The sequence below is a fragment of the Pseudomonas sp. ICMP 3272 genome (genome assembly GCF_001466905.1).
GTDB lineage: Bacteria > Pseudomonadota > Gammaproteobacteria > Pseudomonadales > Pseudomonadaceae > Aquipseudomonas > Aquipseudomonas amygdali.
This window is the reverse complement of record NZ_LKEK01000060.1, coordinates 1-57671: the sequence shown is the minus strand read 5'-3', so window position 1 is coordinate 57671 and position 57671 is coordinate 1. Positions and strand designations below refer to the sequence as shown.

Annotated in this window: 46 protein-coding genes and 1 pseudogene (1 of these 47 running past the window's edge); 27 read left to right on the top strand and 20 right to left on the bottom strand. The window is 59.2% G+C overall.

Going from position 1 to position 57671, the window contains the following annotated elements; all coding sequences use genetic code 11:
• Together rloB and rloA are read right to left on the bottom strand one after the other, a co-directional pair.
• On the bottom strand, positions 1-1356 hold the 5' portion of the coding sequence (rloB, locus tag AO068_RS16750; RefSeq protein WP_005732527.1) for an osmotic stress tolerance membrane protein RloB. The gene continues 180 nt to the left of window position 1, outside the view; the window shows 1356 of its 1536 coding nt (coding positions 1-1356); it begins with the start codon at positions 1354-1356; its stop codon lies beyond the left edge, outside the window.
• 4 nt (positions 1357-1360) lie between these two features.
• Positions 1361-1912: a retropepsin-like aspartic peptidase RloA gene (gene rloA, locus AO068_RS16745; protein ID WP_058408923.1), complete on the bottom strand. Its 552-nt coding sequence runs from the start codon at positions 1910-1912 to the stop codon at positions 1361-1363.
• A gap of 296 nt (positions 1913-2208) precedes the next feature.
• Between rloA and AO068_RS16740 the strand changes: the two genes are divergently transcribed.
• The 5 genes from AO068_RS16740 to prpF all read left to right on the top strand — a co-directional run bounded on the left by AO068_RS16740 (position 2209) and on the right by prpF (position 9293).
• Entirely contained in the window at positions 2209-2916 is a 708-nt protein-coding gene (locus AO068_RS16740) for a GntR family transcriptional regulator (RefSeq protein ID WP_058408922.1), read from the top strand.
• Positions 2913-3806 carry a methylisocitrate lyase gene (prpB, locus tag AO068_RS16735; RefSeq protein WP_005732529.1) on the top strand — a complete coding sequence of 298 codons (894 nt, stop codon included), beginning with the start codon at positions 2913-2915 and terminating at the stop codon, positions 3804-3806. The genes AO068_RS16740 and prpB overlap by 4 nt, the downstream gene beginning before the upstream one ends.
• Before the next feature lie 383 nt (positions 3807-4189).
• Positions 4190-5317 carry a bifunctional 2-methylcitrate synthase/citrate synthase gene (gene prpC, locus AO068_RS16730; protein WP_058401043.1) on the top strand — a complete coding sequence of 376 codons (1128 nt, stop codon included), beginning with the start codon at positions 4190-4192 and terminating at the stop codon, positions 5315-5317.
• A 69-nt stretch (positions 5318-5386) separates the two neighbouring features.
• Entirely contained in the window at positions 5387-7975 is a 2589-nt protein-coding gene (gene acnD / locus AO068_RS16725; RefSeq protein ID WP_058408921.1) for a Fe/S-dependent 2-methylisocitrate dehydratase AcnD, read from the top strand.
• A 136-nt stretch (positions 7976-8111) separates the two neighbouring features.
• Complete coding sequence (prpF, locus tag AO068_RS16720) at positions 8112-9293, top strand: 2-methylaconitate cis-trans isomerase PrpF (RefSeq protein WP_058408920.1); 1182 nt, start codon at positions 8112-8114, stop codon at positions 9291-9293.
• Positions 9294-9346: 53 nt separating this feature from the next.
• On the opposite strand, the gene ppsR is transcribed toward prpF, so the two are convergent.
• Positions 9347-10165 carry a posphoenolpyruvate synthetase regulatory kinase/phosphorylase PpsR gene (ppsR, locus tag AO068_RS16715; RefSeq protein WP_010215814.1) on the bottom strand — a complete coding sequence of 273 codons (819 nt, stop codon included), beginning with the start codon at positions 10163-10165 and terminating at the stop codon, positions 9347-9349.
• A 193-nt stretch (positions 10166-10358) separates the two neighbouring features.
• On the opposite strand from ppsR, the gene ppsA reads away from it, so the two are divergent.
• The 8 genes from ppsA to AO068_RS16675 all read left to right on the top strand — a co-directional run bounded on the left by ppsA (position 10359) and on the right by AO068_RS16675 (position 18446).
• Positions 10359-12734: a phosphoenolpyruvate synthase gene (ppsA, locus tag AO068_RS16710; protein ID WP_004667524.1), complete on the top strand. Its 2376-nt coding sequence runs from the start codon at positions 10359-10361 to the stop codon at positions 12732-12734.
• Positions 12735-12895: 161 nt separating this feature from the next.
• Positions 12896-13888, top strand: coding sequence for an alpha/beta fold hydrolase (locus AO068_RS16705; RefSeq protein WP_058408919.1), 993 nt, complete (start codon positions 12896-12898; stop codon positions 13886-13888).
• An 87-nt stretch (positions 13889-13975) separates the two neighbouring features.
• Positions 13976-14464, top strand: a complete 489-nt coding sequence (gene rraA, locus AO068_RS16700; protein ID WP_058401048.1) for a ribonuclease E activity regulator RraA — start codon at positions 13976-13978, stop codon at positions 14462-14464.
• A gap of 11 nt (positions 14465-14475) precedes the next feature.
• The gene (locus AO068_RS16695; protein WP_058408918.1) at positions 14476-15471 is read left to right on the top strand and encodes a zinc transporter ZntB; all 996 of its coding nucleotides are present in this window, start codon (positions 14476-14478) and stop codon (positions 15469-15471) included.
• Positions 15472-15557: 86 nt separating this feature from the next.
• Entirely contained in the window at positions 15558-15806 is a 249-nt protein-coding gene (locus AO068_RS16690) for a hypothetical protein (protein ID WP_002553041.1), read from the top strand.
• Between the two features lie 2 nt (positions 15807-15808).
• Complete coding sequence (locus AO068_RS16685) at positions 15809-16633, top strand: mechanosensitive ion channel family protein (protein ID WP_058408917.1); 825 nt, start codon at positions 15809-15811, stop codon at positions 16631-16633.
• A gap of 82 nt (positions 16634-16715) precedes the next feature.
• A complete protein-coding gene (gene sigX / locus AO068_RS16680; protein WP_002553043.1) occupies positions 16716-17306 on the top strand; it encodes an RNA polymerase sigma factor SigX in 591 nt (196 codons plus the stop codon).
• Positions 17307-17411: 105 nt separating this feature from the next.
• Positions 17412-18446, top strand: a complete 1035-nt coding sequence (locus AO068_RS16675) for an OmpA family protein (protein ID WP_058401050.1) — start codon at positions 17412-17414, stop codon at positions 18444-18446.
• An 87-nt stretch (positions 18447-18533) separates the two neighbouring features.
• Here the strand turns inward: AO068_RS16675 and cobA are convergent, their stop codons facing one another.
• From cobA to AO068_RS16650, 5 genes and pseudogenes are all read right to left on the bottom strand, one after another.
• The gene (cobA, locus tag AO068_RS16670; protein WP_058401051.1) at positions 18534-19295 is read right to left on the bottom strand and encodes a uroporphyrinogen-III C-methyltransferase; all 762 of its coding nucleotides are present in this window, start codon (positions 19293-19295) and stop codon (positions 18534-18536) included.
• 10 nt (positions 19296-19305) lie between these two features.
• Complete coding sequence (locus AO068_RS16665; RefSeq protein WP_058408928.1) at positions 19306-22026, bottom strand: nitrate reductase; 2721 nt, start codon at positions 22024-22026, stop codon at positions 19306-19308.
• Positions 22027-22046: 20 nt separating this feature from the next.
• A pseudogene (locus AO068_RS16660) lies at positions 22047-23252 on the bottom strand (NAD(P)/FAD-dependent oxidoreductase); the annotation flags it as partial.
• A 277-nt stretch (positions 23253-23529) separates the two neighbouring features.
• Entirely contained in the window at positions 23530-25191 is a 1662-nt protein-coding gene (locus AO068_RS16655) for a bifunctional protein-serine/threonine kinase/phosphatase (protein WP_058408916.1), read from the bottom strand.
• A 7-nt stretch (positions 25192-25198) separates the two neighbouring features.
• The gene (locus AO068_RS16650; RefSeq protein WP_002553050.1) at positions 25199-26410 is read right to left on the bottom strand and encodes a nitrate/nitrite transporter; all 1212 of its coding nucleotides are present in this window, start codon (positions 26408-26410) and stop codon (positions 25199-25201) included.
• 897 nt (positions 26411-27307) lie between these two features.
• Here AO068_RS16650 and AO068_RS16645 point away from each other — a divergent pair.
• Positions 27308-28555 carry a glycoside hydrolase family 68 protein gene (locus AO068_RS16645; protein WP_003433034.1) on the top strand — a complete coding sequence of 416 codons (1248 nt, stop codon included), beginning with the start codon at positions 27308-27310 and terminating at the stop codon, positions 28553-28555.
• A gap of 59 nt (positions 28556-28614) precedes the next feature.
• Here the strand turns inward: AO068_RS16645 and AO068_RS16640 are convergent, their stop codons facing one another.
• Together AO068_RS16640 and AO068_RS16635 are read right to left on the bottom strand one after the other, a co-directional pair.
• Positions 28615-29190 (bottom strand): ANTAR domain-containing response regulator, encoded by a 576-nt coding sequence (locus tag AO068_RS16640; protein ID WP_044308275.1) that lies wholly within the window; start codon positions 29188-29190, stop codon positions 28615-28617.
• A gap of 14 nt (positions 29191-29204) precedes the next feature.
• Positions 29205-30416, bottom strand: a complete 1212-nt coding sequence (locus tag AO068_RS16635; protein ID WP_058408915.1) for a CmpA/NrtA family ABC transporter substrate-binding protein — start codon at positions 30414-30416, stop codon at positions 29205-29207.
• Between the two features lie 251 nt (positions 30417-30667).
• On the opposite strand from AO068_RS16635, the gene AO068_RS16630 reads away from it, so the two are divergent.
• Positions 30668-31699 carry a quinone-dependent dihydroorotate dehydrogenase gene (locus tag AO068_RS16630; RefSeq protein WP_004659287.1) on the top strand — a complete coding sequence of 344 codons (1032 nt, stop codon included), beginning with the start codon at positions 30668-30670 and terminating at the stop codon, positions 31697-31699.
• A gap of 138 nt (positions 31700-31837) precedes the next feature.
• Here the strand turns inward: AO068_RS16630 and rmf are convergent, their stop codons facing one another.
• The gene (gene rmf, locus AO068_RS27120) at positions 31838-32053 is read right to left on the bottom strand and encodes a ribosome modulation factor (protein ID WP_002553055.1); all 216 of its coding nucleotides are present in this window, start codon (positions 32051-32053) and stop codon (positions 31838-31840) included.
• Between the two features lie 588 nt (positions 32054-32641).
• Here rmf and rlmKL point away from each other — a divergent pair.
• Positions 32642-34894 carry a bifunctional 23S rRNA (guanine(2069)-N(7))-methyltransferase RlmK/23S rRNA (guanine(2445)-N(2))-methyltransferase RlmL gene (gene rlmKL, locus AO068_RS16625; RefSeq protein ID WP_058408914.1) on the top strand — a complete coding sequence of 751 codons (2253 nt, stop codon included), beginning with the start codon at positions 32642-32644 and terminating at the stop codon, positions 34892-34894.
• A gap of 140 nt (positions 34895-35034) precedes the next feature.
• Positions 35035-37425: a sensor domain-containing diguanylate cyclase gene (locus tag AO068_RS16620; RefSeq protein WP_058408913.1), complete on the top strand. Its 2391-nt coding sequence runs from the start codon at positions 35035-35037 to the stop codon at positions 37423-37425.
• Positions 37426-37477: 52 nt separating this feature from the next.
• On the opposite strand, the gene dacB is transcribed toward AO068_RS16620, so the two are convergent.
• Positions 37478-38944: a D-alanyl-D-alanine carboxypeptidase/D-alanyl-D-alanine endopeptidase gene (dacB, locus tag AO068_RS16615; RefSeq protein WP_058408912.1), complete on the bottom strand. Its 1467-nt coding sequence runs from the start codon at positions 38942-38944 to the stop codon at positions 37478-37480.
• Positions 38945-39273: 329 nt separating this feature from the next.
• On the opposite strand from dacB, the gene AO068_RS16610 reads away from it, so the two are divergent.
• Entirely contained in the window at positions 39274-39618 is a 345-nt protein-coding gene (locus tag AO068_RS16610; RefSeq protein ID WP_058401058.1) for a YggL family protein, read from the top strand.
• Between the two features lie 71 nt (positions 39619-39689).
• Here AO068_RS16610 and AO068_RS16605 read toward each other — a convergent pair whose 3' ends face one another.
• From AO068_RS16605 to AO068_RS16575, 7 genes are all read right to left on the bottom strand, one after another.
• Complete coding sequence (locus AO068_RS16605; RefSeq protein ID WP_058408911.1) at positions 39690-43259, bottom strand: transporter substrate-binding domain-containing protein; 3570 nt, start codon at positions 43257-43259, stop codon at positions 39690-39692.
• 56 nt (positions 43260-43315) lie between these two features.
• Positions 43316-43942 carry a response regulator transcription factor gene (locus AO068_RS16600; protein WP_046719639.1) on the bottom strand — a complete coding sequence of 209 codons (627 nt, stop codon included), beginning with the start codon at positions 43940-43942 and terminating at the stop codon, positions 43316-43318.
• Between the two features lie 358 nt (positions 43943-44300).
• Positions 44301-44693, bottom strand: a complete 393-nt coding sequence (locus AO068_RS16595; protein ID WP_058402164.1) for a response regulator — start codon at positions 44691-44693, stop codon at positions 44301-44303.
• 249 nt (positions 44694-44942) lie between these two features.
• Positions 44943-46274: a deoxyguanosinetriphosphate triphosphohydrolase gene (locus AO068_RS16590; RefSeq protein ID WP_058402165.1), complete on the bottom strand. Its 1332-nt coding sequence runs from the start codon at positions 46272-46274 to the stop codon at positions 44943-44945.
• 173 nt (positions 46275-46447) lie between these two features.
• Entirely contained in the window at positions 46448-46804 is a 357-nt protein-coding gene (locus AO068_RS16585) for a hypothetical protein (protein WP_002553116.1), read from the bottom strand.
• On the bottom strand, positions 46801-47193 hold the full coding sequence (locus tag AO068_RS16580) for a phage holin family protein (protein ID WP_002553117.1): 393 nt from the start codon (positions 47191-47193) through the stop codon (positions 46801-46803). Before AO068_RS16580 ends, AO068_RS16585 begins: the two co-directional genes overlap by 4 nt.
• 4 nt (positions 47194-47197) lie before the next feature.
• Entirely contained in the window at positions 47198-47512 is a 315-nt protein-coding gene (locus tag AO068_RS16575; protein ID WP_002553118.1) for a DUF883 family protein, read from the bottom strand.
• 243 nt (positions 47513-47755) lie between these two features.
• On the opposite strand from AO068_RS16575, the gene AO068_RS16570 reads away from it, so the two are divergent.
• The 8 genes from AO068_RS16570 to pcaC all read left to right on the top strand — a co-directional run bounded on the left by AO068_RS16570 (position 47756) and on the right by pcaC (position 54788).
• Positions 47756-48826: an acyltransferase family protein gene (locus AO068_RS16570; protein WP_058408910.1), complete on the top strand. Its 1071-nt coding sequence runs from the start codon at positions 47756-47758 to the stop codon at positions 48824-48826.
• A 57-nt stretch (positions 48827-48883) separates the two neighbouring features.
• Entirely contained in the window at positions 48884-49126 is a 243-nt protein-coding gene (locus tag AO068_RS16565) for a glutaredoxin family protein (protein WP_003315616.1), read from the top strand.
• 52 nt (positions 49127-49178) lie between these two features.
• Complete coding sequence (gene pcaQ, locus AO068_RS16560; RefSeq protein ID WP_058402167.1) at positions 49179-50108, top strand: pca operon transcription factor PcaQ; 930 nt, start codon at positions 49179-49181, stop codon at positions 50106-50108.
• Between the two features lie 128 nt (positions 50109-50236).
• Positions 50237-50956 (top strand): protocatechuate 3,4-dioxygenase subunit beta, encoded by a 720-nt coding sequence (pcaH, locus tag AO068_RS16555; RefSeq protein WP_003366939.1) that lies wholly within the window; start codon positions 50237-50239, stop codon positions 50954-50956.
• 11 nt (positions 50957-50967) lie between these two features.
• Positions 50968-51570, top strand: coding sequence for a protocatechuate 3,4-dioxygenase subunit alpha (gene pcaG / locus AO068_RS16550; protein WP_058408909.1), 603 nt, complete (start codon positions 50968-50970; stop codon positions 51568-51570).
• Between the two features lie 87 nt (positions 51571-51657).
• Positions 51658-53007 carry an MFS transporter gene (locus AO068_RS16545; RefSeq protein ID WP_058408908.1) on the top strand — a complete coding sequence of 450 codons (1350 nt, stop codon included), beginning with the start codon at positions 51658-51660 and terminating at the stop codon, positions 53005-53007.
• Between the two features lie 24 nt (positions 53008-53031).
• On the top strand, positions 53032-54393 hold the full coding sequence (locus tag AO068_RS16540; RefSeq protein ID WP_058408907.1) for a 3-carboxy-cis,cis-muconate cycloisomerase: 1362 nt from the start codon (positions 53032-53034) through the stop codon (positions 54391-54393).
• The gene (pcaC, locus tag AO068_RS16535) at positions 54390-54788 is read left to right on the top strand and encodes a 4-carboxymuconolactone decarboxylase (RefSeq protein WP_058402170.1); all 399 of its coding nucleotides are present in this window, start codon (positions 54390-54392) and stop codon (positions 54786-54788) included. Before AO068_RS16540 ends, pcaC begins: the two co-directional genes overlap by 4 nt.
• A gap of 244 nt (positions 54789-55032) precedes the next feature.
• On the opposite strand, the gene AO068_RS16530 is transcribed toward pcaC, so the two are convergent.
• A complete protein-coding gene (locus tag AO068_RS16530; protein ID WP_058408906.1) occupies positions 55033-56289 on the bottom strand; it encodes an OprD family porin in 1257 nt (418 codons plus the stop codon).
• A 260-nt stretch (positions 56290-56549) separates the two neighbouring features.
• On the opposite strand from AO068_RS16530, the gene AO068_RS16525 reads away from it, so the two are divergent.
• Entirely contained in the window at positions 56550-57437 is an 888-nt protein-coding gene (locus tag AO068_RS16525; RefSeq protein WP_002553127.1) for a DMT family transporter, read from the top strand.
• Positions 57438-57671: the final 234 nt, after the last annotated feature.

The window sequence follows — 57671 nt, the reverse complement described above, 5'->3', positions numbered from 1 at the left end:
GAACAGTGTGCCGATCGCGACTTTCATGGCGTGGCTACCGCCGCGCTCTTCCCAAGTAATAGACAGGCGTTCGATGGTCATGGTCAGGATCACCATCGGGAACAGCGCTACCGAAAGTCCGCGCTCGAGCCCCAACTTGTGGCTGAACAGGCTGATGGCTGCAATCAGCACCACAACGAAAGTCAGTACAACCGACAGGCGTGGCAGCATTTGCAGCTTCAGGTGCTCCAGGTACGAGCGCAATGACAAGCCCAGAGCGGTGATCACCGTAAACAGAATAATGCCGAAGCCCAGTTGGGTTTCGCGGAACGCCAGGGCAATCAGCACGGGCGTGAAAGTGCCCAGTGTCTGCAGGCCGATCAGGTTGCGCAGGATCAGGATGACCAGTACGCCAATCGGGATCATGACCATGACCATGAAGGTCTGCTGGGTTTGCAGCGGCAGCCCGTAGAGAGAATAGGCGAGGAAGTCGGAGTCGGTGCTGGCATCGGTCAGTTTGGCGAGACGCATGGCGTTCATTTCACTGTTATTGAGGCTGAACGTGACTTGCACTTTCTTGCCCCCTTCGACACTGACCAGGGCGTCTTCACCGGTCCACCACAACAGGCGATCATCCGGCAGACCGGCTTCACCGGTATCCGGGTTGAAGTACAGCCATTCCTTGCCATTGAAGCTGCGCAGCCAGAGTTCCGGCGTCTGCTGCTCGGCATCCAGGCGAATGGTGTGGGCCTTTTCCAGTGGTACGTGGGCGATCGACAGCAGCAGCTCGGTGACCCGGGCCTTGTTGGAGGCCGAGTTATCACCGGCCAGCAGCAGCTTGACGTTATCGTCATTCAGGTTGTTGACGCGTTTGATGGCTTCGGTGATGAAGGTTTCCACGTCCGCAGAGTGCTGGCGAATGGGGGCCAGCAGTGCCTCGGCTGCAATTTTTTCGGGGCCTTCGACGGTCATGCTGTCGCGAAAGATCGGCCCTTTGACCTTGGGTTTCTCACCGCTGTAGCGCTTGGTCAGTACCAGTCGGTAGTAAAGCGTCTGGTTGCCGGTGGCGCGACGGGCCGACCAGGTGACCTTGCGGTTGCCGTCAGCGCGGTTGACGCTGACGCCGTAATTGTTCGAGATGAAGCTTTCATTGAGGCTGATGTAGTCGTGGGCCAGTGGCGGCACGAACATCTGGACCTTCACCGAATCCTTTGGATTGGCGATGAATTCGACTTTGGCGTCGATATTCCACAGGTCATCGGTTTCGTCTTCGGTGACGGGTATGCCGAGCGCCAGTATCTGATAGGCCGTGATCGCGATGCCCAGGGTCACAAGGGCAGTGATCAGGATCTTCAGATGGAGTGTAAGAGAGCGCATGGGTTTACTCTGCGTTTTGAGCGACGGAAGCGCAGACGGGCTTCCCTGCCGCATATTTAAGACTTGGATCGACCAGCGCATCGAAGCGTTTCAACGCTTCGGAGCCGATCAAAAGCGGATATTGGAAAGCACTTCGGTCAGTCAAGTTCACTTCGATGTTGCGTAAAGCTTCACCCATACAGATATCGAGGTTGATCACCGGACGTGACGAGTATTTGTTTTCTTCATTCGGGTCAACGTCGTCGGCGCGGCGCTTGATCTTGCTGACCCGGGCCAGAGGTCGTTCTATGGGGTGTATATGCTTGCTGTCGCTGGCTATATAGAAGCGCACCCAGCTTTCGCCATTGCGTTTGAAATGCTTGATGTCGCGGGCGCTCAGTGAAGCGGTCTTGGCCCCCGTATCCAGTTTGGCGGCAATCTCGACGTCGATTTCAATGAGGCTGGCGTATTCGTTGAGGCCATAGACTGTCTTGTTGGCGGCCACGCTGACGCTGGGCAGCAGCAGGCCGGAAAAGAACAGCAGGCAGAGCAATGTGGGCAGGCTAGTCAGTCTCATAAATCCTGGCGCGATGAGCGAACAACTTCAGGGTCAGGGCGCAAATGGAGTTGACCTGAGGGTGATAGGGCAGGCAGTTCGCAGTCGCCGCTCCGGTGCGGAGCGTGCTGTGCGGACGCGGCGCATTCTAGCATGAAGCCTCGGCGCTGCCAGTGATCAACCTGTATGTCTGTTCAGGTTCTCTCGCAGGAACCTTTGACGTCCTTTTGATATATTGTCGACAATCCTTTGTTTTGCTTTGACTGATTTGCAGTTTATGGCTAGATTTGCGTCTTAACAGGCTAAAGGTGTCGACAATGCTGGGTGCGGTCGAGAAGGCAGTAGCAATCGTTGATGAGTCGGAAACCCTCTCCGAGAACGTTTTCCGACGCATTCAATCCGCTATTGTGAAAGGCGAGATCGCCCCCGGTAGCAAGATCTCCGAACCGGAGCTGGCGCGCACCTACGGCATCAGTCGCGGGCCGTTACGTGAAGCCATTCACCGGCTCGAAGGGCAGCGACTGGTGGTGCGCGTGCCGCACGTCGGTGCACGTGTTGTCGCGCTCAGCCATGCCGAGCTGATCGAGCTTTATGAGATCCGTGAGTCTCTGGAAGGGATGGCCTGCCGCCTGGCCGCCGAGCGCATGACCCCGGCCGAGATCGATGAATTGCGCGGCGTCCTTGACACCCATGAGCGCGATGCTGCGTTTCAGGCGGGCATCGGCTATTACCAGCAAGAGGGTGATTTCGATTTCCATTACCGGATCATCCAGGGCAGCGGCAATCGTACCCTCAGCCAGATGCTGTGTGGCGAGCTGTACCAACTGGTGCGCATGTACCGCATCCAGTATTCCACAACGCCCAACCGGCCTCGTCAGGCCTTTGCCGAACACCACCGTATTCTTGATGCCATCGCTGATCGCGACGGTGAGCTGGCTGAATTGTTGATGCGCCGCCATATCGGTGCATCCAGACGCAACATCGAGCGCCACTTCCAGGCGGCTCCCGACCGAGGTGAACAATGAGTCACAACAACAATACTCCCGGCCAGCGTTTCCGCGATGCGGTCGCCAGTGAACAGCCGTTGCAAGTGGTCGGCGCAATCAATGCCAATCATGCGCTGCTCGCAAAACGCGCCGGGTTCAAGGCTATTTACCTGTCTGGCGGCGGCGTTGCGGCAGGGTCACTGGGCATTCCGGACCTGGGGATTACCGGTCTTGAGGACGTGTTGATTGATGTGCGCCGCATCACCGATGTCTGCGACCTGCCGCTGCTGGTGGATGTCGACACCGGTTTCGGTTCTTCGGCATTCAATGTGGCGCGAACCGTGCGCTCGATGATCAAGGCCGGCGCTGCTGCGATTCACATTGAGGATCAGGTGGGTGCCAAGCGTTGCGGGCATCGTCCCAACAAGGAAATTGTCTCGCAGCAGGAAATGGTCGACCGGATCAAGGCTGCCGTGGATGCCCGGACTGACGACAGTTTCGTGATCATGGCGCGCACCGATGCACTGGCGGTCGAGGGTCTGGAATCGGCACTTGAGCGTGCTGCGGCCTGTATCGAAGCGGGCGCGGATATGGTGTTTCCAGAGGCAATCACCGAGCTGGCGATGTACAAGCAATTTGCCAACCGTGCAGGCGTGCCGATCCTGGCCAATATCACTGAATTTGGCGCTACACCCTTGTTTACCGTCGATGAGCTGCGCGCGGCCGACGTGTCGCTGGTCCTTTACCCGCTTTCTGCCTTCCGTGCCATGAACAAGGCTGCGGAAAATGTCTACGGCGCGATCCGTCGCGATGGTAGCCAGAAGAACGTGGTCGACAGCATGCAGACGCGCATGGAGCTGTACGACGCCATCGACTACCACACCTTCGAGCAGAAACTCGACGCGCTGTTTGCGCAGAAAAAGGGCTGATGGGCACAGAACGAGAACTCTTGTTCCCACGCTGCAAGCTCAGCGTTATACACAGGTCTTGAGATGACCATCGTGCCAATGCTCCGCGTTGGCATGCAGTTCGTGACGCTCTGCGTCACAAGTTTCCAGCCTGGCGAGAAAGCAAACGTAATCGAAACTCAGGCCCGCATTCGTACGGACTGAATCACGCGTCAAGGCTCCAATGTGTGACGCGGAGCGTCACGAAATGCATTACCACGCGGAGCGTGGGAACGATCATCATCGTAGTTTGAGCCCCGTTTTCCGGGCTCATTGGGCTGATGTACAACGATGAGCGCTGCCGGTGTGAATTTATCTCGTGACGCTCTGCGTCCCATCACACAAAAACAATAGTGGAGAACATCATGGCTGAAGCAAAAGTATTGAGTGGTGCCGGGCTGCGCGGGCAGGTTGCCGGGCAGACGGCGTTGTCCACGGTGGGCATGGCGGGCGCCGGGCTGACGTATCGCGGCTATGACGTGCGCGAACTGGCCGCTGAGGCCCGGTTCGAGGAAGTTGCCTACCTGCTGCTGTACGGCGAGCTGCCGACCCAGGCCCAGCTGGCTGCTTATCTGGATAAACTCAAGAGCCTGCGCGATCTGCCTCAGGCCCTGAAGGAAGTGCTGGAGCGCATTCCCGCCGACACTCACCCGATGGACGTCATGCGCACCGGCGCGTCAATGCTCGGCACACTGGAACCGGAGCGCAGTTTCGATCAGCAGCGCGATGCCACCGACCGTTTGCTCGCGGCGTTCCCGGCGATCATGTGCTACTGGTATCGCTTCAGTCATGACGGCAAACGCATTGACTGCACAACCGCTGAAGACTCCATCGGCGGGCATTTCCTGCACCTGCTGCTGGATAAGTCCCCCAGCGAACTGCACCGCAAGGTCATGGACGTGTCGTTGATTCTGTACGCCGAACATGAATTCAATGCCTCCACGTTCACTGCCCGCGTCTGCGCGTCGACTCTGTCGGACCTGTTTTCCTGCGTCACCGCAGCCATCGGCACGTTGCGCGGCCCGCTGCATGGCGGTGCCAACGAGGCCGCGATGGAAATGATCCAGCGTTTCGCTTCGGCTGAGGAAGCCACCAAAGGCACCTTGGGGATGCTTGAGCGCAAGGAAAAGATCATGGGTTTCGGTCATGCCATCTACAAAGAGTCCGACCCGCGCAACGAGGTCATCAAGGGCTGGTCGAAGAAGCTTGCCGACGAGGTGGGCGACAGCGTGTTGTTCCCTGTCTCCGAAGCCATCGACAAGGTCATGTGGGAGCAGAAGAAACTGTTCCCCAACGCCGACTTCTACCATGCCTCGGCGTACCACTTCATGGGCATCCCGACCAAGCTGTTCACCCCGATCTTTGTCTGCTCGCGCCTGACCGGCTGGGCCGCTCACGTTTTCGAACAGCGCGCCAACAATCGCATCATCCGTCCGAGCGCCGAATACACCGGCGTCGAACAGCGCAGCTTCCTGCCCATCGAGCAGCGCTGAAAAGGGGGCAGGGGAGCCGCTGACGAGTTCCCCGCCCGCATTCCGAACACTCCGTGATCGAGTCCCGCAATGAACAGTGAATTTCGCAAAACGCTTCCTGGCACCCGACTGGACTATTTCGATGCGCGCGCAGCGGTCGAGGCGCTCAAGCCCGGCGCTTATGCCACGCTGCCCTACACCTCGCGAGTGCTGGCCGAGAACCTCGTGCGCCGTTGTGATCCTGCGACCTTGAGTGCTTCTTTGACCCAGCTCATCGAGCGCAAGCGTGATCTGGACTTTCCGTGGTTCCCTGCGCGGGTGGTCTGCCACGACATTCTGGGGCAGACCGCACTGGTCGATCTTGCCGGCCTGCGCGATGCAATTGCCTCGCAGGGCGGTGATCCTGCGCAGGTAAACCCGGTGGTGCCGGTGCAGCTAATTGTCGACCATTCGCTGGCAGTGGAATCCGACGGTAATGACCCGCAGGCGTTCGCAAAGAACCGCGCCATCGAAGATCGTCGCAACGAAGACCGCTTTCACTTCATTGACTGGACCAAGCAGGCGTTCAAGAACGTCGAAGTGATTCCGCCGGGCAACGGTATCATGCACCAGATCAACCTGGAGAAAATGTCGCCGGTGGTGCAGGTGCTCGACGGCGTAGCCTTTCCCGACACGCTGGTGGGGACAGACAGCCACACGCCACATGTCGACGCGCTGGGCGTGATTGCCATCGGCGTCGGCGGCCTCGAGGCCGAAAACGTCATGCTGGGACGCGCCTCGTGGATGCGCCTGCCGGACATCATCGGCGTCGAACTGACTGGACGCCGTCAGCCGGGTATCACCGCCACCGATGTGGTGCTGGCTCTGACCGAATACCTGCGTCAGCAGAAGGTAGTTGGCGCGTATCTGGAGTTCTATGGTGCAGGTGCGTCGAGCCTGACCCTCGGTGACCGGGCGACGATTTCCAACATGGCACCGGAATACGGCGCGACGGCGGCAATGTTTTCCATTGATTCGCAAACCATCGATTATCTACGCCTGACCGGCCGTGAAGACGAGCAGGTAAAACTCGTCGAGCTGTATGCGCGGCACACCGGTTTGTGGTCGGACAGCCTGCACGAAGTGGAGTACGAGCGCGTGCTGAGCTTCGACCTGTCCAGCGTGGTGCGCAACATGGCCGGGCCGTCCAACCCCCATGCGCGGGTCGCCACTGCGGATCTGGCCGCCAGAGGCATTGCCGGGCAATGGGACGAGGTGCCGGGGCAGATGCCGGATGGCGCAGTGATCATCGCGGCGATTACCAGCTGCACCAACACCAGCAACCCGCGCAATGTGATTTCGGCAGGCCTGCTGGCGCGTAATGCCAATCGTCTGGGGCTGATGCGCAAGCCGTGGGTGAAGTCGTCGCTGGCACCGGGCTCGAAAACCGTGGCGTTGTATCTGGATGCCGCAGGGCTGACGTCCGAACTGGAGCAATTGGGTTTTGGCGTCGTGGCGTTTGCCTGTACCACCTGTAACGGCATGTCCGGCGCGCTGGACCCACTGATCCAGCAGGAAATCATCGACCGCGATCTGTACGCCACTGCGGTGTTGTCGGGTAATCGCAATTTCGACGGGCGTATTCACCCTTACGCCAAACAGGCCTTCCTGGCCTCGCCACCTCTGGTGGTGGCCTACGCCATTGCCGGTACCATCAGGTTTGATATCGAAAACGATGTGCTCGGAATGGCCGATGGCAAAGAGATTCGCCTCAAGGACATTTGGCCGAGCGATGAAGAGATCGATGCCGTGGTGCAGGCGTCGGTGAAGCCGGAGCAGTTTCGTCAGGTCTACATTCCGATGTTCGCCATCGAAGAACACACCGGGCCGAAAGTCGAGCCGCTGTACGACTGGCGCCCGATGAGCACTTACATCCGTCGCCCGCCCTATTGGGAAGGCGCGCTGGCCGGAGAGCGCACGCTCAAGGGCATGCGCGCACTGGCCGTGCTGCCGGACAACATCACCACCGATCACCTGTCACCGTCCAACGCGATCATGCTCGACAGTGCTGCGGGCGAGTATCTGGCGAAAATGGGCGTGCCGGAGGAGGACTTCAACTCCTACGCAACCCACCGGGGCGACCACTTGACGGCCCAGCGGGCAACCTTTGCCAACCCGCAACTGGTCAACGAGATGGCGGTGATCGACGGCAAGGTCAGGAAAGGCTCGCTGACCCGCATCGAGCCCGAGGGCGTGGTTACGCGCATGTGGGAAGCCATTGAAACCTACATGGCCCGCAAGCAACCATTAATCATCATTGCCGGTGCCGATTACGGGCAGGGTTCGTCCCGTGACTGGGCCGCCAAAGGCGTCAGGCTGGCGGGTGTCGAAGCCATCGCCGCAGAAGGTTTCGAGCGTATTCATCGCACCAACCTGGTCGGCATGGGCGTGCTGCCGCTGGAGTTCAAACCGGGCACCAACCGCCTGACGCTGGGCATCGACGGCAGCGAAACCTTCGACGTGATCGGTCAGCGCACACCGCGCGCGACCTTGACGCTGGTGATCCAGCGCCGTAACGGTGAACGTGTGGACGTGCCGGTGACGTGCCGTCTGGACACTGCCGAAGAGCTTTCTATTTATGAGGCTGGCGGCGTACTGCAGCGTTTTGCTCAGGATTTTCTGGAGGCTACTGCATCGTAGCTACGCTGGAGCGTGAGGAACGATAAGCGTGCGCAAGAGCACTATCGTGCCCATGCTTCGCGTGGGCATGCAGTTCTGGACGCTCTGCGTCCGATTTTGAGCGCGCAGCGCGCTCTTTGAACAGGACAACGAATTCATGGCTCATTTACCCCAGATCCGCATCCCCGCCACTTACATGCGTGGTGGCACCAGCAAGGGTGTGTTTTTCAGGCTGACGGACCTGCCCGAAGCTGCACAGATTCAGGGATCGGCGCGGGATGCGTTGCTGCTGCGAGTCATCGGCAGCCCGGACCCCTATGAAAAGCAGATCGACGGCATGGGCGGGGCGACGTCCAGTACCAGCAAAACGGTCATTGTGTCGCGCAGCACCAAGGCCGACCACGATGTCGATTACCTGTTCGGTCAGGTGTCCATCGATAAGCCTTTCATCGACTGGAGCGGCAATTGCGGCAACCTGTCGGCGGCCGTCGGCTCGTTTGCTATCGCCAGTGGTCTGCTCGATGCTGGTCGTGTGCCGCAAGACGGCGTCGTCATCGTGCGTATCTGGCAGGCCAATATCGGCAAGACCATCATCGCCCATGTGCCCGTCAGCAACGGCGAGGTACAGGAAACCGGCGATTTCGAACTGGACGGCGTGACCTTTCCGGCCGCGGAGGTGGCGCTGGAGTTTCTTGATCCGGCAGCGGACGAAGAGGGCGCAGGCGGCTCGATGTTTCCCACCGGCAACCTGGTAGACGACCTTGAAGTGCCCGGTATAGGCACCCTGAAAGCGACCATGATCAACGCCGGTATCCCGACGATTTTCGTCAACGCCGCCGACATAGGCTACAGCGGTACCGAGCTGCAGGGCGATATCAATGGTGATCCGCAGGCGCTTGCCCGTCTGGAAACCATTCGCGCCTACGGTGCCGTGCGCATGGGCCTGATTCGCAGCATTGATGAAGCCGCAACGCGGCAGCACACACCCAAGGTGGCTTTTGTAGCAGCGCCTGCCGATTACCTGTCTTCGAGTGGCAAACCTGTCGTAGCGCAGGATATCGACCTGCTGGTGCGTGCCGTGTCGATGGGCAAGCTGCATCACGCCATGATGGGCACCGCTGCCGTGGCCATCGGCACCGCCGCCGCCATTCCGGGGACGCTGGTCAGCCTGGCGGCTGGTGGACAGTCGCGCAGCGCGGTGCGCTTCGGTCATCCCTCCGGCACGCTGCGGGTCGGCGCGCAGGCTGTTCAGGAAGGCGCTGACTGGAAGGTCACCAAAGCCCTCATGAGCCGCAGCGCCAGAGTGCTGATGGAAGGCTGGGTGCGAGTGCCACAGTAAAACGACTGAAAAAATCAGCTGAAAAAATCAGCTGACGTGGCTACCTTCAACGGTTATTTGAAGCGCCGCTCTACACCTTTTTCGACCAGCACCTTGGCAGAGATTTCTTCCACCGAAAAATGCGTGGAGTTGATGTTGGGAATGTTCTCGCGGCGGAACAGGCTCTCTACCTCGCGCACTTCGAATTCACACTGCGCGTAACTGGAATAGCGGCTGTTTGGCTTGCGCTCGTGACGGATTGCGGTGAGACGGTCCGGGTCAATGGTCAGGCCGAACAGCTTTTCGCGATGCTGCTTGAGCGCCGCAGGCAGTTGCAGCTTCTCCATGTCATCCTCGGTCAGCGGATAGTTGGCGGCCCGGATACCGAATTGCATTGCCATGTACAGGCAGGTCGGGGTTTTGCCGCAGCGCGACACGCCAACCAGGATGATGTCGGCCTTGTCGTAATAATGCGTCCGCGCGCCGTCGTCGTTGTCCAGCGCAAAGTTGACTGCCTCGATGCGCTCCATGTAGTTGGAGTTATGCCCGATGGAGTGCGATTTGCCCACCGAATAGGAAGAGTGTGAACTAAGCTCCTGCTCCAGCGGGGCGAGGAAGGTCGAAAAGATGTCGATCATGAAGCCATTGGACGTCGCCAGAATCTCGCGGATGTCCTGATTGACGATCGTGTCGAAGATGATCGGGCGCACATCGTCCTTGTCGGCGGCATTATTGATTTGTTGTACCATCGCCCGCGCTTTCTCGACGCTGTCGATATAGGGCCTGGTGAACTTGTTGAATGTAATGTTTTCAAATTGTGCCAACAGGCTCTGGCCCAGGGTTTCGGCGGTGATACCGGTGCCGTCCGAGATGAAGAAAGCAGATCGTTTCATTTTTGACCCAGGCCTTAAGCAGTTGACGAATTCTGGCTATCATAGGCGTGCCTGCCTGCAGGTGCGTCTTTTTTGAAGGTACGGTTTCAAGGCATGGGCCTGCGCCCGGCCAGACACGCCCGAGGTCACATCACATGTGATTCGGGTGAATGAGCTTTTCCCAACAACAAACACAGTTAGTGGAGAGATCACCTTGGTAGAGTACGTAGTTTCCCTCGATAAGCTCGGCGTCCATGATGTAGAGCACGTGGGGGGCAAAAACTCGTCCCTCGGCGAGATGATCAGCAACCTCGCAGGTGCTGGCGTCTCAGTGCCCGGCGGCTTCGCGACTACGGCCCAGGCTTACCGTGATTTTCTTGAGCTGAGCGGTCTGAACGATCAGATCCATGCTGCGCTGGACGCGCTCGATGTCGATGACGTCAACGCCCTGGCCCGCACCGGTGCGCAGATTCGCCAGTGGATCATGGAAGCCGAGTTTCCCGAGACGCTCAACGCCCAGATTCGTACTGCATTTGCCGAGCTGTCAGCCGGCAATCCGAACCTGGCGGTGGCCGTGCGCTCTTCTGCGACCGCTGAAGACCTGCCGGATGCCTCGTTCGCAGGCCAGCAGGAGACTTTCCTGAACATTCGCGGTGTCGAGAACGTTATCCGCGCTGCCAAGGAAGTCTTCGCTTCGCTGTTCAATGACCGTGCCATTTCCTATCGCGTGCACCAGGGCTTCGACCACAAGCTGGTCGCGCTGTCGGCGGGTGTGCAGCGTATGGTGCGTTCCGAAACCGGAACGGCGGGCGTCATGTTCACCCTCGACACCGAATCCGGTTTCCGCGATGTGGTGTTCATTACCGGTGCCTACGGCCTGGGCGAGACGGTTGTGCAGGGCGCGGTCAACCCGGACGAGTTCTACGTGCATAAGGACACGCTGGCTGCTGGCCGTCCGGCGATTCTGCGGCGCAATCTGGGTAGCAAGGCTATCAAGATGATTTACGGCGAAGAAGCCAAGGCTGGTCGTTCGGTCAAGGTGATCGACGTAGAGCCTGCTGATCGTGCGCGCTTCTGCCTGACCGATGCCGAAGTCTCGGAACTGGCTAAACAGGCAATGATCATCGAGAAACACTACAAGTGCCCGATGGATATCGAATGGGCCAAGGACGGTGACGACGGCAAGCTGTACATCGTGCAGGCGCGTCCGGAAACCGTGAAAAGCCGCGCCTCGGCCAACGTCATGGAACGCTACCTGCTCAAGGAGACCGGCAAGGTGCTGGTCGAAGGTCGTGCCATCGGCCAGCGCATCGGCGCAGGCAAGGTGCGGATCATCAAGGACGTGTCCGAGATGGACAAGGTCCAGCCTGGTGACGTGCTGGTGTCCGACATGACCGACCCGGACTGGGAACCGGTCATGAAGCGCGCCAGCGCAATTGTCACCAACCGTGGCGGTCGTACCTGCCACGCCGCGATCATCGCGCGCGAGCTGGGCATTCCGGCAGTGGTCGGTTGTGGCAACGCCACCCAGACGCTGCAGGATGGTCAGGGCGTAACGGTTTCCTGTGCAGAAGGCGACACCGGCTACATCTTTGAAGGCGAGCTGGGTTTCGACATCAAGACCAACTCGGTCGATGCGATGCCCGAGCTGCCGTTCAAGATCATGATGAACGTCGGCAACCCGGATCGTGCGTTTGATTTCGCCCAGTTGCCCAACGCCGGTGTCGGTCTTGCGCGTCTGGAGTTCATCATCAACCGCATGATCGGCGTGCACCCCAAGGCGCTGCTCAACTATTCGCTGCTGCCGCCGGAAATCAAGGAAAGCGTCGACAAGCGCATCGCCGGTTACCATGATCCGGTCGGTTTCTACGTCGACAAACTGGTCGAGGGCATCAGCACCCTGGCCGCCGCGTTCACGCCGAAAAAGGTCATCGTGCGTCTGTCGGACTTCAAGTCCAACGAGTACGCGAACCTGATCGGCGGCAAGCTATACGAGCCTGAAGAAGAAAACCCGATGCTGGGCTTTCGCGGTGCTTCGCGCTATATCAGCGAGAACTTCCGCGACTGTTTCGAGCTGGAGTGCCGTGCGCTCAAGCGCGTGCGTGAAGAGATGGGCCTGACCAACGTCGAGATCATGGTGCCATTCGTCCGGACGCTGGGTGAGGCGAGTCAGGTCATCGACCTGCTGGCCGCCAATGGCCTGAAACGTGGCGAAAACGGCCTGCGCATCATCATGATGTGCGAGTTGCCGTCCAATGCGATTCTGGCCGAAGAGTTCCTCGAGTATTTCGACGGTTTCTCCATCGGCTCCAACGACCTGACCCAGCTGACACTTGGCCTTGATCGCGACTCCGGCGTCATTGCCCACCTGTTCGACGAGCGTAACCCGGCGGTCAAGAAGCTGCTGTCCAATGCCATTCAGGCGTGCAACAAGGCGGGCAAGTACATCGGCATCTGCGGCCAAGGCCCTTCCGACCATCCTGATCTGGCGCGTTGGCTGATGGATCAAGGGATCGAGAGCGTATCGCTCAACCCTGATTCGGTGCTGGAAACCTGGTTCTTCCTCGCCGAGGCGCAGGCGCCTGTCTGAGGCGACACGGCCTTCTTGTGACGCGAGGGTGGCCTGAGCCGTCATGTGCTTCAGGTGTTTGAAAGAGGCGGTTTCTTCGGAAGCCGCCTTTTTTATGGCGTGCCGCGATAGCCCCGGAGCCCGATGTTTCATCCCGTCTGTCAAGCCAGATAAAGAGTGATATGCAAAGCAGTAGCCAGCTTTTTCCCGTTGCCTTGATCAGCGCCGAGCGTCGCGGCGATCTTGTCGAGGACGTCTACCGTCTCAAGCCAGCCAACAGCCCGGACCCCAGCGTCGAACTGGTGGTGACCCGACTGGGGCTGGTCGATCAGCCCGATGTGCGCGGCATCCCGGTGATTCTGCTGCATGGCAGTTTTTCCAACCGGCGTTTCTGGTATTCGCCCAAAGGTATCGGTCTTGGGCCGTATCTGGCGCGTGCCGGTTATGACGTCTGGATCCCGGAAATGCGCGGGCACGGTTTGTCGGCACGCAACCAGAACTATCGCGCCAACTGTGTGGCTGACTATGCCCGTTTCGACGTGCCCGCCATTGCCGCTTTCGTCTGCGAGCAAAGTGGTCAGATACCGCACTGGATAGGTCACTCGCTGGGCGGCACAACCCTGGCGGCCGCCTTGGGCGGCCAATACCTGGGGCCGGAAACTGCAGCGTCGGTGGCGTTGTTCGGCAGTCAGGTCAGCCGCACGTACTGGCCACTGAAAATTCCGCCGCTGCAATGGTCCGCGCGGCTGTTGCTCAGGTCCTTCGAACATGTCTCGGGGCCGCGTTTCAAGCGTGGGCCGGAAGATGAGCCGATAGGGCTGGTGCTGGAAAGCCTGCGCTGGCACGGGCTGTTCGGGCGTTTTGGCGAGCGCGACAACAACTGGTGGGCCGGGCTTAAGGAGGTTCAGGTGCCGTTGCTGGCCGTTGCTGCGGCTGGCGATCATCAGGACCCGGTGTGGGCCTGTCGCACGCTGTTCGATCAGATCGGATCAGAGCAGCACAAACAGTTTCTTTGTCTGGGGCGCGAGCACGGCTTTGACGAAGACTTCGACCACGTGCGGATGCTGGTCAGCAAGGCCGCGCAGCAACAGGTCTGGCCGCGGGTCATCGCGTGGCTGAACGAGCAGAATGTTCCTGAACAGGTTGTAGAGTTTCAGGCGGCGGTGGGCAGTTAGCGGTTAAAGTCGCTATGGTTAGCGTCAGCCGGTCGCGCCTGATTCATCAGGCCGGTCCGTATCAATCCCGAGACAGGAGTTGACCTCATGCACTACATCACCCCCGATCTGTGTGACGCCTATCCGGACCTGATTCAGGTCGTGGAGCCGATGTTCAGCAATTTTGGCGGTCGCGATTCGTTTGGTGGCCAGATCGTCACCGTTAAATGTTTCGAAGACAACTCGCTGGTCAAAGAGCAGGTCGAGCTCGACGGCAAGGGCAAGGTGTTGGTGGTCGACGGTGGTGGTTCGCTGCGTTGTGCCTTGCTCGGTGACATGCTGGCAGAGAAAGCGGCCAAAAGCGGCTGGGAAGGTATGTTGATTTACGGTTGCATCCGCGATGTCGACGTCATCGCGCAGACCGATCTGGGTGTTCAGGCATTGGCCAGCCATCCAAAAAAAACCGAGAAACGCGGAATCGGTGACCTGAATGTGTTGGTCACCTTCGGTGGCGTGACCTTCCGTCCGGGAGAGTATCTGTATGCCGACAACAATGGCGTCATCATTTCCCCTTCACCCCTGACCATGCCGGAATAAGCGAAGTATCCATGTTCGATGAAGCAAACGCGCAGTGGGGGCTGGTTCATGCCCTCGTATTGGACGGTAAAGGCGGGGCGCGTTTCATCGCTCGAACCGAGTTGCAGGACCTTGAGCTGCAGCCACAGGAAAGTCTGTGGCTGCATTGGGATCGCAGTCATCCGCAGACCCATACATGGCTGCGCACCGGTAGCGGTCTGAGCGAATTTGCCTGCGACCTGTTGCTTGAAGAAAACACCCGGCCGCGTCTGCTGCCGTTGCCGGAGCAAGAGTTGCTGCTGTTTCTGCGCGGGGTGAACCTCAACCCCGGTGCCGAACCGGAAGACATGGTCTCGGTGCGCATTTTTGCTGCTGCGCAGCGGGTGATCTCGTTGCGCCTGCGTCCGCTGCGGGCCACTGAGGAACTGATCGAGAGGCTGGGACAGGGTAAAGGCCCCACCAGTGCCTCGGAGTTGATCCTGTACCTGGCGCAATACCTGACTGACAAGGTTCAGGACCTGGTCGGCGAACTCACCGAATCGGTCGATGAAGAGGAAGAAAAAACCGACGCCGACGAACGGTACAGCCCCGAGCATGGCAAACTGCTGCATATTCGTCGACGCGCAGCCGGTTTACGCCGGTTTCTCGGGCCGCAGCGCGATATTTATGGCCAGCTTTCGCGGATTAAACTGTCGTGGTTCGCGCATGACGACGCCGATTACTGGAATGAGCTGAACAACAGCCTGACGCGCTATCTGGAAGAGCTCGAGCTGACCCGCGAGCGGGTAGGGCTGCTGCTGGAGTCCGAAGACCGGCGCTTGCGCGAGCACATGAACCGCACCATGTACCGTTTCGGGATCATTACCGGTATCTTCCTGCCCATGAGTTTTCTCACCGGTTTGCTGGGTATCAATGTCGGCGGCATACCCGGTTCTGACAGTTCATACGGCTTTCTGGTGGCGTGCTCGCTGATTGTTGCGTTAGCCGTCGGGCAGTGGTGGCTATTCAAGCGATTGCGCTGGGTATGAGTACGGGCTTGTCCGGGTTTTTGACGGGCGCGTGTGACTTGTTGTTTTCGCGTCGCGTCTTTGACTGACATTACGTGAGGTGCCTGATGCACGATCCGTTTGAAGAATCTTTACGCGACATGCTCAATTCTTCATCCTCCAGCCGGGATGATGACGCATGTCTGGGACGCGTCCTGAAAACCGCCAATCGCCAGGTCGGTGCCGGTGTGTTGTTCGGGTTGCTGGGCCGTTGGTCAGAAGCACTGATGATTGCCGTGAACAACGGCTCTGCCCACGTCTCTCCTGTTTCTCGCCGCACCATTCCGGGTGCCCGTTCTATCGATAAGGCTGATTGAGCATGGAATTGAATCTCTGGACCCAGAGCCTTCTTGCTGCAATGACTGCATTGTGGACCAAAGTCGCAAATTTCATCCCTAACCTGTTCGGCGCCCTTGTTGTGGTGCTGCTGGGTTTTGTCGTCGCCAAACTGCTCGACGCGCTGCTTTCCAAACTGCTGGCCAAACTGGGCCTGGATCGTCTGGTCGGCGGTACCGGTCTGACCAAGATTATCGGCCGCGCCGGCGTCAAGGTGCCGATCTCAACCCTGATCGGTAAAATCGTCTACTGGTTTGTCCTACTGATTTTCCTCGTCTCGGCTGCCGAATCCCTGGGGCTGCAGCGGGTTTCAGCTACGCTGGACATGCTGGCGCTGTATCTGCCCAAGGTATTTGGTGCCGCGCTGGTGCTGCTGGTTGGCGTGCTGCTGGCGCAACTGGTCAATGGGCTGGTACGCGGCGCAGCCGAAGGCGTAGGTATCGACTACTCTGCCGGCCTGGGGCGAATTGCTCAGGGTCTGGTCATCATCATCAGTATTTCGGTTGCGATCAGCCAGCTTGAGGTCAAGACCGACCTGCTGAACCACGTTATTGTGATTGCCTTGATTACCGTTGGTCTGACAGTGGCGCTTGCCCTGGGCCTCGGCAGTCGGGAGATTGCCGGGCAGATCATCGCCGGAATTTATGTTCGTGAGCTGTTTCAGGTGGGCCAGCAGGTGCGGGTGGGCGATACGGAAGGTCAGATCGAGGAAATCGGTACGGTCAAGACAACGCTACTGACAGACGATGGGGAGCTGGTGTCGTTTTCCAATCGCATCCTGCTCGAGCAGAGAGTAAGCAGCCGTTAAGCGGTTAACCTGCTAATGTATGCCGCCAGGTTGCCGATACAGGCCGTGGCGGACACTGACCTGACTGTCGGCAAGATTTGTTTTGAATAAACCTCAACCGTTTTCGACGCGCTACGATCCCCGCGAGCTCTCTGATGAGGAGCTGGTCGCGCGCGCCCATGTTGAGCTGTTCAATGTGACGCGGGCTTATGAAGAATTGATGCGTCGTTACCAGAGAACACTTTTTAACGTCTGCGCACGTTATTTAGGGAACGATCGCGATGCTGACGATGTCTGTCAGGAGGTGATGCTTAAGGTGTTGTATGGGTTGAAAAATTTTGAAGGTAAATCTAAATTTAAGACTTGGCTTTACAGCATCACCTACAATGAATGCATCACGCAGTACAGGAAGGAACGGCGTAAGCGTCGCTTGATGGACGCTTTGAGTCTGGATCCACTTGAGGAAGCGTCGGAAGAAAAGACGCCCAAACCTGAAGAGCGGGGCGGACTTGATCGCTGGCTTGTGTATGTGAACCCGATCGATCGGGAGATTCTGGTCCTGCGTTTTGTTGCAGAACTTGAATTCCAGGAGATTGCTGACATCATGCACATGGGCTTGAGCGCAACGAAAATGCGTTACAAGCGGGCTTTAGATAAATTACGAGAGAAATTTGCGGGAATCGCCGAAACTTAATACGGTGCAAATATCTCTAAAGAACTGGCGAGGTCTGGTAGACTCGCCGCTGAGTTGTCCCCCTGTGTGGGACCGCTTAATAATCATCAGATGGGGATTTAACGGATGAAACTGAAAAACACCTTGGGCTTGGCCATTGGTACTATTGTTGCCGCAACTTCGTTCGGCGCTCTGGCTCAAGGCCAAGGCGCAGTCGAAATCGAAGGCTTCGCCAAGAAAGAAATGTACGACAGCGCCCGTGATTTCAAAAACAACGGCAACCTGTTCGGCGGTTCGATTGGCTACTTCCTGACCGACGACGTTGAATTGCGTCTGGGCTACGACGAAGTTCACAACGTTCGTAGCGATGATGGCAAGAACATCAAGGGCGCCGACACCGCTCTGGACGCTCTGTACCACTTCAACAACCCAGGCGACATGCTGCGTCCATACGTTTCTGCCGGTTTCTCCGATCAGAGCATTGGCCAGAACGGTCGCAACGGTCGTAACGGTTCCACCTTCGCCAACATCGGCGGCGGTGCCAAGCTGTACTTCACCGACAATTTCTATGCTCGTGCTGGCGTTGAAGCTCAGTACAACATCGACCAGGGCGACACCGAGTGGGCGCCTAGCGTCGGTATCGGCGTAAACTTCGGCGGCGGCAGCAAGAAAGTTGAAGCAGCACCAGCTCCAGTAGCTGAAGTGTGCTCCGACAGCGACAACGACGGCGTGTGCGACAACGTCGACAAGTGCCCTGACACCCCAGCCAACGTAACCGTTGACGCTGATGGCTGCCCAGCAGTTGCTGAAGTCGTTCGTGTTGAGCTGGACGTGAAGTTCGATTTCGACAAATCCGTAGTCAAGCCTAACAGCTACGGCGACATCAAGAACCTCGCTGACTTCATGCAGCAGTACCCACAGACCACCACCACTGTTGAAGGTCACACTGACTCCGTCGGTCCTGACGCTTACAACCAAAAACTGTCCGAGCGTCGTGCAAACGCCGTTAAACAGGTTCTGGTTAACCAGTACGGTGTTGGCGCTAGCCGCGTAAACTCGGTTGGTTACGGCGAATCCCGTCCAGTTGCTGACAACGCAACTGAAGCTGGCCGCGCAGTTAACCGTCGCGTAGAAGCAGAAGTAGAAGCTCAAGCTAAGTAATTAGCCGCTTATACTGAAAAGCCCGGCTTAGGCCGGGCTTTTCTTTGCCTGCGATTTGCTCAGGCAGACGATCCTCAAGGGGCAGGGTCAGCCGGCATTCAGCTGTGCGTGATCCATCAGCGTTTGATTCAGCAGCTCATTGCTGCACGCGGCAACCGCGCCGATCACCAGAATGGCAGGGCTCTTCAGCTCGAAAGCGCTGGCGTCGCGCTGCATTGCATTCAACGTGCTGCGGCACTCGCGCTGCCAGGGCAGTGAAGCATTCTCGATCATCGCCACCGGCATCTCGCCACTCATTCCGCCAGCCAGCAGGCTCTCGCGAATTTCCGCCAGCTTTGCCACGCCCATGTAGACCACCAGAGTAGTTCCGCCTTGCGCGAGGGCCTGCCAGTTGAGGCTGCTGTCGTCCTGGGTATGGGCAGTGACCAGTGTTACGCCACGGCTTATGCCGCGCAGGGTCAGCGAAATGCCGCACTGTGTTGCGCCTGCAAGCCCCGCCGTGATGCCGTTGACCAGTTCCACCGCGACGCCGCGTTCCTGCAACCACTGCGCCTCTTCACCGCCACGGCCAAAGATGCACGGATCGCCGCCCTTGAGGCGCACAACGCATTTGCCCTGACGTACATAGCGCAGCATCAGGCGATGGATGAACGCTTGTGGCGTTGAACGGCAACCGCCGCGTTTGCCGACCGCAATAACTCGCGCATTCGGGCAGTGCTCAAGCACTGCGGTATTGACCAGATCATCGATCAGCACCACATCGGCTTCGTGCAAGGCACGCACTGCCTTGAGGGTGAGTAATTCCGGGTCACCGGGACCGGCGCCCACCAGCCATACTTTTGCGCTCATGCTGCACTCCTCATTGGGTAACGGCCACGGTGTTGATCAGTCTTTTTATTTCAGGCACGCAGGAGCCGCATTGGGTCCCGCAGCCCAATTGTGTCTTGAGTTGATTCAGGTCCAGGCCGCGCCCGATTCCGTCCATTACTGCGCTCTGGCTGACGTTCATGCAGTTGCACAAGGTCTTGTCACGGGGCTGCGTCGAGTCTTTGCCAGGTTCGCTACTGAGCGGGGCAAGCAGCCAGCGCCGTAGCGAAGCATCAATGCGCTCTTCCAGCCATAGCGCCTGCAGCCAGTGTCGGGCAAGTGTTTCACCGGCCAGGCGGATGGCGGTAATGCGGCCGTTGTCGATACGCACCCGCTTGCCAATTGAGCGCTTGGGGTCGTCATAAGCCATAACCGGCCCTTCATCGAGGCCCAGTATCTGGTCAATGTGCTGCAGCAGCATCGTATCAGGCGCTTCGGCGCTGGCGGCGCGTATGACCAATGCAGGCCGCTCGCGTCCGGCAAGGCCCATGCTCAGGTAAGTAAACACGTCGCACAGAGGGCGCAGCCTTTCCATCTGCTGCTGCACATTGCCCTCGATCAGGGCGAAAAACTGCCAGGGCAGATAAGCTTTTTCGATTCTGACCCCGGAATGCTTGAGTTCCGGTTGTTTCGAGACCGGGTCGAAGGCTGGCTGAGTCAGCGTGTTTACGCCGCCCTTGAGAAACCGGTCGCCCCAGTGCATCGGCAAGAAGGCCTGACCGCAGGCAATACTGTCATCGCCGCCGACGGGCAACAGCAGCTCGCCGCGTCGGCTGATCAGCTTGACCAGATCGCCAGGTTGCAGGTCATGACGCTGCATGTCTTGAGGGTTGAGGCTCAACAGCGCTTCGCTGACATGCCCGAACAGCCGCGCAGCCGTACCGGTGCGGCTCATGCCATGCCATTGATCGCGCAGCCTGCCGGTGTTGAGTGTCAGTGGGTAGTCAGCATCGCGCAGCTCTTTGGAGGCGATATAAGGCTCGGATAAAAACTGCGCACGGCCCGAGTCGGTGGGGAAAATACCATCGGTATACAGCCGCGGCGTGCCCACGCTAGCACCGCGAGGGAAGGGCCATTGCTGTGGGCCATGGAGGTCGATGAGCTCGCGGTCGATCCCGGACATGTCCAGATCCCGCCCGACCGTCAGGCCTTTGAATTCATCGAACAAGGCCTTGGGTGTGTGGAAATCGAACAGCGCAGGTGCATCGGGTTGCAGGCGCTTTTGCAGGCGCTGGGCGAAGTCCACAGTAATTGCCCAGTCGGAGCGCGCTTCGCCGGGGGGCGCAACGGCTTTGCGGACATTGGAAATGCGCCGCTCCGAGTTGGTCACCGTGCCTTCTTTCTCGCCCCAGCTGGCGGCAGGCAGCAACAGGTCGGCATAGCGCGCTGTTTCGGTGGTCTTGAAGGCCTCCTGAAGCACCACGAACGGGCAGGTTTCCAGCGCCTGTCGGATTCTGTTCTGATCGGGCAGTGATTGTGCCGGGTTGGTACAGGCAATCCACAATGCCTTGATCGTACCGTTCTGCAGTTGCTCGAACAGTTCGATGGCGGACAAACCGGGCTTGGCGGGCAGGCTGTCGACGCCCCAGTAGTGCGCAACCTGCGCACGGTGTTCGGGATTGGCTGCGTCGCGATGGCCGGGCAGCAGGTTGGACAGGCTGCCGGTTTCACGTCCGCCCATGGCGTTGGGTTGGCCGGTGAGCGAAAAGGGGCCTGCACCGGGTCGGCCGATCTGCCCGGTGGCCAGGTGCAGGTTGATCAGTGCGCTGTTTTTTGCGCTGCCTGCAGTGGATTGATTCAGGCCCATACACCACAGCGACAGAAAGCCCGGGGCTTCACCCACCCAGCGGGCGCAGGTGTGTAGCTGTTCCTGGGTAATGCCGCAGAGGGTTGCTACGTGTTCAGGCGGGTAATCTCGTACCAGCGCTGACAGCGCCTCATAGCCCTGTGTGTGTGCGGCAATGAACTCGGGGTCAACCAGGCTTTCGCTGATCAGCACATTGAGGATGCCGTGAAACAGCGCAACGTCGGTACCAGGCTGAATCGCCAGGTGCAGGTCCGCCAGTTCGCAGGTATCAGTGCGTCGTGGGTCGATGACGATGAGTTTCATCTGCGGGCGACGGCTTTTCGCTTCTTCCAGGCGACGAAACAGAATCGGGTGCGCGTAGGCCATGTTGCTGCCGACGATCATCACGCAATCGCTCAGTTCGATATCTTCATAGCTGCAAGGCGGTGCGTCGGCGCCCAGGCTGCGCTTGTAGCCTGCCACGGCCGAAGACATGCATAGCCGTGAATTGCTGTCGATATTGTTGGTGCCGACCAGTGCGCGGGCCAGCTTGTTGAACGCGTAGTAGTCCTCGGTCAGCAACTGGCCGGAAATATAGAATGCGACGCTGTCGGGGCCGTGCTCGCGGATGCTCTCGGCGAAGACGTTGGCCGCGTGCTCCAGCGCAGTGTCCCAATCGGTGACGCTGCGTGCCAGGTCTTTGCTCAGGCGTAGTTCCGGGTACAGTGCGCGCGCGTCGATGTCCCCGGTCAGGTGCAGACTTGAACCTTTGCTGCACAACTTGCCGAAGTTGGCCGGGTGCTTCGGGTCACCGCTGACGCCGAGGATATTCTGGCCGTCATGCTCGATCAGCACGCCGCAGCCAACGCCGCAATAGCAGCAGGTGGAGGCGGTTACCCGAGTGGTCTGAATGGCGAGGCTGGTCATGCGCGGGCGGCCTCTGGCGCGGCGGGCTTGCCGAATATCAAGTGATTGCGTATGGCATCGATGCCCTGGCCATCACGGATCTGCTGCAAGTACCAGCTACCGTCCGCAGTGTCGCCATAAAGACAGGCGCCGACCAGTACGTCGTTCTTGATCACCAGTTTCTTGTAGACGCCGCCGATGGGGTCCGAGAGGGTGATGCTTTCAGTGCCTTCGGCACCGAGAAAGTCTCCGGCGGAAAACAGGTCGATGCCGGTAACTTTCAGCTTGGTCGAGGTCACTGACCCCGGATAACGTGCAAAGCCCAGCTGAGCCAGGTGATTGGCACACACCCGGGCCTGTTCGAACAGCGGCGCCACCAGCCCGTAAGCGATGCCGCGATGGCTGACGCATTCGCCAATCGCATAGATGCGCGGGTCGTAGGTCTGCAAAGTATCGTTGACCAGAATGCCTCGGTTGCAGGGCAGGCCAGCCTGTTCGGCCAATTCGGTGTTGGGACGTATGCCTGCAGCCATGACCACCAGATCGGTGTCGATCACCTCGCCGCTTTTGAATTGCACCGCGCGTACGCGGCCCAGATCATCGCTAAGCAAGGCTTCGGTCTGTTCGTTGAGGCGAAAACCCAGGCCGCGCTTTTCCAGTGCTGCTTGCAGCATCAGCCCGCTGGTTTTGTCCAGTTGGCGCTCCAGCAGTGTCTGGCCGTTGTGAATCACAGTGACCTGCATGCCGCGCAGGCTCAAGCCGTTGGCAGCTTCGAGCCCGAGCAGGCCGCCGCCGATGACCACTGCACGTTTGTGCGTGACGGCGGTATCGATCATTTGGCGGGTGTGGCCGATGTCGCGGTAGCCGATGACGCCTTCCAGCGTGTTGCCGGGAACCGGCAGAATAAAAGGTCGCGAGCCGGTGGCGATCAGCAGGCGATCGTAAGAGGCCTGGGTGCCGTCATCGGCGATTACCACGCGTTTGATTCGGTCAATCTTCACCACGCGACGGTTCAGCAACAACTGGATACCGTTGCTTTCGTACCAGGCCAGATCGTTGAGCACGATGTCTTCGAAATTCTGTTCGCCTGCCAGCACCGGGGACAGCATGATGCGGTTGTAGTTGGGGTGTGGCTCGGCACCGAAGACCGTGATGTCATACAGGTCTTCGCTCAGTTTCAGCAACTCTTCGAGTGTGCGCACGCCGGCCATGCCGTTGCCTACCATCACCAGTTTGAGTTTTTTCATCTTGCCTCCGAGTCACTGCAGCGCGTGCTCGACACGTTTCGCGCAAACAAAAAAAGGCGTCCCGCCAGTTGCCTGACGGGGACGCCTTTGTCCGGTCCCGTTCTATCGGGAGGCGCAGCCCTCATCGTTGAGGGCTACGCGTTATGAATGATCTGCACAAGACCATGCAGCGCCTGTGCCAACTCGCATTTACCTGCGTAAAGGGGGTTACGGTCGATGCCTCAGGTTATTTCTGCACTGCGTTGAGGCGTGTTGCACAGAAGCAGGGCGGTCCGCTTCAGTGATGGCTCATGAGCCAGATCACCAGCAGAAGATTGAGCAGCATCGAGAACAGTGCCAGCGTTCGCCAGACTTTGAGCGGTTCGCGTTCCAGCAATGGGCGCGGTTTTGCTACCACCGGGCGATGCTCGGCCTGCTCCATTTCCAGTAACCACTGCTCGGCGGTTTCGTAACGCTGGTACGGGTCGGCTTGCAGTGCCTTGTCCAGACTCTGGCTCAGCCATTGCGGCAGATCCGGTCGATAACGGCTGGCGGCGATCGGCGTGCCGAAGCGGCGATGCTGAAAGGCTTCGATCTCGCCATACGGGTAGTGGCCTGTCAGCAGGTAATACAGCGTGACGCCTGCCGCATAGAGGTCTTGCTGCGGATGCGGCTCAGCGCCGTTGAAGGCTTCCGGAGCGATGTAGCTCGGGGTGCCGGGCAAGTCGTCAGGGTTGCCGGTTGACAGTCCCGGGCAGTAAGCCAGACCGAGATCCAGCAGGCGCAGTTCGCCATCATCTGCCAGCAGCAGGTTTTCCGGTTTGATATCGCGATGAATGATGTTGCGTCGATGCAGCAGGCCCGCAGCGCGTAACAGTCGGGTCGCGAGGTCCTGCCATTGAGCCAGCGGCAGCGGCCCGTTGCGTGTGAAGACCTCGGCCAGTGTATTTCCGCAATACTCGCGCATCACGTAATACAGGTGCTGACGGTCTGCCAACGGATGGACCTCGGGAAAGAAGCGCCCGGCAACCCGGCGCAAAAACCACTCTTCAAGCAATAACCCCTGGCCAGCACCCGATTCGTCATGTCGGCTGGCGGGCAGGGTTTTCAGCAGCCACGGTTGGCCGTGGGTATCGGTCACCCGATAAAGGATGGACTGGCGCGACTGCGCCGCGATATTGCCAACCGTCCAGCCTTCGAAAATCTGGCCCGCCTTGAGCGCGGGTGGCCGTGGCCATTGCTGCAATTGCAGCAGCGTATCACCCAGGTCGTCCTCGCCGAGGCTGTCGACCTGAATCAGCAGGGCGCTGGCATTGTCCTGGCTGCCCGCCAGATGCGCCGCGCTGACCAGCGTTTTCACCGCCGAATCGAGGTCGTCCTGCTCGGTCAGAATCGAGCGGATGCTGGCATCGCCAAGGGTTGCCCAGATACCGTCGCTGACCAGCAACAGCCGCTCACCTTCACACAGCTCTCCGTCCAGATAGTCCATGACCACGTATTGGTCCAGGCCCAGCGCGCGCTTGAGCACATGCTGCATGTCGGCCTGTTCCCAGACGTGGTCTTCACTGATGCGCTTTAGCGTACCGGCCTGCCAGCGATAAGCCCGGCAGTCACCGACGTGGGCCAGGGTGAAGCGTCGTCCGCGCAGCACCAGAGCACTGAGGGTGGTCAGTAAACCGTTGGCCAGCAGCCAGCGATTCTGCGCCAGCAGCAGGCGGTCGAGAGACTGGGCCACGCCCCAGGTTTCCGGCGTGGCGTAATAGTCGAGTGCCAGCGCCTGTAGCGTGGACTGCGCAGCCAGTGCGCCATCGGCACACTGGCTGACGCCGTCGGCCAGGGCGAACAGATAGCCCTTGCTGGCGGCCAGTGCCGGGGCCGGAGTGACCAGGCGCAGAGCATCCTGGTTTTCCGCGCGCGGACCGCTGGCGCTGAATTGAGCGAACTGCAATTGCAGCGTCATCGGCGGTTCAGACTCGCGCCGCAGTCACGGCCGCCGAACCCCAGGTGGTTCTCCAGCGACGTTTAACGTTCAGCAAACCGAACCAGGCCAGCACCGCCAGACCTGCGAACAGCCACAGGCCCAACTGGTAATCGCCAGTGTTCTGTTTGATAGTGCCCAGACCGGCTGCCAGCAGGAAGCCACCGATGCCGCCTGCCATGCCGATCAGGCCGGTCATGACCCCGATTTCCTTGCGGAAACGCTGCGGAACCAGCTGAAAGACCGCGCCGTTACCGGCACCCAGGCCCAGCATCGCGGCAACGAACAGGGCCAGTGCTGCCCACGAACTTGGCAGGTTGAAACCCACCGCCGCGATACCGATGGCCGCAACGGCGTACATCACGGTCAACGTGCGAATCCCGCCAAAGCGGTCAGCCAGCGCGCCACCGAGCGGGCGCATCAGGCTGCCGCCGAAGACACAGGCAGCGGTGTAGTAACCGGCAGTAATCGGGCTCAAGCCATATTGGTCGTTGAAATAGCCGGGCAGGGCGCTGGCCAGGCCGATGAAGCCGCCGAACGTCACGCTGTAGAAAAACATGAACCACCAGCTGTCACGATCACCCAGCGCCTTGAGATAGTCCGCCATGGATTTGGGCTTGCTGCGCTCCGGGGCGTTGCGCGCCATAAGGGTGAAAGCGATCAGGGTCAGAACCAGCGGTATCAGCGCCAGACCGAACACGTTGCCCCAACCGAAACTGGCGGCCAGTACCGGCGCGATCAATGCTGCCAGCACGGTGCCCGAGTTGCCCGCGCCGGCAATGCCCATCGCCTTGCCTTGGTGCTGCGGTGGATACCATTGCGACGCCAGAGGCAGCGCGACGGCGAATGACGCGCCCGCCATACCCAGAAACAGCCCCAGCAGCAGTACCTGACCGTAGGTGTGAATGCCCAGTTGCCAGGCTGCCAGCAGTGCGCCTATGACAATCACCTGACCGATGATGCCGGCGGTCTTGGGCGACAGCTGGTCCGCCAGCAGACCCATGAAAAAGCGCAGCACGGCACCCGCCAGAATCGGTGTGGCGACCATCAGGCCGCGTTGCTGAGTGGTCAGGTGCAGGTCAGTGGCAATCTGCACGGCCAGCGGGCCGAGCAGATACCAGACCATGAAACTCAGGTCGAAATAGAGAAACGCCGCAAACAGGGTCGGTTTATGGCCTGCCTTCCAGAAGCTTGTATCCATGTGCACACCTCATCATCTGCTAGTTAGTCAGTCGGGCCATGACCGCGACACGGGGTATTCCAGACGCTGTGGTGGAGTGTTCCGAATGACGGCGACTCCACCGGCCCCGTACCCGGGACCAAAACGCAAAAAACGTCGCCTCTCTGTCCACGTGAGCGGAAAGAGATGAGCGACGTCTTTGTCGTAAAAGGTGATAGCCGCCGTTGGCTACCGTGCGATTGCTAAAGCAAGAGATGGGCCAATGGCGTTGCAAGCGGTTAGCTGCAAGCTGCGTGCGGGTTTGGGTGATTTCCAGGAAGTAGGCGAGGGCCGGTCAGTGACCTTGAAGCGGGCGCTCGTCAGCAAAGCGCCGTAAAACAGGGCGCGCCGCGAGCGACAGCCTGCAGCCTGACAGGACGAGATCAAGCGTGGTTACTGAAGAGTTTATTAAAGTTCAATGGCGTTATTGTTATTTCATGTGCCACTAGTTTTGATATTAGGTACTGTCACTGTGATGCTGTTTTGATGTGCTTGTATGACGGTGTTAATAGCGATGATCAATAAGTGTTAATATTTATTAATTTTCTGTTTATTGAAGTTGTACGATAACGCCGGTCTCAATATTTAATTTACATTGCCCGGTATCTCTGACAGCATTCATTGCACCGTGATTAACACGGCTCATTCATCAGGACATGAATTTACTCTTCACTATGGCAATCTGTAATTGCAAATTGCCTGTCAATTTCGATAAATGTTTACTTTTGAAAAAAGTAATCGGCTACTCGCTCTTTTTCCGGTTTTCAGTTGCCCCAGGGCTTGAAACACCGATCCCGGGTACCTCCCGGCACTACAGCCCGCAGACCGGGCTGTCTTCCTCTTCGCGCTTCATTGTAGGCGCCAATAAAGGACATCATCATGAGTAACATCAATTACGCACCTACCATCTGGTCCCGTGCCGATGCGTTGAAGGTCAATGAAAATGATCCGACCACCACGCAGCCATTGGTAAAAGCGGACTTTCCGGTCATGAGTGATAAGGTCTTCATCTGGGACACCATGCCGTTGCGAGAGCTTGACGGCACGGTGGTCTCAGTCAACGGCTGGTCGGTTATCGTCACACTGACGGCTGATCGCCACCCCGACGACCCGCAGTATCTCGGCGCCAACGGCCGCTACGACATCAAGCGCGACTGGGAAGATCGTCACGGGCGGGCGCGCATGTGCTACTGGTATTCGCGCACCGGCAAGAACTGGATCTTCGGTGGCCGGGTCATGGCCGAAGGCGTGTCGCCCACCACCCGTGAGTGGGCGGGCACACCGGTATTATTGAATGACAAGGGTGATATCGATCTTTACTACACCTGCGTGACACCGGGGGCGACCATTGCCAAAGTGCGCGGCCGTATTGTGACGTCCGATCAGGGCGTGGAGTTGAAAGACTTTACCCAGGTCAAAAAACTGTTCGAGGCCGACGGCACTTATTATCAAACCGAAGCGCAGAACTCGACGTGGAACTTCCGCGACCCGAGTCCGTTTATTGATCCCAATGATGGCAAGTTGTATATGGTCTTTGAAGGTAATGTGGCCGGCGAACGCGGTACGCATACCGTTGGCGCTGCAGAACTTGGCCCGGTGCCACCCGGCCATGAAGAAGTGGGGGGTGCGCGTTTTCAAGTGGGCTGTATCGGCCTGGCAGTTGCGAAAGATCTCAGCGGAGAAGAGTGGGAAATACTACCGCCACTGGTGACTGCGGTGGGCGTCAATGACCAGACTGAACGTCCGCATTATGTCTTTCAGGACGGCAAGTATTATTTATTCACCATTAGTCACAAGTTTACGTATGCCGACGGTGTGACCGGGCCGGACGGCGTTTACGGTTTTGTGGGCGAGCATTTGTTCGGGCCTTACCGGCCGATGAACGCTTCCGGACTGGTGCTGGGCAATCCGCCTGCACAGCCATTCCAGACGTACTCCCACTGTGTGATGCCCAACGGCTTGGTGACTTCGTTCATCGACAGCGTGCCCACCAGCGGCGATGACTACCGTATCGGCGGCACCGAGGCGCCGACGGTCAGAATCCTGTTGAAGGGCGACCGCTCGTTCGTGCAGGAAGAGTATGACTACGGCTACGTCCCGGCGATGAAGGATGTGCAGTTGAGCTGACAGGCTGCGCCCCTGTAAACGCTGAAGAACGCCTGTGCGAGCAGGCGTTCTTCGCTCGTTTACCCCAGTAGCTCGCTCATCGCGATAATTTGCTCGGCCACCTGAATCAGCTTTTGCTGGCGACTCATCGCTTGGCGCCGCATCAGGGTGTACGCCTCTTCCTCGTTGCAATCCTTCATTTTCATCAGCAGCCCCTTGGCCAGTTCGATGCGCTTGCGCTCGGCCAGTTGCTGATCGCGGGCATGCAATTGCGCACGCAGCGCCTGATCGCTTTCAAAGCGGGCCATTGCCACATCCAGAATCGGTTGCAGCCGTTGGGCCTGAATACCCTCGACGATATAAGCGCTGACCCCGGACTTGATGGCCTGGCGCATCACGCCCGGATCGTGCTCGTCGGTGAACATCACGATGGGTCGCGGCTGGTCACGGCTGACCAGCACCACTTGTTCCATTACATCGCGTCCTGGCGATTCGGTGTCGATCAGGATGACGTCCGGGCGCACCGCTTCAACGCGAGCGGGCAAGTCGATGATCAGGCCGGATTCGTCGATCACGTCGAAACCGGCCTCTATCAAGGCTGACTTGAGGCGACCGACCTTTTTGGCGGTGTCATTGATAAGCAGGATACGCAGCATGGTCACGTTCTCCGTCAACGACTGGCCACAGCGGGCGCGTTGTCGGCCAGCGAGTGGAGCTTGAAGCTACGTGCGTAGCCTGCGGGATCGCTGCCGTCCCAGACCTTGCCATCGATCAACTGACTGCTGCGCAGGGTTGCTGCGGGTGAGTCGATGCCCAGCGCATCGGCTGCCTGGCGATACAGGTCCAGTTGCTGGACGCGGCTGGCGACGGCCAGGTAGTCCGGGTCTTCACGCAACAGGCCCCAGCGCCGGAACTGAGTCATGAACCACATGCCGTCGGACAGCCACGGATAATTGACCTGCCCCTGATCATGGAAACTGACTGCATGCGGGTCCTGCCAGTGATTGCCGAGGCCGTCGCTGTAGTGGCCAAGCAGGCGTGGCTCGATGCAGTCCGGCGAGGTATCCAGATAATCCGCACCGCTGAGCAGCTGTGCGGTGCTGCGCCGGTTATGATCGCTTTGCTCGATGAAACGGCTGGCTTCCAGGACGGCCATGATCAGTGCTCTGGCCGTGTTGGGGTTCTGTTCGACAAACTCGCGGGTACAGCCCAGCACCTTGCCCGGGTGATCCGGCCAGATCGACTGGCTGGTCGCCATCGTGAAGCCCAGTTGCTGCTGAACGGCGCTGGCACCCCAGGGTTCGCCGACGCAGAAACCGTCGATGCGCCCAGCCTGCAGGTGTTGCGCCATTTGCGTGGGGGGCACCACGACACTGTTCACATCATCGAGCGGGTGAATGCCCTGGCTGGCGAGCCAGTAGTAGAGCCACATGGCATGGTTGCCGGTGGGGAAGGTCTGCGCGAAGGTCAGCCTTGAGCCGCTTTGGTGCGCACGTTTGTCCAGTGCCTCAGGAGTGATCACGCCAGCCTCCTGCAATTCGCGGGACAGGTTGATGCACTGGCCGTTCTGATTGAGCCCCATGAGGATCGCCATGTCGGTCGCCGGACCACCGCTGATGCCCATTTCCACCGCATAGATCAGGCCGTACAGGCTGTGTGCCGCCTGCAACTGCCCGCTGACCAGCCTGTCGCGCAGCCCGGCCCAGGAGGTCTGACGCTCGAGGTTCAGGCTCAGGCCGTAAGGCTGGGCGAAACCCTGAGTGGCCGCGACCACCAGCGGGGCGCAGTCGGTCAATGCCATGAAGCCCACGTCCAGGCTGTTCATTTCCGGGGCGTCGCTACCGGCCACCCAGTCCAGCGCATTACCGGTTCGTTCGTTCATCGCGCGTGCTTCATCAAAGGTCCGTCCAGAAAAAAGGCGTCGTCCGACCCATTGCAATGCAAGTGTCGAAGCGACGCCGTTGTCCATGCACCGCTCCGCCGTTGGAGCGAGTGCCGATAGCGGTTTCAAGCAAGGCATATGCCATCGCCGGGGAGAGGCGAGCAACAAGTTTGTCGCGCGCCTCGCCTGACAGGCCTGCACACGTCTATAATCGCCACCCTGAATTCAGCTGCTCACGAGCCCATCCCGCCATGTATAACCTGGCCCGCCAGTTACTGTTCAAACTTTCCCCGGAAACCTCTCATGACCTGTCGCTGGACCTGATCGGTGCAGGCGGACGGCTGGGCCTCAATGGCCTGCTGAGCAAGTCCCCGGCGAAGTTGCCGGTCAGTGTGATGGGCCTTGAATTTCCCAACCCTGTGGGGCTGGCAGCAGGTCTGGACAAAAACGGTGCAGCCATCGATGGCTTTGCGCAACTGGGCTTCGGCTTTGTCGAGATCGGTACTGTGACGCCACGTCCACAGCCGGGCAACCCCAAGCCGCGCATTTTCCGCCTGCCGCACGCCGAGGCGATCATCAATCGCATGGGCTTCAACAATCTGGGTGTCGACAACCTGGTGTCCCGGGTCCAGGCGGCAAAGTATCGCGGCATTCTGGGCATCAATATCGGCAAGAACTTCGACACGCCGGTCGAGCGTGCGGTCGACGATTACCTGATCTGCCTGGACAAGGTCTATGCCCATGCCAGCTACGTCACCGTCAACGTCAGTTCGCCCAATACGCCGGGGCTGCGCAGCCTGCAGTTCGGTGACTCGCTCAAGCAACTGCTCCAGGCCCTGAGCCTGCGCCAGCAGGAACTGACGCAACGGCACGGCAGGCGCGTGCCACTGGCGATCAAGATTGCCCCAGACATGAGCGATGAAGAAACCGTGCTGGTGGCCTCTGCACTGATAGAGTCGGGTATGGATGCAGTGATTGCCACCAACACCACGCTCAGCCGCCAGGGTGTGGAAGGGCTGCCGCATGGCGATGAAGCGGGTGGTCTGTCGGGTGCGCCGGTGCGGGAAAAAAGCACGCACATCGTCAAGGTGCTGGCCGGTGAGCTGGCGGGTCGCCTGCCGATCATTGCCGCTGGTGGAATCACTGAAGGCCGGCATGCTGCCGAGAAGATAGCCGCAGGTGCCAGTCTGGTGCAGATCTATTCCGGTTTCATCTACAAGGGCCCTGCGCTGATTCGCGAATCGGTGGACGCCATTGCGGCAATGCCACCGGCCGTACGCTGAATCGAAGGCAAAAAAAGGGGCTCCTCGAGAGAGCCCCTGGGCGTTGGCCCGCCGCCCGGGTCGGGCGTGCATGGTACAGGTGTGAATCAGTCAATCATGTGGGTGGCCCGACAGAGGCCTGAAAGTCTTTTAATCGCCTCATCCGACCGCGTGAAGTTCGTTGAGTCTGTGGATGCCCGCAGTGCCGGTCATACCGTCCCAGTTGTCGCCGCGTCCTTCGCGCCAGCCATTGATCCATGCCTGGCGTACTGACGGTAGAGTAAAAGGGCAAAGCTCACGGGATTTACCATGAACGCCGTATTGATATCCGCGTAAAAATGCTCTTTCCAACGGATCACGCTTAAGTCTTCTCATAGGGTAATGCCCTCGTCTGTTGACTGTAATATCCCTGAGACCCCGTGATGAGGTCGGGCAGAATCTTCTGCCGTTGGGGCCCGCTGCCGGCGTCGCGGGCCTTGATGTCATAACCGTTGCGGAGATGACCTGAGACGATTTCTAACCAAAGCGCAGGGCGGTGTGAATGATCGTTTTGTCATAAGCACGTCACATTCAGGTCTGTCGAGCAATAAGCGATGATCTGTTTCCACCATGATTTTTTCTGCGGCCCCTTGAACATGGGCGTTTGCAGGCTAATTGAAATCGCTTATCAGGCTCATATACTGGCTCAATGCCTTGGCTGTTTAAGCGACGAAGGGTCATGATCGGCGCTGCACAAATGTGACTTTTCAAAACACGACTTTTGATTGCGCGCCTTATTGCCGACATCGGCTTACCTGATATCTGTTCTAATACGCGCCATAACTGCCGCAATGACATGACAGGATCATGCGGTGGACCGGCACACATCACGTGCCACGCAGGCGTTCTCCACGAAAGACGCCTGTTCAAATCTGGCAGGGCAATGCGTTGCCCGCCGCTGACGGCTCAGGCCCTGGAATACACATGTCGGATCGCTACGAACTTTTCCTTACTTGCCCCAAAGGCCTCGAAGGACTGCTTGCCGAGGAAGCTACGGCACTGGGTCTGCAAGAGACCCGCGAGCACACGTCGGCCATTCGCGGCTCGGCCGACATGGAGACCGCCTACCGGCTTTGCCTCTGGTCGCGACTGGCCAACCGCGTGTTACTGGTGCTCAAGCGCTTCCCGATGAAGGATGCCGAAGACCTCTACCACGGCGTACTGGATGTCGAGTGGCATGATCATCTCGAGTCCGATGGCACCATCGCAGTGGAGTTCAGTGGCCACGGGTCAGGCATCGATAACACCCACTTCGGTGCATTGAAGGTCAAGGATGCGATCGTCGACAAACTGCGTACACCCGATGGCGAGCGTCCGTCGGTGGACAAGATCAACCCCGACCTGCGCGTGCACCTGCGCCTGGATCGCGGCGAAGCCATTCTGTCCCTCGACCTGTCCGGGCATAGCCTGCACCAGCGCGGTTACCGTCTGCAGCAGGGCGCTGCACCGCTGAAGGAAAACCTCGCCGCCGCTATCCTGATTCGTGCTGGCTGGCCGCGCATCGCTGCCGAGGGCGGCGCGCTGGCTGACCCGATGTGCGGTGTCGGTACATTCCTGGTCGAGGCCGGCATGATCGCCGCCGACATCGCCCCGAACATCAAGCGTGAACGCTGGGGCTTCTCGGCCTGGCTGGGCCACGTCCCGGCGCTGTGGCGCAAGCTGCACGACGAAGCGCTGGCCCGCGCAGAAGCCGGGTTGGCCGAAACACCTTCGTGGATTCGCGGTTACGAGGCCGATCCGCGACTGATCCAGCCTGGACGCAACAACATCGAACGTGCAGGTCTGAGCGACTGGATCAAGGTCTATCAAGGCGAAGTTGCGACCTTCGAGCCGCGTCCCGACCAGAACCAGAAAGGTCTGGTGATCTGCAACCCTCCATACGGCGAGCGTCTGGGTGATGAAGCCAGCCTGCTGTATCTCTACCAGAATCTGGGCGAGCGCCTGCGTCAGGCCTGCCTTAACTGGGAAGCTGCGGTGTTCACCGGCGCGCCTGACCTGGGCAAGCGCATGGGCATTCGCAGCCACAAACAGTATTCGTTCTGGAACGGTGCCTTGCCGTGCAAACTGCTGCTGATCAAGGTCACGCCTGATCAGTTCGTGACGGGCGAGCGTCGCACACCCGAGCAGCGTCAGATCGAGCGCGAGAACCCTGTCGAAGTTGAAGTCGTTGAAAGAAAGCTCAACAAGAACGGCAACCCGATCAAGCCGGAACCGGTGGTGGTCGAACAGGCGCGCCTGAGCGAAGGCGGGCAGATGTTTGCCAATCGCCTGCAAAAGAACCTCAAGCTGATGGGCAAATGGGTGCGCCGCGAAGGTATCGATTGCTACCGCGTGTATGACGCCGACATGCCTGAATATTCGCTGGCGATCGACCTGTATCACGACTGGGTTCACGTTCAGGAATACGCAGCGCCCAAGTCCATCGATCCGGAAAAGGCTTCGGCCCGGCTGTTCGATGCGCTGGCGGCGATTCCGCAGGCGTTGAACATCGACAAGAACCGTGTGGTGATCAAACGTCGCGAGCGTCAGAGCGGCACCAAACAATACGAGCGTCAAAGCGCGCAGGGCCAGTTTCTGGAAGTCAGTGAAGGCGGCGTCAAGCTGCTGGTCAATCTGACCGACTACCTCGATACCGGGCTGTTTCTCGACCATCGTCCGATGCGCATGCGTATTCAGCGCGAGGCGGCCGGCAAGCGCTTCCTGAACCTGTTTGCCTACACCGCGACTGCCAGCGTACATGCTGCCAAAGGCGGTGCGCGCAGCACCACCAGCGTCGACTTGTCGCGGACTTACCTGGACTGGGCGCGGCGCAATCTGTCGTTGAACGGTTTCTCCGACAAGAATCGTCTGGAGCAGGGCGACGTGATGGCCTGGCTGCAGGCCAATCGCGACGAATACGACCTGATCTTCATCGATCCGCCGACGTTCTCCAACTCCAAGCGCATGGAAGGCATTTTTGATGTGCAGCGTGATCAGGTCGAGCTGATCGATCTGGCCATGGCGCGTCTGGCTCCGGGTGGCGTGCTGTACTTCTCCAACAACTTCCGCAAGTTCGTGCTCGATGAAAATCTGAGCCAGCGCTATGCGGTGGAGGATATTACCGCGCAAACCATCGACCAGGATTTTGCCCGCAACGGCAAGATTCACCGCGCCTGGAAAATCATGGCGCGTGCCTGACACGGTGTGTGATGAGCTTGCCTGTAACAGTTTTGTACAGGTTTGCTCATCGCTCGCTATGAAAATTACTGGCGAATAGCTATAACAGAAGTCATAGCCAGCTTGGCGTTTCAGCATGTTGGCGTCATGAGTTTCTGTGTATGACAGCGAAACGGTTCAGGCTCAGAGTTCTGAGTTTCATCAACGGCCAGCTCTCAGCGTGGCCAATAGCCGTTTTAGCATTGATGGTCGGAGCGGCACTTACCATCATGTTGGCGCTGGCCGACAATGAGCTCTACCAGCGTCAATTGCGCCAGCGGTTCGATATGCTTGCCGCAGAGCGCTTCAGTCGTCTTCAGGAGCGTCTGGACCGGCAGGTCACTCGGCTGGACACCCTGTGTCGCTTCTTTATCTTTTCCCATCAGGTCGAGCAATCGGAATTCGACGGCTTTGTCGCGCCATTGCTGATTGGAACCCAGGCGTACGCCTGGAACCCCAGAGTGACGTTTGCGGAGCGGGCCGCTTTTGAACAGCAGGCGCGCGAGGAGGGCTCAGCCGAATACGCCATACGAGAAATGGATGAAAACGGTACCTTGAAAACCGCCGCTGTGCGCAATGAGTATTTTCCGGTTCGATTCATCCAGACCCTCAGCAAAATTCCCACGCCGTCGGGGTTCGATATAGCCTCGGAGCCGGTACGTCATGTCGCCCTTGAGCGTGCGCGTTTGCTCAAGCGCATTGTTGCAACGCCTCGTATCAGCCTGCTGGCCCTTGACCCGTCAGACACGTACGGAATTTTGCTGGTGGCGCCGGTATTCTCCATTGGCGAGCCGCCTTCGGAATTGAGGGGGTTTGTCACGGCAGTGATCAGCCTGGCGCAATTGATGAGCATTGGCACCGCGGAACAGGACAATCTTGCGGTCACCATGCTTGACCTCAGCTCGCCGACAAAGCCTGAGCAGGTTTACCAGTCGCCGGTCGCAGCCATACGCAATCATTTGTACGCCAGCAGCCTGCTGAGCCTGGGCGACAGGGATTATCTGGTCGAGGTTCGCCCTACGGAAATCTTCAGCCAGAGCAATCAGAGCATTATGCCGGGCCGGGTGCTGTGGCTCGGCGGGCTTTTGAGCCTGATGCTCAGCGCGTTGCTCTACAGCCTGATCAGCCAGCGTCAGCGAGCCTTGCAGCGTGTGGCGCAGCGTACCCGTGAGTTGCGCCAGCGCGGGCAGCAGTTGCGGGCGGCGCACGGGCAATTGCGCAGTGTGCTGGACGCCGCGACGGAAGTAGCGATTATTGCAACCGACCTGGACGGGCTGATCACAACGTTCAACGTCGGTGCGCAGAAGATGCTGGGTTATTCGCAGGAAGAGGTGCTGGGCAGGTTGCGCCTCATGGACCTTTATCAGTCGGCTGGGCTGGAGGCTCGTGCGAGTGTATTGAGCAAGGACCGCGGGCACCCGGTCAGCGCTTCCCGGCTGATGTTTCTCGACGCCGTGCAAGACGCTCATCACCCCTCGCAGGAGTGGACCCTGCAGCGCAGTGACGGCAGTACCCTGGTGGTGAACATGCTGGTGACCGCCGTGCGCGACGATCATGGGCTGTGGACCGGGTACCTGGCGGTGTGCATTGATGTCACCGAGCACAAGCGCGTCAACGAGGCCCTTGCCGAACAAGGGCAATTATTGAAAAAGCTCGGCTCGCAGGTGCCTGGCGGCATTTATCAGTATCACCTGGCTATCGACGGCAGTGCGCGCTTCAGGTACGCCAGTGCCGGCATGTGCGAGCTGTTTGAAGTCGATGAAGCGCAGTTGCTGGGCGATTCCGAGGCCGTTCTGCGACGTATCCAGCCACCGGACCTGACGCGCGTCAAAAGCTCGATTCTGGTCAGCGCAAAGCATCTGACACCCTGGAGCGAAGAGTACCGTGTCGATCTGCCACGCAAGGGCCAGCGCTGGTTGCGCGCTGCATCCACACCGGAACGGTTGGCAGACGGCAGCGTGCTATGGCACGGCTTTGTGTCCGATATCACCGACCTCAAGCGTGTCGAACAGGAATTGCGCGCGCTTTCGGTCACCGACGTACTGACCGGCGCCTACAACCGGCGCTATTTCCAGGACCGCATGCAGGCCGAGCTGAAAAGGATCGACCGGCACGGCGGTAACCTGTCGATCATCATGCTCGATATCGATCATTTCAAGCGCATCAATGACCGTTTCGGGCATGCCGCAGGCGATCAGGTGCTCAAGGCGATTTCGGAAAAGATCAGCCAGCGCCTGCGCAGCGATGATGTGTTCTGCCGGCTGGGCGGAGAAGAGTTCATGGTGATCTGCCCGGGCGCACGGGGCTCGCAGGCGTATCAGCTGGCCTTGAGCCTGCGCGAGGGCCTGCGCAATCAGGTTATCGAAGGCGTCGACCAGGTTGTGACGGCCAGCTTCGGCATCGCCAGCTGGCGAGCCGGTGAGGGGATCGACACGATGTTGTTGCGCGCTGACTCGGGCGTCTATGCCGCCAAACAGGCCGGTCGCGATCGGGTCGAGCCCGAGCAGATCTGACGCACACGGACCCGCTTCGAAAGCGGGTCTGCTGGTTGCATGCTGCGGGTGGTTATTGCTGGATCGAGACCGTGGTGTTGCTCAGTTTCGGCTGTCGATACAGATCGACCAGTACCTCGTCGAGTATCGAGGATGCGCCAAACGGACGCGGATCGTTGAGGATCGCCACGACCGCCCAGGTGTTGCCGTTGCTGTCGCGGCTGAAGCCGGCAATGGCGCGAACCGTGTTCAGTGTGCCTGTCTTGATGTGCGCTTCACCCAGCAGCGGGGTGCGCTTCAGACGTTTACGCATGGTGCCGTCCATGCCTGCCAGCGGCATCGAACTCATGAATTCGGCAGCATACGGGCTGCGCCAGGCAGCCTGCAGGATGATGGCCATCTCACGGGCACTGACACGTTCTGCACGTGACAGACCGGAGCCGTTCTCCATGACCAGATGCGGCGCGGTGATGCCTTTTTTCGCCAGCCATTGGCGGATGACGCGCTGAGCGGCCTTGCCGTCGTCACCGTCCGCGTCATTGCGGAACTCTTCACCCAGGCTCAGAAACAGTTGCTGGGCCATGGTGTTGTTGCTGAATTTATTGATGTCACGAATGACTTCCACCAGATCCGGCGAAAAAGCCTTGGCCAGCAGCTTGGCATTGCCGGGCAGAACGCCAACGCGGTCCTTGCCCTGGATGGTGCCGCCCAGTTCCTGCCAGATGGCCCGTACTGCGCCGGCCGCATAGGTCGGATGGTCCAGCAGCGAAAGATAGGTCTGCGAATTGCAGCCGTTGCCCAACTGGCCAGTCACCGTCACATTGACGCTGCCGTCAGACTGGGTGACCGGGTTGTAACGCACATCTCCGGTGCACTGCTTCGATGCGCTTGCCTTGACCTGGTTGTCGATGTGGATGGTCGCAATCGGCGGCTCGACCGAAACCAGAATCCTGCCGTCATCGTTGCGGGTCACGAAGCGCAATGCCTTGAGGTTGACCATCAGCGCATCGGGCTTGACCAGAAACGGCTTGTTCTCGTCGTTGCCGTCATCATTGAACTCGGGCAATTGCGGCTGCACAAAATGACTGCGGTCCAATACCAGATCCCCGGTCACCTGTTGCACACCGTTGGCGCGCAGGTCACGCATCAGCAACCAGAGCTTTTCCATATTCAGCTTTGGATCGCCGCCGCCCTTGAGGTACAGGTTGCCGCGCAGCACGCCGTTGCTCAGGGTGCCGTCGGTGAAGAATTCGGTTTTCCACTGGTGGGTAGGGCCGAGCATTTCCAGCGCGGCGTAAGTGGTGATCAGCTTCATGGTGGAAGCCGGGTTGACCGATACGTCGGCATTGAACACGGTCGGCGTGCCCGGCCCGTTGAGTGGCAACATCACCAGCGAGAGCGCGTCATCGCCGAGTTTGCTGGCTTTAAGGGCCTGTTGAACCTTGGGGGGCAGCGTGGTGTTGATGACGGCGGCGTAGGAGGGAAGAGCCAGTGGCAAAAGAATTGACGCGAGCAACAATGGACGTAGCGACTTGATCATTGAATAAAACCCTACTGCAAGGGGGACATAAAAAAGAGGGCATGGATGGATTCCCTCGGTAACTATTTCGATGCGATGTTGATAACTATAGTAGTGAATGCGTGGCGGGCTTTTTTTGTAACACACAGTGCCAAGCATGAAACGAGCCGCATTATGCCCCAAGCAGGGCAGGCTTGTGATGGGGGGCAGGCCGGTAAACGTTATTTTTTATCGATCGGGCCTGCATCGCTGTCGCAACCCCGGATATCCATGACAGACCGCAATTGTCGGGCTTTTAAATCGCCAAGCTGGTAAAGTGCCGCCCGATATTTATTGATGAGGATTGTCCCATGGCCAATAACCGCTCCCGCCGTCTGCGCAAAAAACTGTGTGTGGACGAGTTCCAGGAATTGGGTTTTGAACTGAACCTGGGCTTCAAGCAAGAGCTGGATGACAAGGCAATCGATGCTTTCCTTGACGCTTTCCTGAAAGAAGCAATGGAAGCCAACGGTCTTGGTTATGTGGGCGGCGACGACTTCGGTCTGGTTTGCCTGAGCAAGCGTGGCTCGGTCAGCGAAGAACAGCGTGTTGCTGTCGAAGCCTGGCTCAAAGGCCGCAGTGAACTGACAGAAGTCACTGTCAGCCAGCTGATCGACGTCTGGTACCCGGAAAAAGAAATCAACCCGGCCGCCTGATGTAACGGGAGGCAGGCCAGCGCCTGCCTCCCTTGCTGCTCCCCCTTCGCCATACCTTCTTTGAAGCACCTTCAGTCAGGTTTCGCCTGCTGCAGAATCAGCGCGTCCTCAAGCTCGATCATCGCCAGCTCCACAACCTGCTGACAGGTATGGAACTGTTCATCCGGTGTGTCCGCTTCGCAGGCCTGTTCAAGCGCATCGCAGGCATCGACCACCCTTGAAGCGCTGATGATTCGTGCGGCACCTTTGATCCTGTGGGCCAGGTCGCGGGTTTTCCTGCGATTGTTTTCCGGTATCAGTCTGGCCAGCAACAGCCGGTCCTCGTGATTGCTGTGCAGGAGCTGCGCAAGCAGGCGTTCAACCATTTCCGGGCGGTCACCGGTCAGGTTGCTGACGCTGTCGAGGCTGAACGGCAGAGGTGTGCGCGCCTGTGGCGAAATGGCTGTCAGCCGTTCGCTGAGCATCGAAAGGCTGATGGGTTTGAACAGGCAGTCGTCCATGCCTGCTGCGCGGCAGCGCTCGATCTCATCAGGTTGCGCATTGGCCGTGAAACCCCAGACCGGACAGCGTGGCTGGCCGTCTGCATCTTCAATCGCGCGGATTGCCGTGGTCATGTCATAGCCGTTCATGACCGGCATGTTGCAGTCGACAACCACCAGATCAAAGCTATCGGTCTTCCAGTGCTCAAGCCCCTGCGCGCCGTTTTCGGCCATTTCGCAATGGTGACCGAGAAAACCAAGCTGCTGGCAGAGCAGCAGCCGGTTGGCAGGATGGTCGTCGACGATCAGGATCCGTAGCGTCTGGTGAGCCACGGCTATCGGTGGTGTAGCGACGGGCTGGCCGCTCAGCGGTTCAAGTGTGGTCAGCACCAGATTCATACTGACCCGGGTGCCTTGACCCGGCGTGCTGTCGAGCGAAAGGTTGCCGCCCATCATCATGCACAGGTTGCGGCAAATCACCAGGCCCAGCCCTGCACCGGTACGCGCCATTTGCCCGGTGTTATCGGCCTGGGCAAAGGGCTTGAACAAACGCTGCTGGTCTTCAGTGCTGATGCCTATGCCGCTGTCCTGAACGGTGATGTGCAGGTGCAGCAACTGCGGGTCGGGGCTTTCTGCTGCCTGCAGCACGATCCTGATCCGTCCCATCGGGGTGAACTTGATGGCGTTGCTCACCAGGTTGGACAGTATCTGCTTGAAGCGCAGCGGGTCGATCAGCACATCGGCGGTGATTCGGCTGTCCAGTTCCAGCACCAGGTCAAGGTCCTTCTGGCGAGCCAGACCGTCGAATACCCGCAGCACCGACTCTACCAGTCGACGCAGGTTCGCCCGCTCCGGGTTCAGTGAAAGCCGCCCGGATTCGATGCGTGCGATATCGAGAATGTCGCCGATCAGGTCCAGCAGGTCGTTGGCCGAGCTGTAGGCGACTTCGATGGCGGAACGGTCAAGCTCGCCATGATCGGCACGTTTGAGCGCCAGCTCCAGCATTCCGATCACTGCATTCATGGGCGTACGGATTTCATGGCTCATGGTGGCAAGGAAGGTGCTCTTGGCACGGCTGGCAGCGTCAGCCTGTTCCTTGGCGGCCTGCAGGTCTTCGATAAGCTGGCGACGCTCGCTGATATCGATCCAGCCGCCAATGATGCCTTGTACCTCGCCCAGAGAGTCACGAAAGGGCAGGATCCAGTGGTAGATGGTCATCTGCCGGTCGCCAATGCGCAGGGGGCGGTCAAGGATCAGTGCGGTATTGCTGGCCATGACCCGTTGATAGTCGGCAGCGTATTCCCGTGCTTCGAAGGCATTGCCCAGCACACCTTCGGTAGCGCTCTTGCCGATGATGTCTTCACGTTGCGCGGAGAAAACCCTCAGGTAGCTGTCATTGCACATGCGCAGCATGCCTTCGCGATCCCGCACGTAGATCGGATGGGGTGTGCCTTCGACCAGTGCACGCATGAATTCGAACTGGTCGCCCAGCGCCCGTTCCGCTGCTTCACGCTGCCGTATCTGCCGCCGCATCCAGGCATTCCAGGCCAGCAGGCCCAGCAGCAACAGGCCTGCACCGACCAGAATCTGATAGATCAGGCGTTCGTAGTCATGCCAGTTGGCGCTTGAAGGGGTGTAGGCGCGCCATCGATTGTTGATCGCCGCCAGATCCTGCGGCGCGATGCTTGCCAGCGCCTTGTCGAGAATCGAACTCAGCTCGATGGCATTGCGTGAGGTCGCCATGGAAATCAGCGCCGGGTCTTCGCCGATGGTGGCGGTCATTTGCAGGCGCTCCTCGAAGATGCCTGAAGACAGAAAGTAGTCTGCACTGAGCAGCGAGATGACCGCGCCTTCTGTTCTACCCAGTGACAACATGTCCAGCGCCTGGAAGGGGTTGTCGATTTCCAGCGGTACGACTCTGGGATATTTGCGGCGCAGCCAGTCCAGCATCGGGCTGCCCTGGGTGATTGCCAGGCGTTTGCCGTCCATCTGCTCCAGATAGCTGGGCGAGCCCTGGTCCTTGCGGGTGACCAGTACGAAGGAATTGTCGATATAGGGCCGGCTGAAGCTCAGGCGGTCTTCTCGCTCATCGCTGGACACCAGTGCGCCGATCAGGTCCGCCTGGCCCTCGCTGACCTGGTTCAGCATGTCGGTCAGGCTGGGCGAGCGTTTGACGTCGAACCTGAGCCCGGTGCGCAGGCGGACCAGTTCAAGCAGGTCGGCGGTGATGCCGCGAAAGTTGCCCTTGGCGTCGAAGAAGGTCAGTGGTGCGTACGCTTCATTGACTACCACGCGTACGGTCGGGTGCTGAGCGATCCAGCGTTCCTCGCGTTGCGTCAGTTGCAGCTTCTGGTCGGTGAGCATCAGGTCGCTGCCGGTGCTCCAGCGCCTGGAAATGTTGATGCGCTCATCGACCGGAATTGCTTTCAGTGTCTGGTTGATGACTCCCAGCAATTGTGTGTTTTCATTGCTGACGGCAAAGCTGAAGCCATTGGGCTCATGCTTGCCGAAATTCGACATCTGCACGTTGTTCAGATAGCCCTTGTTGATGATGTATTGGGTGGAAATCGTATCGCCCAGAAAGACATCGGCCTGGTTGAAGGCCACGGCGTTGATGGCGTTCTGAAACGAGGGGTAGGTTTTCAGTGTTGCACCGGGGTACATCGCCTCGACCTCTGCGGGTGGCAGATAGTGATAGACCATGCTCAGCCGCATGCCTTTGAGGCCCTCATTGAGGGGCCGCGTGTCTCCGACCCGAGTGACCAGCACGGGCTGATCAACCGAGTAGGGCTGTGACAGTCTGATGTTGCGATCAACCGCTTCAAAGCCGTTGGCAGTGCCCAGCAGGTCGACCTGGCCTGTGATCAGGGCCTTGATAGCTGCATCGCGGGTTTCGAAACGCTGCACCCTGACCGGCAGGTCCAGCGCATCCGAAATGATGCCTGCGTAATCGGCAGTGATGCCTTCGTAGTCGTTGCCTGACATCGTGATATCGAAGGGCGGGTAATCGGGGTTCGAGATGCCGAGAGTCAGTTCACGTTGACCGCGTACCCATTGCCATTGGCTGCTGTCCAGCTTTACGTCCATGTGCGCCGGGCTCGAGCGACCGAGCAGTGTGTAATGTTCGGCCGCATGAAGGCTGGCCTGAGCACTCCAGCCCATGCACAGGCCTGTGGCCAGTATTAATAATTGTCTGAAGCGCTTGGGCATCCGTTTTCTCACACTAGCGCGTTGCGTTTTGCCATCTCGATAAGTTCTACCAAGGTTCTTGTTTTTAGTTTTTGCATCAGTCGCGTTTTGTAAGTACTGACGGTTTTGTTACTGAGAAACATACCCTTGGCTATTTCCTTGTTGGAACGGCCCTGGGCAAATAACTGCAATACCATCAGTTCGCGGTCATTGACCAACTTGAACAGCTCCAGCTCGTTGGTCTGTCCATCTTCACGAACTGCGCACGTCAACGCCTGGCTGGGAAAGTAATTGTAGCCGGATAATACCGCTTTCACCGAACTGAGCAGCTCGCTAAGGTCTTCCTGCTTGCACACATAACCCGAGGCACCCGATTGCATGCAGCGAATGGCAAACAGGTTGGGGGTTTGCGACGTCAGCACCAGAATCTTGGAGGACAGCCCCATCGTATTGAAGCGCGCCAGTACCTCAAGGCCGTCGAGCTTGGGAATGCTGATGTCGAGAATGATCAGGTCAGGCATGCATTCGCGAACCATTTGCATCGCGTCGACGCCATTATCGGTTTCGCCCACCACTTCGTAATTTTCGTTTTCCAGAAGCATTCTGACCGCCATCCGGATAACCGGATGGTCGTCGATGATAAAAACTGAGTTCATATTCCATTCCATAACAAGCAGTGAAGAAAGCGCGCACCTTAGCTCAGATGTTCGGGCAGGCACATAAAGAGACTTGCTCGGCAGGCATATATAGGAAAAGTCCTACAATAATTAGCGTATCGGAGTACGTAAAAGCCTACGTTGAACACAAGTGTGTTTAAACGTTAACGCTTATTTCAGTGTGTATTTGGTTATTGAGGCACGGGGTGTTTATTACTTTATGGAATCATCATTCATGTGCGTTGATGATTTCCTACGAGACTGAACGTGAATTCACAAACGACGCGGTTTTGTATCAATTGACGTTTACATAGTTGCCAGACATTTCTGAAGTGGCTTGAAGCAGGATTTGTCCATGTCACTCAGGACCGTGTCCCAGCAAGCGACTGAGGTCAGGGCCATGCAGGGGTTTGCTCAGGCAGCCGAGCAGAGGCAGGTCGCGCTGCGCGGCAAGTTGCTGAATGTTTTCAAGCTGTACATCGGGCAGGCCGCTGAGAAGAATGGCCCGGCGTAACAAGCCTTGACGGGTCGCCTCGTCGATCAGGTCAAGGCCTGACATATCCGGCAGGCACTGATCGCACAGTAAAAGCCCGTAGGGCTCCGGGCTGCGTTGCATGGCGGCCATGGCCTCTGCGGCGGTGAGGGCGGGAGTCAGCAGAAAATAGCCCTGATTGTTGAGCAGCACCTGAGTGGCGATCAGTTGAAACGGGTGATCTTCCACCAGGAGGATGCGCAGGCTGTGTGTGGACATGAGTTTTCCGGAAAGGCCCTGGCGAGAGGTTCAGGCCTCGCAGACGGCGTGCGGACCGTTAGTATCGCAGGCGGATGGATGACGAGCCGGAGTGGCATTTGAAGTGGCTGTAATTATTGAGGGATGCAAGAAAAGCTGCGATAGGACTCGTCTGACATGCATGTAGGGCCTGTCTGAGTTTTGCAGGGCAATCAGGTATGACCAGCGTTGTATCTGCCTACGCTCAGGTACTCGGCTGGTCTATCAAGGCTAAATCTGTCCGGAGCGGCCGGTCATTTCCCGGGCCATTTCACTGGCATAGCTGTCGGTCATGCCGGCGATGAAGTCGATCATGCGCAGGAACGAGGCATGCAACGGTGCCTTGGGATCCGGCGCGCTGTTGCCCAGCAGGTCGAGGATACGTCGATGCTTGAAGGACGGCGTCCTGCCGCCAAACTGTTCGACCGCTGCACCGCAAAAAGCGTTGAGGAGAATTTCCAGGGTGGTGTAGGCGCCTATTTCATGCAGCGTTTTGCGCTTGTCCTGAAAGATTTTCTTGCGCGCCATGTCCTTGGCGTTCAGGACGCAGCGCTTGGCCGGACCGTGCATGTGTTCCACCAGATCCCCGGGCAGCGTGCCCGCAAGCAGGGCGTCCTGTTGTTCGACGAATGCTCTGGCCGCTGCGTTGGTCAGGTGCTCGATGGCCTTGCCGCGCAGGATGGCCAGCTTGCGCCGCCGTGAGTCGCCAGGGCCCAGTTGCCGATAGGTTTCCGGAAGATCATCGCCGACCAGTCCAAGCAGAAGTGACTCAACTTCCGCGTACTCCAGCAGGTCCATCTCCAGGCCGTCTTCCAGATCGATCAGGGCATAACAGATGTCATCGGCGGCTTCCATCAGATAGACCAGTGGATGGCGCGCCCAGCGTTGTTCCTCAAGTTGCGGCAAACCCAGCTTGCCAGCGATCTGCTCAAGGATCGGCAGTTCGCTCTGATAGCAGCCGAACTTGTGCTTCTTGTAGCCCAGCGAGTCTGCGTGGCGCGCGGTCCACGGGTATTTGAGGTAAGTGCCCAGTGTGGCGTAGGTCAGGCGAGTGCCGCCGTCGAACTGGTGGTATTCCAGCTGCGTAAGGACTCGGAATCCCTGGGCATTGCCCTCGAAATTGAGAAAGTCATTGCGCTCGGTCTCACTCATCGCGTCGAGCCAGCCACGTCCGGCAGCCTGATTGAACCAGTTGCGAATTGCGTCTTCGCCCGAATGGCCGAACGGAGGGTTGCCTATGTCATGTGCCAGGCAGGCAGATTGTACAACCATGCCCAGGTCGCTCGGTTCGCACCAGTCGGGCAGGGCAGTGCGCAGGGTTTCGCCAACGCGCATGCCCAGTGAGCGGCCGACGCAGCTGACTTCCAGCGAGTGAGTCAGACGGGTATGAATATGGTCGTTGCTGGACACCGGATGGACCTGGGTCTTGCGTCCCAGGCGGCGAAATGCACCGGAAAAGATGATCCGGTCATGGTCCTTGTGAAACGGACTGCGTCCCAGCTCTTCGGGGCTGTGCAGGGTCTTGCCAAGTCGTTCGCGGTTAAGCAGGGTTTGCCAATCCAAGGCGTGCACTCCGTCAGTAATGTTGGCTGTAGCTTCCCGGTTCGGCACGCCTGCCGCAAGGCCTGACGCGCGGACAGAGAGAAACAGGGGCTGTTAAAAAGCAAATGCCCGCCCCGGAGCACCGGAGCAGGCATTTGTCGCGAGGTTCGATTCACGCAAAAAGTCTGGCGTAATCAGAGCCTGCGGTTGCGGTTCTGAATGGCGCGACTCTGCATGGCGACCTTGATCAGTGGCGTCAGCGTGATGCCGAGCTTCAACAGGCGACCCAGCAGGCTGGTGCGTCCGGTCTTGGCACGTTTGCCGCTCAGAAACCCCAGCAGGGCGACCGAGCCCACGCCCCAGAGTGGCGCGTGGCGAAAGCCGAGCGCGCTTTTCCAGTCATGGCGGATCCCGCGAAAGCGTTGCAACGGCTGTAACAGTTGCGTCGATTCGTGACGAATTTCCTGACGGTGCATCTCCATGCGCAGGCGGATCAACGCCTTGCGCAGTTCCCGACGGGTATTGCTCTGGTGCGACTTGGGTTCACTCATGGCATCAATCGCTCGCGGTCGTTGGCCAGCTCTTCAAGGGTTGCGTGAAATGGCGACGACTCATCGAAAATCGCGGCCTTGAGGCGCAACCCGCAGAAGATGGCGGCCAGCAGGTAGAACGTGCACAGGCCGACGATACCCGCCAGGCGATAGCTGTCCCACAGAACGATCAGCAACAAGGCCGAGAGCCCGGTGAGCAGCAGCAGACCGAAAACCAGCGCCAGTCCCGCGAACAGCAGCAGGCTCACGGTGCGTGCCTTCTGCTCCTGCAATTCGATGCCGAACAGTTCGACGTGCGTGTGCAGCAGGCCAAGGAATGCAGCGCCAAGACGCCGCGGTGAAGAGCCCGGAGTTCCCTCGGGCGGTGCTGATTCCGTTCCCAGAGTCATGATGTTAGCGCCTTGTAGCCAGCAGACCGATCAGAAAGCCGACACCTGCGGCGATACCGACTGATTGCCAGGGGTTGTTCTGAACGTAATCTTCGGTCGCGATCACAGCAGCCTCACCGCGCTCGCGAAGCGAGTCTTCAGTGGTCTTCAGGGTTTCCTTGGCACGTAGCAGGCTCTCACGAATCTGGGCACGCAATTCATCGGCCTGATCACCTGCCAGCGATGCGGTATGCGCCAGCAATTTCTCAGTGTCGGCAACCAGTACCTGGAAGTCGGCTCTCAGGATTTCCTGAGCATTCTGTGCGGTTTGGCGGGCCATGATTTTCTCCGTTTGGGTGGCATATGGATGTTTCGAGTACAGGTGATTCCTGAAGGTTCACTTCGATTGCCGTCTGTTGTCCAATCAGGCTGTGGGCTGCCGCTGCACCTTACTCCAAAAGTATCTGTCAGGAAAAACCGCAACGTGTTGAAGATTGGGGTTCCGTATTTCTGGCCATTGGCTATGCTCCACACGCGTGATCACGTGCATGGCGCGCGATATAAGAGCTGAATGGAGAGAGGCATGGAGCGGCTGTATTCCCTGCAGGGGCTCAGGGGCATAGCTGTCCTGGGTGTGGTGTTGTTTCACATGATGTCGGTAGAGAGCAAGTTTTCCGGTGGCGACATCCTTCTGCCGCCGCTGCTCGATTTTTTTCAGTTGGGTGTCGATCTGTTCTTCGTCATCAGCGGTTTCGTGATGGTGATTGTCAGCCGTGGCCGTTTCCAGAGCGGAGTCGAGGCGCGGCGCTTTCTGTTCAACAGGGTGTCGCGGATCTACCCCACGTACTGGCTGTACTTTTTTATTACGCTGGCGGTGTACCTGGTGCAGCCGGGCATGGTCAACAGCGGGCATGGGTCTTCCAACTTGCTCATGTCGTTCCTGCTGCTGCCCAACGATAAAGTGCTGCTGGTGATGGTGGCCTGGTCGCTGCTGTTCGAACTGTGGTTCTACGTTGTGTACTCCGGCTTTCTGTTGTTTCGTGAACGCAGCGTGCCACTTTTGCTCGGCGGCTGGGCGCTGATCATTGTTGTGTTCAACGTGCTGGCCGACTGGCAGGACTATTCGCCCGCACTGAAGATCATCCTGCATCCCTATGCCCTTGAATTCATTCTTGGTGCAGCGCTGGCATTGTTCTTTTATGGTCGGCACAGCACGCGCGTGCCGACAGCTGCCGTCCTTGCGTCGTTGGGAGGTGCGCTGCTGCTGGGTGTGCCCCTGATCGGTTACTTCCGGTTATACGACAGTCAGGGCTTGCTGCGCATGCTCATGGTCGGAGCGACGTTCGGCCTGCTGGTGCTGACCCTGGCGCTGCTTGAACGGCGTCGACAACTGGTTGTGCCTGGGTTTCTGGTCGCTGTGGGCGACATGTCCTATACGATCTATCTTTCTCATCTGCTGGTGCTGGGGGTGATCGGGCGGGTATGGAGCCTGGTCGGTGCCTGGCCCGAAAGCTATCTGGACAACCTGTTTTTCGCGCTGCTGATGATGGCGGCAGCGGTATGTTACGGCTGGGTCGGTTACCGTTGTTTCGAGAAACCGGTATTGGACCGCGCCAACGCGTTCAGCAAGACGCATTTCCGGATGTCGACGTGATCCCCGGGTGCGCCTAGAATAATTTTCGGTCGTAGAGGATTTGCCGAGGATCAATTCATGCCGCCCGAATGCCAGCTGTTCAGCACCCTGGGATGCCCGCTGTGCGAGGTTGCCGAAGCGGTTTTACTGCCGTTCGCCATCGAGCACGGCCTGCTGGTTGAGCTGGTCGACATCTGCGAGGATGAGCAACTGCTTGAGCGCTACGAGTTGCGCGTTCCGGTGTTGCGTCGAGTCGACACGGGTGATGAGCTGGACTGGCCATTTGACGCGCCTCAGGTGGCGTCGTTTCTGAGCCGCTGAGCTGCCTTGTCGTTGAGCTGCATTCCCTTTCACTTACCGGACACGACGCGCAGTGAATATCGATACACGCATCAAATTTCGCCACCTGGTCTGCTTTCTCGAAGTGGCCCGGCAGGGCAGCCTGGCGCGTGCCTCCGACGTTCTGGCGATCAGTCAGCCTGCGCTGTCAAAAAGTCTCAAGGAACTGGAAACCCTGCTGGCCACCACCTTGTTTGTGCGCAGCAAGAGCGGTGCGGCGCTGACCGAAGCGGGCGTGGCATTCATGCGTTTCGCCGGGCCGAGCGTCCAGGCCCTGCGTGAAGGTGTCAGCAGCCTGCGCTCGGGGGAGCACGAAACTGTCACCGCCCGGCTGGGCGTGCTGTCCACGGCTGAAAGCCTGTTGGTTCCGGAGGTGGTCCATCGTCTGCACGAGCGCCACCCCGCGCTGATCGTCAGCGTGATGACCGGGCCCAGCGCGTATCTGCTGTCGCAATTGAGGGTAGGGGAACTGGATCTGGTGGTCGGGCGCATGACAGACAGCCCGCAGATTCAGGGCCTGACGTTCGAGCATCTGTACAACGAGTCGATGACGCTGGTGGTGCGCAACGATCACCCGTTACTGGCCGCGCCGCTCAAGCCTGAAAGTCTGGAGCAATTCCCGCTGGTGCTGCCGCTGGCGGGCACCACCATCCGCAAGTTTGCCGACAGTCTGTTCGTACAGTGCGGTATCCGCATGCCACGTCAGCGCCTTGAAACACTCTCGCTCACCCTGAGCCGCCGCTATGTGCAGTGCAGCGATGCGGTGTGGATCGCGCCACTGGATGCTGTGTCGCTGGAGTTGAAAGGCGGCACGCTGGTGGAGCTGGACATGGGTATTCGTGAGCCGGGCGGCTCGGTCGGTTTGTGCAGCAACCCGGCTTTGCCGCTGACACGCGCGGCGCAATGGTGTGTGGATGAGCTACGAGGCGTCGGAGAGACCTACCGCAAAGCGCAGTATGCATAACCATTTGGTTATGGATGGCCGGTTTTATTTCAATTCTCTGTAAGTATGGATCGCGCGACACTTCGCCGCAGCCTGTAGCGCATGTGACCCACGCCTGCGCGCCCCATAAGAAAAACGAGGAGAACGCCATGTCTGCCGCGGACAACAGCCGCTTCGTCATTCGTGACCGAAACTGGCATCCAAAAGCTCTCACCCCTGATTACAAGACCTCAATCCTGCGCTCGCCGCGTCAGGCGCTGGTCAGTATCCCGCAGTCCATTTCCGAAACCACCGGCCCGGATTTCTCACATTTGAAGTTTGGCCAGCACGACAACGATCTGCTGCTCAATTTCAACAACGGCGGGCTGCCCATCGGTGAGCGTATCCTGCTGGCCGGGCGGGTCTGCGATCAGTACGGCAAGCCGATTCCGCACACGTTGGTGGAGATCTGGCAAGCCAACGCCGGTGGGCGTTACCGCCACAAGCGCGATGCCTATCTGGCGCCCATCGATCCCAATTTTGGCGGTGTCGGACGTGCACTGACCGACAGCGAAGGCAATTACAGCTTCCGCACCGTCAAGCCAGGCCCTTACCCGTGGCGCAACGGTCCCAATGATTGGCGCCCGGCGCACATTCATGTGTCGATCAGCGGGCCGTCGATTGCCACACGCCTGATCACCCAGCTGTATTTCGAAGGCGATCCGCTGATTCCGATCTGCCCGATCGTCAAGGCCATCGCCAATCCGGACGCCGTGCAGAGCCTGATTGCCAGGCTCGACCTGGGCATGGGCAACCCGATGGATTGCCTGGCGTACCGCTTTGATATCGTGTTGCGCGGCCAGCGCAAGACTCACTTCGAAAATTGCTGAGGAGGCCCGACATGCCCGTTCAATTGCTGCAGGAAACCCCTTCGCAAACCGCTGGCCCTTACGTCCACATCGGTCTGGCACCGCAAGTGGCTGGCAATCCGACCCGCGAGCTGGAAATCTGGAACGAGATGGCCAGGCCCGAGGCACCCGGCGAGCATATCGTGCTGCTGGGCAACGTCTTCGACGGCAACGGTCATCTGATCCGCGATGCCTACCTGGAATTCTGGCAGGCCGACCATCAGGGCGCGTATCACAGCGAATTCGACCCGGACAGGCCGTTCAACGGCTTTGGTCGCACGGCTACCGCGGACGATGGTCAATGGATCCTCAAGACCGTCAAGCCAGGCTCGGCGCGCAATGCGGCGGGTGTGCCGATGGCGGCGCACATCAATGTCTCGCTGTTTGCCCGCGGTATCAATATTCATCTGCAGACGCGGCTGTATTTCGACGACGAAGCCCAGGCGAATGCGCAGGACCCGGTGCTCAATCTGATCGAGCAGCCCCCGCGTCGCGAAACCCTGGTGGCGCGCCGTTGCACGCACGAGGGGCAGACGGCCTATCGTTTTGATATCCGTGTGCAGGGTGAAGACGAGACAGTGTTTTTCGATTTCTGAATCGCTTGTCGATTCAGAAATCAATGTGCGTGCGTTTCAAGGCGCCTGCATCGGTAGGCGACCCTATAAAAATAAAAGGACACCTTCATGACGCTTTCCGCCAGCAGCCCTGCGTCGAGTACGCTCGACGTTCAGGCCTTCATCAATGCGCAACCGCTGTCCGGCTATCAATGGCGAGTGGTTGCGCTGTGTTTTCTGATCGTGTTTCTCGATGGCCTCGATACTGCCGCAATGGGTTTCATTGCACCCGCGCTCAGCCAGGACTGGGGCATCGACCGGGCCAGTCTGGGGCCGGTGATGAGTGCCGCGCTGATCGGCATGGTGTTCGGTGCGCTGGGTTCCGGCCCGCTGGCCGACCGGTTCGGCCGCAAGGTGGTGCTGGTGGTCGCGGTATTCCTGTTCGGACTGTTCAGCCTGGCATCTGCCTACAGCAGCAACATTGATCAACTGCTGGTATTACGCCTTCTCACCGGGCTGGGGCTCGGTGCCGCGATGCCCAATGCCACCACGTTGCTGTCGGAATACACCCCGGAACGGCTCAAGTCGTTGTTGGTGACGAGCATGTTTTGCGGTTTCAATCTGGGCATGGCCTGCGGCGGTTTTGTCTCAGCCAAGCTGATCCCCAGCATGGGCTGGCACAGCCTGTTGATGCTGGGCGGTATCCTGCCCATCCTGCTGGCGGCGGTGCTGATGGTCTGGCTGCCGGAGTCGGCGCGGTTTCTGGTGGTACGCAATCGCGGTGCAGAGCGGATTCGCAAAGTGCTGGCACCGATTGCGCCGAAGGCGCTGGCTGGCATCACCGATTTCAGCGTTCCTGAACAGAAAACGGTCAGTAGCCGCAACGTGCTGAAAGTGATTTTCTCCGGTACATACAGCGCTGGCACGCTGTTGCTGTGGCTGACGTATTTCATGGGCCTGGTGATCGTCTACCTGTTGACCAGCTGGCTGCCGACGTTGATGCGCGACAGTGGCGCGAGCATGGAGCAATCGGCGTTCATCGGTGCGCTGTTCCAATTCGGCGGGGTACTGAGTGCAGTGGGAGTCGGCTGGGCAATGGATCGTTACAACCCGCATAAGGTCATTGGTCTGGCCTATGCGCTGGCGGGGGTGTTCGCCTGGCTGGTCGGGCAGAGTCTGGGCAATGTCGCCCTGTTGGCCACGCTGGTGCTGCTGGCCGGTATGTGCATCAACGGCGCACAGTCGGCAATGCCGTCACTGGCAGCGCGTTTCTACCCCACTCAGGGGCGTGCAACGGGGGTGTCGTGGATGCTCGGGATAGGTCGCTTCGGTGCCATTCTCGGTGCCTGGGCCGGTGCCACCCTGCTGGGCCTTGGCTGGAGCTTCGAGCAAGTGCTGACGGCGCTGGTGGTCCCGGCCGCCCTGGCCGCGATAGCGGTACTGATCAAGGGCTGGGTCAGTCATTCGGACGCTACCTGAAACCTTTCAATCTGGAGTGGTGATGTGAACAGAGCGAGCAATCAACTTTTCGATGCCTACTTCATGCAACCCGAAATGCGCGAGATCTTTTCGGATGAAGGCCGGGTACAGGGCATGCTCGATTTCGAGGCTGCGCTGGCGCGGGCACAGGCACGCGTCGGCCTGATCCCGCCCGAGGTGGTCGCCGACATCGAGCTGAGCTGCGACGCACGGCTGTTCGATTTCGACGCGCTGGCAATTGCCATCGGCAGCGCCGGCAATTCGGCGATTCCGCTGGTCAAGGCGCTGGGCAAACAGATTGCCGCACGCAGCGCTGAAGCCGAGCGCTACGTGCACATGGGCGCGACCAGTCAGGATGTGATGGACAGCGGTCTGATCCTGCAACTGCGTCGAGCCATCGTACTGCTTGAGCATGATCTTGCTCGACTGGCCGATGCGATGGCTGAGCAGGCACAGCGTCATGCTGGCACGCCGCTGGCTGGACGCACCTGGCTGCAACAGGCCACGCCGGTCACCCTGGGGATGAGAATTGCCGGCTGGCTGGGCGCGGTCACTCGTCATCGACAGCGCTTGAACGAGATCAAACCACGCCTGCTGTGCCTGCAGTTCGGCGGTGCTTCCGGCAGCCTCGCGGCGCTGGGCGATCAGGCGTTTTCGGTGGCCGAAGCGCTGGCCGGTGAATTGCAACTGGCGTTGCCCGAGCAGCCCTGGCACACCCAGCGTGACCGACTGGTAGAGTTTGCCGGTCTACTGGGCCTGATCGCCGGTAGCCTCGGCAAACTGGGGCGCGACGTGAGCCTGCTGATGCAGACCGAAGTAGGCGAGGTCTTCGAGCCTTCGGCCCCGGGCAAGGGCGGATCTTCGACCATGCCACACAAGCGCAACCCGGTTGGCGCTGCCGTCATGATCAGTACAGCCACCCGCGCCCCGGGGCTGGTCGCCACCATGTTCGCGGCCATGCCGCAGGAGCATGAACGCAGTCTGGGCCTGTGGCATGCCGAGTGGGAGACCTTGCCGGAGCTGTGCTGCCTGGTTTCCGGTTCGCTGCAGCAGGCGTTGCAGGTGCTACCCGGCCTGCAGGTCGATGCCGAGCGTATGGCGATCAATCTGCAGTCCACCAAAGGACTGGTGCTCGCCGAGGCAGTGAGCATTGCGCTGGCTCAGCGTATCGGCCGCGATGCTGCCCACCATCTGGTTGAACAGTGCTGCCGGCGTGCGGTGGAGCAGGGCGCGCATTTGCGTCAGGTGCTCGGCGAAACCCCGCAGATCAGCGAGCAGTTTTCTTCCGACGAGCTGGATCGACTGCTCGATCCGGCCCATTACCTTGGCCAGGCTCGCCATTGGGTCGAGCGTGCCGTGGCTGAACACACAAGGATTTCCCGATGACCGAAGACGAACGTTACCAAGCCGGCATGCACGTACGCCGCGCAGTGCTGGGCGATGCGCATGTCGATAACAGCCTGAGCAAACTGACGCCGTTCAATGAAGAATTCCAGGAGATGATCACCCGTCACGCCTGGGGTGATATCTGGACACGTCCAGGGTTGCCGCGCCACACGCGCAGTCTGATTACCATTGCGATGTTGATCGGCATGAATCGCGAGGGCGAATTGCGCCTGCACCTGAAGGCCGCAAAAAACAACGGCGTGACCCGTGAAGAGATCAAGGAAGTGCTGATGCAGAGCGCTATCTACTGCGGCATTCCGGCCGCCAATGCGACGTTCCACCTGGCTGAAGCGGTATGGGATGAAATGGGCGTGGAGTCGTTGAAGGAGGATTGAAAAGTCGCATGACAAGGAGCGCTGCAGCGAAATGTCATGCCTTACCCGCGTTCACTGCCCATATGAAAGCGCTGTTTTATCACGAAGTCGGGCCTGAATCTCACTGACTCGCAGAACCAGCGCGTAGCGCCACAAAGAGGACGCAGAGCGTCCAGAACTGCATGCCGACGCGGAGCGTCGGCACGATAGTCAGTTGGATTTCTGTATAACGATGAGTGATCAACCGTGGCGGCGTTCTTTGTTTTTAGAGCAGCGACAGCGGGTAGCTGACGATCAGGCGGTTTTCGTCGAACTGGTTGGTGTTGTAGTCACGACGCATGGTCGAGTTGCGCCATTTGAGCGACAGGCTTTTGAACGCGCCACTCTGGAACACGTACGCCAGCTCGGTTTCCCGTGCCCACTCTTCGCCGTCGGTGATAGCGCCGGTGTGTACATTGTCGCCGCTGATGTAGCGGTTCATCAGGGTCAGGCCGGGTGCGCCCAGGGCTGCGAAGTCGTAGTCATGGCGCAACTGCCAGGATTTTTCCTTGGCATTGTCGAAGCTGGAGTTGTAACTGTCGTTGGCCAGTGTACCGCCGCTGGTGCCGTTGACGCGCATCCAGGCGCTGTCGCCGCTGACCTTCTGCAAACCCAGGTAAAAGGTGTTACCGCCGTGCCGTGCCGAGAGCATCGCTGACCAGGTCTTGTTGTCCAGATCCCCGGCCAGCGACTGGCCATCGTCCTTGCCCTGGAAGTAGCCAAGGTTGGCACCCAGCGTCCAGCTGCCCAGCGGCTGGCTGTGCAGCAGGTTGAAATATTGCTGGTGGTAGATGTCTTCAAGCTCGGCGTACCAGACCCCGACCTGAGTGCGTTTGTCGTTGAAAACGTACTCGCCGCCGCCGAAGTTGAAACGGTCTGAGGTGAACGCTGAGCGGCCGTTCAAGGACATGTCTTCCATGCTGGCGTCGTTGCGCGGGCTGTTGCCACGGAACTGGCCGCCGTACAGGGTCAGCCCGTCGATCTCCTTGGAGGTGATTTGCCCGCCCTGAAAGGTTTGCGGCAGCGAGCGGCCGTCATCCGAGCGCAGGATCGGCAACACGGGCATCCACTCGCCGACCTTCAATTCGGTCTTCGAGAAGCGCGCCTTGCCCGCCACGGCCAGTCGCCCGAAGTCGTCGGCCGGGCGTCCATCGCTGTGGATCGGCAGCAATTGCGTGCCGCGCGTTCCCTTGCCGCCGTCTAGCTTGAGCGAGTAGAGGCCCAGTGCATCCACGCCAAAGCCAACGGTGCCTTGGGTGAAGCCGGAGCGGGCATCGAGGATGAAGTTCTGCGTCCACTCCTCGGCGTAGTTCTGTGCGTTGGCCGGGTCGACGAAGTTGCGGTTGATGTAGAAGTTGCGTAGGTTCAGATTGACCTTGGCGTCTTCGACGAATCCGGCGCTGTTGCCGCTGATGGGCGTCAGGCTTGCAGCGACGGCCGCTGACAGGCCGCAAAGGATTTTGCAGGGGGAATTCACGCGCATGGAGCAGACCTTTTTTGTAGTTATTGAGTCGTGTAGCTGGCTGAGATAGTGAAAGGACGGAAGGTGCCGTGCAATTGTGAAATAACTGTTTCGGGCGATTATCGAACGTTAATGAACCGGTTCGAACATTTTGTAGGGGACGTTGCAAACGCTTGTGCGATGCTCACTGGTCTGTTGATACGGCTCTGTAAATATAGGCAACGTGCTCTGGCGTTTTCGGCCATGGCGTCCGGCTGCTGAAACTTGAACAAGGAAGCGCGATGAGCACTGCCAGTACGCCTTTGTCCGGCGTCAACCAGCCCCTGAAAGGGATTGGTTTCATTCTTCTGGCGACTTTTCTGTTCGCCAGTCACGACACACTCTCCAAGTACCTGTCCGGCTTCTATCCGATCATTCTGGTGGTCTGGGCGCGCTATCTGGTGCACACGCTGCTCATGGCCTGCATCTTCATGCCATCGGCGGGGTTGCGCGTGCTGCGTACCAAGCGTCCCGGCTTGCAGGCATTGCGTGCGCTGGCGCTGTTGGGCACCAGTCTGCTGTTTACCAGCAGCCTGATGTTCATCCCGCAGGCAGAGGCGACGGCGGTCAACTTTCTTGCGCCGTTGCTGGTCACAGCACTGTCGGTGCCGTTGTTGCATGAGCGTGTGACGCGCGGGCAGTGGGTTGCGGTGGTTGTCGGGTTTATCGGGGTGATGATCATCATTCATCCGGGGGGCGAGCTGTTTACCCCGGCGATTCTGCTGCCGCTGTCGTCAGCCTTGTGCTTTGCGCTGTATCAACTCCTGACGCGGCTGGTCAGCCCGTTCGACAGCCCGACCACCAGCAACTTTTTTGCCGGGCTGTTCAATACCCTGTTGATGAGCGCGCTGGTGCCGTTCTTCTGGGAAGTGCCTGCGCTTAAACATCTGCCGTTTCTGCTGGCGCTGGGGGCATGTGGTATGTCGGCCCACTTGCTGCTGACCCAGGCCTTCCGCTTCGCCGCCCCGGCCATGCTCGCACCGTTCAGCTATTGCCAGATCGTGTTTGCCGGGCTGCTGGGTTTCGTGGTGTTCGACCACATGCCATCACCGACCGCACAGGCAGGCATCGCCATCATCTGCCTAAGCGGCCTGGCGGCGGCTTGGCAACAGCGGCGCAAGGGTGGGTGATGAGCTGTTCCCTCGCACGAATACACAAATCTAACTGACTATCGTGCCAATGCTCCGCGTTGGCATGCAGTTCGTGACGCTCTGCGTCATATCTGTACCGCAGCACAACGTAGTGTCTTGCGCGCAATCACTGTGCATAGATAAAGCGCTTTTTTATCGCGGTGGCACTGACGACGCAGAGTGCGACCTTAGTGACGGCTGAGTCCTGGCGCTGATCCGGGGGTAGCCTGGCAG

Bases quoted from the DNA above. Each gene is read 5' to 3' on its own strand.
- dacB (WP_058408912.1), bottom strand. From the start codon at position 38,944: ATGATCAAGTCGCTACGTCCATTGTTGCTCGCGTCAATTCTTTTGCCA.
- AO068_RS16610 (WP_058401058.1), top strand. From the start codon at position 39,274: ATGGCCAATAACCGCTCCCGCCGTCTGCGCAAAAAACTGTGTGTGGAC.
- prpC (WP_058401043.1), top strand. From the start codon at position 4,190: ATGGCTGAAGCAAAAGTATTGAGTGGTGCCGGGCTGCGCGGGCAGGTT.
- AO068_RS16645 (WP_003433034.1), top strand. From the start codon at position 27,308: ATGAGTAACATCAATTACGCACCTACCATCTGGTCCCGTGCCGATGCG.
- AO068_RS16640 (WP_044308275.1), bottom strand. From the start codon at position 29,190: ATGCTGCGTATCCTGCTTATCAATGACACCGCCAAAAAGGTCGGTCGC.
- AO068_RS16620 (WP_058408913.1), top strand. From the start codon at position 35,035: ATGACAGCGAAACGGTTCAGGCTCAGAGTTCTGAGTTTCATCAACGGC.
- AO068_RS16580 (WP_002553117.1), bottom strand. From the start codon at position 47,193: ATGACTCTGGGAACGGAATCAGCACCGCCCGAGGGAACTCCGGGCTCT.
- AO068_RS16525 (WP_002553127.1), top strand. From the start codon at position 56,550: ATGAGCACTGCCAGTACGCCTTTGTCCGGCGTCAACCAGCCCCTGAAA.
- AO068_RS16595 (WP_058402164.1), bottom strand. From the start codon at position 44,693: ATGTCCACACACAGCCTGCGCATCCTCCTGGTGGAAGATCACCCGTTT.
- AO068_RS16605 (WP_058408911.1), bottom strand. From the start codon at position 43,259: ATGGGCTGGAGTGCTCAGGCCAGCCTTCATGCGGCCGAACATTACACA.
- rmf (WP_002553055.1), bottom strand. From the start codon at position 32,053: ATGAGAAGACTTAAGCGTGATCCGTTGGAAAGAGCATTTTTACGCGGA.
- pcaH (WP_003366939.1), top strand. From the start codon at position 50,237: ATGTCTGCCGCGGACAACAGCCGCTTCGTCATTCGTGACCGAAACTGG.
- AO068_RS16575 (WP_002553118.1), bottom strand. From the start codon at position 47,512: ATGGCCCGCCAAACCGCACAGAATGCTCAGGAAATCCTGAGAGCCGAC.
- AO068_RS16630 (WP_004659287.1), top strand. From the start codon at position 30,668: ATGTATAACCTGGCCCGCCAGTTACTGTTCAAACTTTCCCCGGAAACC.
- AO068_RS16635 (WP_058408915.1), bottom strand. From the start codon at position 30,416: ATGAACGAACGAACCGGTAATGCGCTGGACTGGGTGGCCGGTAGCGAC.
- AO068_RS16740 (WP_058408922.1), top strand. From the start codon at position 2,209: ATGCTGGGTGCGGTCGAGAAGGCAGTAGCAATCGTTGATGAGTCGGAA.
- AO068_RS16675 (WP_058401050.1), top strand. From the start codon at position 17,412: ATGAAACTGAAAAACACCTTGGGCTTGGCCATTGGTACTATTGTTGCC.
- rloA (WP_058408923.1), bottom strand. From the start codon at position 1,912: ATGAGACTGACTAGCCTGCCCACATTGCTCTGCCTGCTGTTCTTTTCC.
- AO068_RS16655 (WP_058408916.1), bottom strand. From the start codon at position 25,191: ATGACGCTGCAATTGCAGTTCGCTCAATTCAGCGCCAGCGGTCCGCGC.
- AO068_RS16545 (WP_058408908.1), top strand. From the start codon at position 51,658: ATGACGCTTTCCGCCAGCAGCCCTGCGTCGAGTACGCTCGACGTTCAG.
- AO068_RS16690 (WP_002553041.1), top strand. From the start codon at position 15,558: ATGCACGATCCGTTTGAAGAATCTTTACGCGACATGCTCAATTCTTCA.
- AO068_RS16585 (WP_002553116.1), bottom strand. From the start codon at position 46,804: ATGAGTGAACCCAAGTCGCACCAGAGCAATACCCGTCGGGAACTGCGC.
- pcaC (WP_058402170.1), top strand. From the start codon at position 54,390: ATGACCGAAGACGAACGTTACCAAGCCGGCATGCACGTACGCCGCGCA.
- AO068_RS16530 (WP_058408906.1), bottom strand. From the start codon at position 56,289: ATGCGCGTGAATTCCCCCTGCAAAATCCTTTGCGGCCTGTCAGCGGCC.
- prpF (WP_058408920.1), top strand. From the start codon at position 8,112: ATGGCTCATTTACCCCAGATCCGCATCCCCGCCACTTACATGCGTGGT.
- AO068_RS16650 (WP_002553050.1), bottom strand. From the start codon at position 26,410: ATGGATACAAGCTTCTGGAAGGCAGGCCATAAACCGACCCTGTTTGCG.
- AO068_RS16570 (WP_058408910.1), top strand. From the start codon at position 47,756: ATGGAGCGGCTGTATTCCCTGCAGGGGCTCAGGGGCATAGCTGTCCTG.
- rraA (WP_058401048.1), top strand. From the start codon at position 13,976: ATGCACTACATCACCCCCGATCTGTGTGACGCCTATCCGGACCTGATT.
- AO068_RS16665 (WP_058408928.1), bottom strand. From the start codon at position 22,026: ATGACCAGCCTCGCCATTCAGACCACTCGGGTAACCGCCTCCACCTGC.
- acnD (WP_058408921.1), top strand. From the start codon at position 5,387: ATGAACAGTGAATTTCGCAAAACGCTTCCTGGCACCCGACTGGACTAT.
- AO068_RS16695 (WP_058408918.1), top strand. From the start codon at position 14,476: ATGTTCGATGAAGCAAACGCGCAGTGGGGGCTGGTTCATGCCCTCGTA.
- AO068_RS16705 (WP_058408919.1), top strand. From the start codon at position 12,896: ATGCAAAGCAGTAGCCAGCTTTTTCCCGTTGCCTTGATCAGCGCCGAG.
- AO068_RS16565 (WP_003315616.1), top strand. From the start codon at position 48,884: ATGCCGCCCGAATGCCAGCTGTTCAGCACCCTGGGATGCCCGCTGTGC.
- cobA (WP_058401051.1), bottom strand. From the start codon at position 19,295: ATGAGCGCAAAAGTATGGCTGGTGGGCGCCGGTCCCGGTGACCCGGAA.
- rlmKL (WP_058408914.1), top strand. From the start codon at position 32,642: ATGTCGGATCGCTACGAACTTTTCCTTACTTGCCCCAAAGGCCTCGAA.
- pcaG (WP_058408909.1), top strand. From the start codon at position 50,968: ATGCCCGTTCAATTGCTGCAGGAAACCCCTTCGCAAACCGCTGGCCCT.
- AO068_RS16685 (WP_058408917.1), top strand. From the start codon at position 15,809: ATGGAATTGAATCTCTGGACCCAGAGCCTTCTTGCTGCAATGACTGCA.
- AO068_RS16600 (WP_046719639.1), bottom strand. From the start codon at position 43,942: ATGAACTCAGTTTTTATCATCGACGACCATCCGGTTATCCGGATGGCG.
- ppsR (WP_010215814.1), bottom strand. From the start codon at position 10,165: ATGAAACGATCTGCTTTCTTCATCTCGGACGGCACCGGTATCACCGCC.
- prpB (WP_005732529.1), top strand. From the start codon at position 2,913: ATGAGTCACAACAACAATACTCCCGGCCAGCGTTTCCGCGATGCGGTC.